This window comes from Clostridium sp. HCP1S3_C6, assembly GCF_052066735.1.
Lineage (GTDB): Bacteria > Bacillota > Clostridia > Clostridiales > Clostridiaceae > Clostridium.
Map to the genome: position 1 here is coordinate 57672 of NZ_JBQHRN010000005.1, position 50484 is coordinate 108155.

Consider the following 50484-nt stretch of genomic DNA (forward strand, 5'->3'; position numbering starts at 1 on the left):
ATAATGTTTACTTGTTTTACTAGAATTGTAGTTGTTTTTTCATTTTTAAAAAATGCATTAGGTGCTCAACAGTCAATACCTAATCAAATATTAATTGGATTATCATTATTTTTAACAATGTTTATAATGTTTCCAGTATTTAATCAAATGAATGAAAAAGGAATACAGCCATATTTAGATGGTCAAATTACTCAAGAACAAGCTATTGAAGATGGTGGCAAGCCATTAAAGGAGTTTATGAGCAAACAAACAAGAAAGAAAGATGTTGAACTTTTTGTTGAATTATCAAATGAAGATGTTTCAAATTTAGATGAGAATAATCTTCCATTTCATATTTTAGCTCCAGCTTTTGCAATAAGTGAGCTTAAAACAGCATTTCAAATAGGATTTTTATTGTATCTTCCATTTATAGTTATTGATCTTGTAGTTGGTAGTGTACTTATGTCAATGGGTATGATGATGTTACCGCCAGCAATGGTTTCAATGCCATTTAAATTATTATTATTTGTAATGGTAGATGGATGGTACTTACTTGTAAAGTCACTTGTTTTAAGTTTTGGTTAAATATAGGAGGTAAAAATGAGCGAAACATTATTAATATCAGTTATGAAAGATGCATTAGTTACTGCAGTTAAGGTTTCTGCCCCAATTCTTGTAACAGCAATAGTTATTGGTCTTGTAATAAGTATATTACAGGCAACTACTCAAATACAGGAACAGACATTAACATTTGTACCTAAGATTTTAGGTGGTGCAGCAGTAGGACTTTTTTGTGGTACATGGATGCTTAGATCTCTAGTAGAATTTACAGAGAGAATTTTTGAATTAATAATTAAAGTATCAACTTAGGGGTGAGTTTTTTGATAGATACAACTTACTTTCTAGTAGTAATGTTAATTTTTTTAAGGATAACATCATTTTTTGCAGTAGTAAAAGTTTTTTATCCTGCAGGCACCCCTATTATATTAAAAGCAGCCCTTGGGCTTATAATGTCATATTGTGCAGTAAATTCAATGGATTATAGTAGCATGGCAGAAATAAATGGTGCTTTTATGCTTATTTCTTATATGGTAAATGAAGTTTTAAGTGGATTAGCTCTTGGATTTATTGCAGATTTAATATTTCAAGCAGCAAAGGTTGCAGGTGCATATATGGATATGCATATGGGCTTTGCAATGATGAATGTTATGGATCCAACTTCTGGAACAAATGTTACTATGATGGAGAATATTGTTTATTATATTTCCATGGTAGTATTTTTTCTTATAGATGGACATCATTTATTAATAAAATATCTTGTAAATAGCTTTACTATTCTTCCTATTGGAAGTGGCATTAATATAGATAAATCTTTTTGGACTATTGTAAATATTTTTTCTAACTATTTTTTATTAGGCGTTAAAATAGCTATACCAATGATTCTTATAATATTACTAGCAGACCTTTGTATGGCACTTATATCAAGAACAGTGCCTCAAATAAATGTTATGATATTAGGTATGCCTGTAAAAATGCTTATAGGAATTATATCATTTATATTTTTGATGCCTATTATGATAAAAACTATAAATTATGGTATCAATAGTATACCTGATGCTTTTACAAAAATTATTAATTTAATATCGGCAGCACCTCTTGCATTAATTTTTGCAGACGATGGTGACAAAACAGAAGAACCAACTGATAAAAAATTAAATGATGCAAGAAAAAAAGGTCAAATACCAAGAAGTAAAGATGTTGCTATAGCTTTTAGTATGCTTGTATGTACATTGGTTTTAATGACTCTTTCAGGAATAATAGGCGAAAATTTAAAAGAAATGCTTGTTTATTTTTTAAATACAGGTATAAGAATTAATTTAGATTATGAATCTTTAAAAGGATTAGCTTTTATTATTATAAAAACCTGTGCTATATGTTTTTTAACCTTTGCAGTGCCTATAATGGTTTCAGCAGTAGCAGCAGGATTAATTCAATCTAGATTTTTATTTACGACAGAACCATTAAAGCCTAATTTAAAAAAATTGAATCCATTGTCAGGATTTAAAAATATGTTTTCTAAAAAAAGTCTTGCAGATCTTGCAAAGAACTTAGCAGTAGTAATTATTATAGGATATTTAGGTTACAAATATATACTTGATAATTTTAATGATATTATGCAAACTGGTAATACATATCTTCCATCTTTAGGTGGTGCTGTTATTAAAATTGTATATGGTATATTTATTCAAATTACGATAGTACTAATACTTATAGCTGCTATTGATTATTTCTTGCAATGTAAATTTTATAAGAAAGATATGAGAATGACAAAGCAAGAAGTTAAAGAAGAATATAAACAAATGGAAGGAGATCCTAAAATAAAACAAAAAATCAAACAAAAGCAAAGGGAAATTTCTCAACGAAGAATGATGGCTAGTGTACCAGATGCAACTGTAGTAATAACAAACCCTACACATTTTGCAGTAGCTTTAAAATATGTAGATGGTGAGATGGAAGCACCGAAGGTTGTTGCAAAGGGTGCTGATTTAGTTGCTCTTAAAATAAAGGAAATAGCAAGAGAAAATAATGTGCCAATTATGGAAAACAAACCTCTTGCAAGAATGCTTTATGACAAAGTAGAATTAGATCAAGAAGTGCCACAGGAAATGTATCAGGCTGTAGCTGAAATTTTAGCATTTGTTTATAAATTAAATCATTAATTAAGCCAAGCACAATGGAGCTTGGCTTAATTAATCTATAATTCTTAATTAAGCCGAGCGTATGGCGATGGCTGACTTAATTCTTAATTTCTTAATTAGGCCGCAAATGTAGATTCGAAATTAAGAATTAATAATTAAGTGGCTTTTCACGCTTTGCTTAAAAGCCAATCTCCATAGGAGATAATTAATAATTATTGTAATCTAGCCCAAAGCACTAGTATAATTAGGTTTTATATAGGATTTAGTGTAAGCCTTGAAATATTGAGCTTGTCCACCCATACCTAATATAATTAAAATTTTTACGACGAAGGAGTAAAAATGTCCTGAATTATTAATTATTAATTCTTAATTCTTAATTATCGAAGTTGTAAGTGATAAAGAACAGAAAGTGAAATGAAGCAAATAATTAAGATAACACTTAAAAATAAATAAAGATTTAAGCCTGTTAATTTTTATTTATTGTTTTAAATTTTTAATTAATTTTGTAACAATTTATTCATTATTAATTAACGGAATGTTTAAGTGATAAATAGAGGAATATATAAATATTTTGTAGAAAAAAACATAATGGAGAAAAAATAGGCTTAGTATTGAAAATATATGTTAAAAAAGGATGTTAAATTAGGAGGAAAAATTAATGCTCTTAGAAAATAACAGAAAATTAAGTGTTAAGGCAAATCTAGATATAGTTGTTGCTTTTGCAGTAATAGGAATTGTTATGATGATAATAATTCCATTACCATCAGCATTATTAGATATTTTGTTAGCACTTAATATTACATTATCAATAATTATAATTTTAATAACTATGTTTACAACTAGTGTATTACAATTTTCAGTATTTCCAACGCTTTTGCTAGTAACTACATTGTTTAGATTAGCATTAAATATTTCATCAACAAGACTTATACTGACAGAGGCAAGTGCAGGACAAATTATAGAAGCATTTGGTGAATTTGTTGTTAATGGAAATTATGTAGTTGGAATTATAATATTCCTTATTATAGAGATAGTTCAGTTCCTTGTTATTACAAATGGTTCTGGAAGAGTATCAGAAGTATCTGCTAGATTTACCTTAGATGCTATGCCAGGTAAGCAAATGAGTATAGATGCAGACTTGAATTCAGGACTTATTGATGAAGCTACTGCTAAAAAAAGAAGAAAAGATCTTCAACATGAAACTGACTTTTATGGAGCTATGGATGGTGCGTCTAAGTTTGTAAAAGGTGATGCTATAGCAGGTATTATAATTACAATTATAAATATTGTTGCAGGTATAGTAATTGGTGTACTATCAAAAGATATGTCTATAGGCGAAGCTGCACAAACATACACTAGACTTACAGTAGGTGATGGATTAGTTGGACAAATACCAGCACTTCTTATATCTACATCAGCAGGTATACTTGTTACTAGATCAGGAAGTGAAGAGAATTTTGGTAAAACCTTTGCAGAACAACTTACAGGATTCCCAGTTGTATGTGGAATAGCTAGTGCAGTAATGACATTTTTGGCTATTATTCCAGGACTTCCTAAAGTACCTTTCTTTGCAGCAGCAGTTGCTACAGGAGTTCTTGCATATCTTTTAATAAAAGATGAAAGCAAAAAGAAAGAATTAAGTGCTGTTATGGAAGAAGAAGAGGCTGTTGAACTTGAAAAGAAAGAACCTGAAAATGTTATGAATCTTATTTCAGTAGAACCAATGGAAGTAGAAATTGGTTATGGACTTATTCCTCTTGCAGATGAATCATCTGGTGGTGACTTACTTCAAAGAATCGCATCTGTTAGAAGGCAGTGTGCTATTGAAATGGGTATTGTAGTTCAACCTATTAGAATAAGAGATAATCTTCAACTAAAAACTAATGAATATGTTATTAAAATAAGAGGTACAGTTGTTGCTTCAGCAGAGCTTATGGCAAATATGCTTCTTTGTATGGATCCAACTGGAGAAAATTCAGATATACCAGGAATAAAAACAATAGAACCAACATTTGAACTCCCAGCAGTTTGGATAAATAAAGATCAAAGAGAAGAAGCTGAAATTAAAGGATTAACAGTAGTTGACCCTGTTACTGTTATGGTTACACATTTAACTGAAACAATTAAGGCTCATTCTTACGAATTGTTAGGAAGACAGGAAGTTAAAAATATAATAGATAACATGAAAGAAAAATATTCAGCAGTTGTTGATGAACTTATTCCAGATTTATTAACAATTGGTGAAGTTCAAAAAGTACTACAAAATTTATTAAAAGAAAAAGTACCAATAAAAGATATGGTTACAATACTAGAATCACTTGCTGATAATTCAAGAACAACAAAAGATATAGAATTGTTAACTGAATATGTTAGATTTGCTCTTTCAAGAACAATATGTAACACAATAATAGATGATGATAGGACAGTTACAGTAGTAACACTTGCTCCTGAACTTGAAGAACTTATTGCATCTAATATTCAAAAGTCTATGCAAGGTTCATTCCCAGCAATTGATCCTGACAAGACAACTATTATATTTAAAAATTTAAGAGAAACTATTGATTCAGTAAGCTTCTATAACAATCAACCAGTAGTTCTTGTATCACCTAATATAAGACCTGCTTTTAGAAAATTATGTGAAATGGCTTTTCCTCATTTAATGGTTGTATCATTAAATGAAATCCCAAATGATGTAGAAATTAGGGCAGAAGGGGTTGTAAGTTTATAATGTTAATTAAAAAATATACAGTAAATAATATGAATGAAGCACTTACTAGAATAAGATATGAACTAGGAAAAGATGCTGTTATAATAAGTCAAAGAAAAATAAAAAAACCAGGAATTAAGGGCATTTTTTCAAAAAGACAACTTGAGGTTACAGCAGCAGTAGAAAATTCATCAATTGATAGAAATAGTAAAGTAAAAAGCACTAGCATACATGCTTCAAATAATTCATATTCAAGAAAAGGTACTTCAGCTGATTACAATATGGATAAATCCATAAATGATTTAAAAAACCTTATGAACAAGGAAATAGAAAATAAAAGAAATAAGCAAGCTGTGGTAGATAATAATGAACAAAAGAAAAGTGAAATTGAATCTGAAGTAAAAGAAATGAAAGATATGTTAAAAGCTGTTATGAAAAATACTACTAAAGATTCCAAAGATGAACTTTTAGAATTTTTAAGTAATTCAGATATAGATATGCAATTTTATGATGAATTTAATGAAAAACTAAAAGGAGATTTTGATGTTTCTAAGCTTAGAGATATTATGTCAAGGGACATAAAGTCATCTAATGATGATTTAAATGGAAATGTTGTTTTAGTAGGACCAACTGGTGTTGGAAAAACTACTACAATAGCAAAACTTGCAGGAAATTTATCTTTAGTTAAAAAGAAAAAAGTAGGATTAATTACTGTAGATACATATAGAATTGGAGCTGTTGAACAGTTAAAAACATATGCAGAAATAATGAATATTCCTTTTGAAGTTGTAATAACAATAAAAGAAATGGAAGCTGCTATTAAAAAAATGAAAGATTGTGATGTGGTATTAATTGATACTACAGGAAGAAGCAGCAAAAATAAAATGCAGATATCAGAACTTAGAGCATTTGTTGATAAAGCTAATGCTACAAGTATAAATATAGTTATAAGTGCAACAACTAAAAATAAAGATATAAAAACTATATTAGAAGGTTATCGAATACTTAATTATGATAAAGTAATTATAACAAAATTAGATGAAACTAGTGTCTATGGATCAATATATAATATATCAAGAATTGCTAATAAACCTATAAGATATGTTACAACAGGTCAAAATGTTCCAGATGACATAAAAGATTTTTCAAAAGATGAAGCTATAAAACTTGTGTTTGGGGAGGAATCTGTATGTTAGATCAAGCAGAAGCCTTAAGACGAATGATGGCAGGAAATAGAGAAGATACTAAAGATGAAACTTTAAATATTAGTAGTAATAAAACAAAAATTATTACTGTAACATCTGGAAAAGGTGGAGTAGGGAAAAGTAATTTTGTTATAAATCTTGCAATATTACTTTCTAAAAAGGGAAAAAAAGTATTAGTTTTTGATGCTGATATTGGCATGGGAAATGATGATGTATTAATGGGTGTTTTTCCCAAGTTCTCAGTTTTTGATATATTAGAAGGAAAGGAAATAGAAGATATTATAGAAGAAGGACCTGAAGGAATATATCTTCTTGCTGGAGGGTCTGGATTAAATAGAATAGAAGATTTGTCAGAGGAAGAAAGAAGTATATTTTTAGATAAAATAGAAGGGTTAAATGGTTTTGACTATATACTTATGGATACTGGCGCTGGAATAAATAGAAGTGTACTTGCTTTTATATCATGTAGCGAAGATTTAATTATTTTAACAACGCCAGAACCAACTTCATTAACAGATGCTTATAGTCTTGTTAAAGCTGCTGAACATTTTGGACTAAAGGACAAAGCTAATATAGTTGTTAATAAAGTATTTGATTTAAAGGAAGGAGAATTAACATATAATAAATTTAAAAAAGCTGTTGATAAATTTTTACAATTTGATGTATTTTATCTTGGATGTATATTAGATGATAGAAAGTTAATTGAAAGTGTTAGAAGTCAAATTCCAGTAACAATTAATTATCCAAATTCTGATGCAAGTAAATCAATTAAAAATATTTGTAATAAGATTTTAGGAGAAACAGAAAATTATACAGCAAAAAAATATGGTGGAGCAAAAGGGTTATTTAGTAAAATATTTGAAGTTTTTTCGTGAGGGGGAGAGTTAATGGTTATGAAGTTAAATATAAATGATAATGTGGTTTTAAATTATGAGGATTTAACATATAAAAGTACTATTCAAGATATACAAGAGGATTATTATGTAATAAATCTTCCACTTGGAGAAGGGGAATATCTTACATTAGAAGATGGAGCAGAAATTGAACTTGGAATTGTAAAGGAAGGTGGCTATTATATACTTCAATCTGAAATTATAAATAGAATAATGGAAGATGGAAAACCTTTTTATAGAATTACTATTCCAACTATGAAAAAGAAAATAGAAAGAAGAGATTTTGTTAGAATAAGTCTTTTAGATTATACATTTTATAAAACTGAACACACTGCTTGGACAAAAGCTATGATACTTGATTTAAGTGGTGGTGGAATGAAACTTGTTATAAAAGAAAAGGTTAAATTGGGAGATAAGCTTCAAATTGGATTAGTTCTTGGAAATGAGAGCTTTCAATTAGAAGGAAAAGTTGTAAGGGTAGTTGTAAATGAAATGAAAGAAAATGTTTGTGGTATTGAGTTTATTCACCTTACAGAAAGAATAAGGGATAGAATAATTGCTAAGATATTTATTGAACTTAGAAAGCAAACTACAATAATGTAAAAAGTATTTATTTATTTACTTAGAGGAAGGAGAAGAGGTTTTATGGAAACGCTACAAGGATTTAAAGGGAAGGAGCATATAATAGAGGAATATACACCCCTTGTAAAATATATTGCTTCTAGAGTTAGTCTTGGTAAAAATAAGTATATGGATTATGATGATTTAGTAAGCTATGGACTTATTGGACTTATGGATGCTATAACAAAATATGATGAAAGTAAAGGTATTAAGTTTTCTTCATATGCATCTATTAGAATAAAGGGAGCAATAATTGATGAAATAAGAAGAGCAAGGCCTATATCAAAGGGTGCTATGGATAAACTTAACAAGTATAATAAAGCTGTTGAAATTTTACAAAATAAATTATTTAGAGAACCAACTAATGAAGAAATTGCACAGCAGCTTAATGTGACAGTGGCAGATGTTGCTGAAATTGAAAATTATATTAATTATATTTCAATAGTATCCTTAGATGACATTATTTTTTCTGATGATGATGATATGAATGTTATGGGTGTTATAGAAGACAAACAAAGTCCAAGTCCAGAGCAAACTTTTGAAAATAAAGAAAAAATAAGTAATTTATCTGATGCAATAAGTAAGTTAAAGGAAAAGGATAGAATTGTTCTTAATTTATATTATTATGAAAGACTAACTTTAAAAGAAATAGGTAAGGTTCTTGAAGTATCAGAATCTAGAGTATGCCAACTTCACAGTAGAGCTATTAGAAATTTAAGAGAAAAAATGAAAGAGCTTAATTACATATAAAGGTTGTGATTTTTAGTGGTACCAATTATATTGGTTGTTGTGGCATGTATACTTATTTTTGTAAATGTTAAGTTTGGGAATAAGGAATTGTCCTTAAAAGAATACATAGATAATGGAAATAGGTTAAAAATAAATAAAGATAGTGAATTTCAGAGTAAACTTAAGAATATTGATTTTACAGACGATAAATTACAGATAGGACAAATTAGAAAAGATGTAGCTGAAAGTTTAACTGAAATTCAAAAGGAAATTATTAAGGTTAATGAAAGAATTGATTTAATTGAGCAAAAAAATAACAATATAAAAAAATCAAAAGCTAAAACAATAAATAAAGTAATAAATGATGATTTAGATGAAATAGTAAAGGATAATACAAATAATAAAGAAAGTGATCAAAAACAAAAAAATGAAAGTGATTTTTCAGAAACACTCCATAAAAAAATAACTAATTCAAACTTTAACAATAAAAAACACATTAAGAAAAATGATAATGAATATGAAGGTGTAATTAATGATATTTCCCTAGATAGTAAGACTCAAAGAATAAAGAAATTAATAAAACAAGGGTTAAGTGATGAAGAAATATGCGAAAAGCTTCATGTAGGAAAGGGGGAGATATTATTAGTAAAGGGATTATTAAACAAAAATTAAAAGGAGTTTTATTATATCTTTTAGATACTAGAATACTTCTAGGTATAGGAATTGGTATTTTAATTGGTGTAGCGGGCATGATTTCATATAAAGTTGAAAATTCAATGAGTAATGCTGAAATAGAAAAGAAAGCTCTTGATTTGGGTATGATATATAAAGATGAAAGTAAAATAAGTAATGAGGGGAATGAGTAATAAATGTTAAGAAGTATCTACACATCAGTTTCAAGTATGATAGCACTTGAAAATAAACAAAATACAATAACTAATAATATGTCTAACTCTACTACAACAGGTTATAAGGCAGAAGATCTTTTAACAAAAAGCTTTAAAGAAGTTATGATTCAAAATAAAGATAAAATTCAAGGTAAAAGAAATGTAACTCAAAAGCTAGGTACAATAAGCCTTGGAACAAAAATAGATACTGTATACAATAAATTTACTCAAGGAAATTTACAGCAGACTAACAGAACATGGGATTTTGGTATAAATGGAAGAGGTTTCATAGCTGTTCAGGCTGGAAACCAGGAAGTTTATACAAGAGATGGAAATTTTGCTGTAGCAAATGATGGATATCTTGTAACAACAACTGGAGACAGAGTTTTGGGAATCAATAATGTTACAGGTGCAAAAGAGCCTATATTTGTTGGAAATTCTCAGTTTACGTTAGATGAAGATAAAAATGTAGTAGTTAATGGTCAAGCTACTAGTAAGCTTCTTACTGCAGATTTTGAGGATTATCAAAGTCTTCAAAAAATGGGAGATAATTATTATACAGGACAAAATCCAATATATAATGCACAGGTTGATGTAAGACAAGGATATCTTGAAGCATCAAATGTTAATGTTACTGATGAAATGGTTGATATGATATCAGTTATGAGAAATTTTGAAACAAATCAAAAGGTATTAACAATGCTAGACGAAACATTAAGTAAAACTGCTAATGAAGTTGGTTCTGTTAGATAATAAGGAGAGGATATTATGATAAGGTCAATAATGACAAGTAAAACAGGAATGAATGCCCAACAGGAAAGGCTTGATATTATAAGTAACAATTTAGCTAATTCATCTACATATGGATATAAAAAGATGACTGTAGGTTTTAAGGATTTATATCAGGAATCTTTAGATAGAAAAGGTTATCCTATTTACGATAAAGATGCTACTATGGGAATTGGTACAAGAACTAGCGATGTTTATAGAGACAATAGCGTTGGTAATTTAGTAACTACAGGTGTTTCAACTAATTTAACAATAGATGGTGAAGGATACTTTAAGGTTTTTAAATCTGATGGTACAGAAGCATATACAAGAGATGGATCATTTGTAATTGATTCAAATGGCCAGCTTGTAGATTCTTATGGTAATAGAGTAGAAATAGAATTTGCAAATGGAAGATCATACAATAATACAGTATTAAATGATAATAATTTTATTGTAGGTCAAGATGGAACTATATATATGAATGAGAATAATACATCTGTTGAAATAGGAAAACTTAATATATATACAGCAACAGGTGATAATGCCTTTAAATCAATAGGAGATAATTTATTTGTAGCTGCAGATGGAGTCCAAGTAAGGGAATCTAATGATTATAATATAGAACAAGGATTTTTAGAAGGTTCTAATGTTGATATGGGTGAAGAAATGGTTAATATGATTGTAGCTCAAAGAACATTCCAATTAGTATCTAAATGCATGCAGACATCAGATGAAATGTGGGGCATGATAAATAGTATGAGAAGATAATTAATAATTTAGAATTTAGGATATTTTTGCTCCTTATGTGGCAAAAATTTTAATTAAAAAAATATCCACAGAATTATCAAAAATAGTAGTTATTTTGAAATTCTGTGGATAATTTTGTTTTTATTTGTTAATTATCTGTTATTAATAACGTTAGTAATTGGTGGAATTACTTGTTTCTTTCTTGAAAGTACTCCTGGTAAGAAGGCTGTTTCATCTTGTAGTTTAACATTGAATGTTTCTTCTACAATAGATGTATCACCTACTGTTAATATTTGAGAACCTTCAGTAAGTATATCAGTTAATAGAAGTAATAACATATCATATCCTTCTTTTGAAGCTTTTTCATTCATGTAATCAAGCATTTCTTCTTTTAAAGGCATAAATCCTTCTATATCCATTGTATTAACTTGAGCAACACCTATTTTTGTATTGCATATGTTAAATGGTTTAAAATCTTGATTGAATATTTCTTCTACAGTTTTTCCTTGAAGTGAAGTTCCAGCTTTAAACATTTCCTTTGCAAAATCATCTATGCTTGAAATTCCAGCTATATCAGCTAATTTTTTGCATATATGTTTATCTTGATCAGTGCAAGTTGGACTTCTAAATAATAATGTATCAGAAATTATTGCACCACATAGTAGTCCAGCAGCCTCTTTAGATGGTCTTATTCCATTTTCAAAGAAGCATTTAGCAACAATTGTTGAACTGCTTCCTAAAGGTTCATTTCTGAAGTAGATTGGGTTACCAGTTTGAATATCTGCAACTCTGTGGTGATCTATAATTTCAAGTACGTCAGCTTCTTCAATACCATCAACTGATTGACCTCTTTCATTGTGGTCTACTTGAATTAATTTCTTCTTTTTATTAGATATTAAATGATATCTAGATATAGTACCAATAACCTTTCCGTCTAAATCTGTTACAGGATAAGAACTATATCTTGTTTCTATCATAGTATCTTTTATATCTTCAACTAATTCAGATACAGAAAATGATACTAGATTTTCCTTTGTCATAACATATGATACAGGAATACTTTGTACTATAAGTCTTGAAGCTGTAAAAGAATCATGTGGAGTACTTATAACATTTACACCTTGTTTTTTTGCTTTATCTAAAAGATTGTCTGATAAAGTATGTGAACCAGTAATTATTATTAATGAAACTTTTTCATTCATTAATGCTTCTTGGCTTTCTTCTCTATCACCAACAATAGCAATATCACCTTCATCTACAATACCCTTCATAGTATCTGGTTGCATTGCAACTACAGTAATTTTACCAGGAAATTTAGGATTTTCAGAAGCTCTGTAAATTTCCTTCGCAGATAATGTTTCTATAATATTATCTAGTGTAGTATTACTTTTTGAAAGTATTACATTATCCCAAATATCCATGTAAGATGAAGTTAAGTTAGAAACAGTAATTATACCAACTAAGTGGTCATTGTTATCACATACAGGAAGTGATTTTACATTTCTGTCTTTCATAACATGCCATGCTTTTTTTAGTGATATATCAGGTGAAACAGCTTTTATATTATCAATATCTAAATCACCAACTTTTAGCTTTACTGTTTCAAGATATTCTGGAACAGTAGCTTTAAAGTGGTTAAAAATATATTCTGTTTCACGATTTAAGTTTCCAAGTCTAACTGGAGTTGCAGGAACAGTTCCATCGATTTTGTTTTTAAATTCTGCATAACCGTAAGCTGCACATACAGAATCTGAATCTGGATTTTTATGCCCAGTTACATAAATGACGTTTTTCAAAATATTTCCTCCTTAATTATTAAGTATTTGCATTGAAAATACTTATTTATATTAATTTATTACTTATTATATTTTAATTCTAAATGAAGTAAATGTAAACATAATATAGACAAATTGCCCATGATATTTACAAAGTATAAAAGGTTAAATGAATTCATATAATCTATAAAGCCATTAATTAAGGAGGAAAAAATGTGAAGCAGGAAATGGTGAAAATAGGGCTTTCCACAAAAGAAGCTGAAAAATTACTTAAGGAATTTGGATTAAATGAATTAGAGCATGGAAAAAAAATTTCGCCACTATTTATATTTTTATCACAATTTAATGATTTTATGGTATGGGTATTAATTGCTGCAACAATAATATCAGGATTTATGGGGGATACTGCAGATGCAATTACAATAATAATAATAGTTATTGTAAATGCAATACTTGGTTTTATTCAGGAGTTTAGAACAGAAAAATCATTAGAGGCCTTAAAGCAGTTAGCTGCTCCAACATGTAAGGTTTATAGAGATAATAAACTTCAGGTTATAAATTCTTCATATTTAACTATAGGTGATGTTGTTATATTAGAGGCTGGTGATAGAATACCGGCTGATGGAAAATTTTTAGAACTTTCATCAATAGTTGTAGATGAATCTCTTTTAACAGGAGAATCGGTAGGGGTTAACAAAGATGTAAATGATAGTGGATTTATGGGGACAATAATACTTAAGGGAAAAGGATTATTTAAGGTCTCAAAAATTGGAATGAAAACTGAGATGGGAAAAATAGCAGAACTTTTAGGTACTATAAAAGAAGAAAAATCACCCTTAAAGCAGCGTTTAGAACATTTAGGGAAAATACTTGTTTTTATGTGTCTTATAATTTGTGCATTAGTGACTATTTTAGGCATATTAAGAGGCAATGATATTGGTGAGATGTTTTTACTTGGGGTAAGTCTTGCTGTTGCGGCTATTCCAGAGGGACTTGCTGCCATTGTAACAGTATCATTAGCTCTTGGAGTATCTAGAATGCTTAAAAGGAATGCACTTATAAGGAAGCTTCCTGCAGTTGAAACATTAGGATGTACTTCAGTAATTTGTTCTGATAAAACAGGAACACTTACACAAAATAAAATGACTGTAAAAGAAATTTTTATTGATGGACAAATATATCCTATAGATGGGGATTTAAAAGATAGTAAATTACAAAAAAATGAAACATACAAAATGATGAAAAAATCATTAGTATATTGTAATGACTGTAATTATGATTTTACAACAAAAAATATTAATAAGGCAGTTTTAGGAGATCCAACAGAGGTTGCTCTTATAAGATTGTTTTTTAATACCCCTGAGCATATAAAAAGCTTTACTGAAAATATTAAAAGAGAATATGATATACCTTTTGATTCAAATAGAAAAATGATGTCTGTTGTAGTAAAAGATTCTAATAATAAGATAGCTGGTTATGTAAAGGGGGCACCAGAAAAGGTACTAGCTAAATCTTCATATATATTAGAAAATGGAATGGTAAAAAAATTAACATACCAGAAGAAAAAACAAATTGAAACATTTATTGAAGCAATGAGTGGCAGAGCTCTAAGATGCATAGCAGCATCATATAAGCTTGAAAAATTATCAAAAGATAGCAAAATTTTAGAAAGTGATTTAATATTTATAGGGGTAGCAGGAAGTATTGATCCTCCAAGGAAAGAAGCTAGAGAAGCTGTTAGAAAATGCAAGCTAGCAGGTATAAAACCAGTTATGATTACTGGAGATCATAAAAATACATCCCTTGCTATAGCAAAGGATTTAGGCATATGTAATAGCAAAAATCAAGTTATTACTGGAGAAGAATTAGAAAAAATAAATGATGGTGACCTTACGGATAAAGTAAATAAAATTAGTGTTTTTGCAAGAGTTTCACCAGATCATAAACTTAGAATAGTAAAAGCATTTAAAAGAAATAATAATGTAGTTGCTATGACTGGCGATGGTGTAAATGATGCACCTGCTATAAAGGAGGCTGATATTGGAATATCTATGGGACTTACAGGTACAGATGTTACAAAAGAAGCATCATCTATGATACTTATGGATGATAATTTTAGTACCATAGTTTCAGCAGTAGAAGAGGGTAGAATTATATATGATAATATAAGAAAATTTATAAGATATCTTTTATCATGTAATTTAGGTGAAGTATTAACTATGTTTTTAGCATCAATTTTTACAATGCCAAATCCTTTAACACCAATTCAAATTTTGTTTGTAAATCTTGCTACAGATGGATTGCCAGCACTAGCACTTGGTGTAGATCCTGCAGATAATGATATAATGAGACAGCAGCCTAGAAATAAAAGTGAAAGTATTTTTGCACGAGGCCTTGTTGAAAAGATAGTAATCAGGGGTTCGTTAATTGGAATATGTACACTTCTTGCATTTATGGTAGGAAGATATTATAGAATGGATCTTGAAACTTGTAGGACTATTTCACTTGCTACTCTTATTATGAGCCAACTTTTTCATGTATTTGAATGCAGATCTGAAAATCATTCTATATTTGAAATTAAATTATTTACTAATAAATATTTAGTAGGAGCAGTTACTGTTTCAATAATTATGTTATGCTTAATTCTTTATATACCATTTTTGGGAGCTATATTTCATACAGTACCACTAAATTTTGCAAAATGGCTTATTGTAATATTCTTTTCTGGAGTAATAGCTTTTATTAATAGTGTATATCTTTTAATTAAAAAATAAAAGGATTGAGCTTGCTCAATCCTTCACTATTTATGTTTATTCCATTATTTTTTTTAGTGTATCATTTAATAATACAGCTTCTTGAATACTTGATGATACCTCTTCCATTGCCTTTGATTGTTCTTTTGATGTTTCAAGTGTTGATTGAGAATTAGAAATAGTAGCTGAAACTGTTTTTTCAATTTGAGTAGTTAATTTCATAATTCCATCAGCTGTTTCTTTTGAATTATCAGAAAGTTTTTTGATTTCTGCTGCAACTACAGAAAAGCCTTTACCAGCTTCACCAGCTCTTGCAGCTTCAATTGATGCGTTTAAACCAAGCATATTAGTTTGTCCAGCAATTGACTTTATAGCATCAGTTATTTTATTTATTTCTTTTGTAATAATACCTATTTCAGAAATTTCATTGTTTAAGTTTTCTTGTTCTGCAGCTATATTTAAGGCAGAAGCTGAAAGTTCTTCAATAGTAGCAGATGTCTGCATAAAAGTATTTGATAAATTCTTTGCAACTAAATCTAATTTTATTTTTGTAAATCCATCTTTAACCATTGTATTTATTACAGTAAATAATACATCAGCAGCAGCTTGTATGTTGCGCATGTTTACAATATCAACTTCATTAAGTGCATTAACCATTCCTTTTGCATCATTACCAAGTTCATTTGCAAGGCTTATACAACTTGATTCATTTGGAGATTCTGTTAAAACTTGTCCGCCAAGAATTGTAGCAATTAGATTATTCTTTATTATAATTGGTACAGCAAAATCTATTAATCCTGAAGGACATTTACCTATAAAAGGTCTGCCAATTTTTGCTGCTTCTTCACCCATTCTTTTATGAGAATTTGCACATCTGCTTTCACCTTTTGATGTACTTTGTATAAATTTACTGCAATATCTAGTGTATGAACTTGGTTTAGTAATTGGATCACCATTTTTATCTACAGTAACGCTTGCACAATTAAATGCTATAGCAAAATCATCTTGGAACTTTTGTAACATTTGTAAATCAATTAAATCTTCAAGCTCTAATAAGTTAAGATCTATTGCATTGTTTTCTAATAATTTTATCATAAATATGCACCCCTTAAAATTAATTCTAAATTCAATTATATTTATTTTATTCAAAAAAAGCTTTACAATGTTTATATGCTCTTATGAACAGATTACTTTATTATCGAAGACGAAATAAAAAACTTTACATAATTCAATGAAGTTAATAAAAAGTTAAAAATATTTAGAAAATAGGAGTTACAGAAAATGATTTATCATTTTCTGTAGCTCCTAAAAAAATTATTTAGAATATCTCATTCTATTTGCTTGTTGTCTTGATTTTTTTATTTGAGAATGGTCAATTGGAATTAAATCTTTCTTTGTAGTTGTATTTAATATATTTTGAATCATAACTATATCTTCATCTTTTTTGCCTTTAACACCTTTAAGCCCCATTATAATTAGTTTATGACCATTTTTTATAGGAATAAAGTCAACTTTTTTAAACCATCTCATTTTTTTGTATCTACATTTTACTACAGCTCTGCCAACTTCAGGTTTTATAATCATATCTACAACTAATCTGTGAAAAATAATATAGTTTTTTTCTGTAAATTTTATAGACATACAAGTACCAGATACACTTGTAATTCTGTCACCATATTTTTCAAAATAAGTATCTCTAAAATATTTATCAAATTTATCTTTAAAAGCCATGGTATATCTCCTTTATATTAAAATTTATAAATAATAAATATTATATCATACATTGTTTTCTTTTGGTATAAGACTATAGACATTTTAGTTATGTAAAAGATTTAATGAATAAAAATATAAATTTATAAATATATATATTATAGAAATTATATTTTATAGCATAAATTGGGGTGAGTAATAATGGTTCAATATATAATATGTTCTTTAACATTTATTATATTAAGCTTTATTTTATTATATAAAATATTAAAATGCAGAAATTTAATAGAAAATGCTATTTATTTTGACTTAATATTTTTAATAACTTCATTGTTATTTATAATGTATGGAAATTATGAAGGAAGAATTATATATATTTATATTGGAATGGCTATTATTTTAGGCAAATCAATAATATTATTTTTTTATTTAAATATAAAATTTAGGAGGAAATAGTATGATATCTGTTATGCTTTTATATATTGGTATTTTTATTCTTAGTTTGGGTATATTTGAAATAATTAAACAAAAAAAGAAAAAAAGCAGCTTAGTGTCATCTTTTAAAATAATAAGAATATCTATTTTTCTTATAAATATATCATATATTATATATAGTTTGCTAAGTAGAAATGGATTATTTATGTATGGAATTATTATTTTAATATGTATAAATATTTGCGAATATGCATGTATAAAACGTATACTTAATGTATATAACAAATAAAAATAGCATATTTTTAACAAATAGTTCATAGAATCTTTCAAAAAGAATTTTAAATAATGAGCAAGACGTAGAAGTAAACTTAGATATTTAGCTATTTTAATAAATGTTTTTTTTGAAAATTAAAAAAAATGTCATATTACAAAATATTCAAATATTCGTCATACATAAGTAACAAAAAGTTGCTATAATAAACTCATAGAAAAAAATTTATATTTTTTTTTATAACCCCTTGTAACAACTCATACTGAATTCTTGTATGAGAACCCAAAGCAATATCCCCCAAATTTTGCTTTGGGTTTTTTCATGTTCGAAATGCCATATATTTGTCATAAAAATAAAATATAATAAAAATATAAGGAAGAAAAACATTAATTAGGATGAAAATCTTATAATGTTTACATATTTATTGTATAATAATTATGATGCTATTAATATTAAAAATAGTGTATATTTTGAAAAGAGGGATGAGTATGGAGATGATTTTAAAAGAGGCTTGTGATTTAGTTGTTAATAATTACAGAAAGCTTAAAGATTCATTAAGATACGATGGGGATTTACTTAATCATTTTGGTTCATTAGTAATAAGTAATAAAAGTACAGATGAAAGTATTTTAAAAATAAAAAATATAAGAACAATAATAAAAAATAAAACACCAAGAATGTCAGAATTTAGAGGCGATATACTTTATATGGTTTCTATATTAATAAGCAAGGAGCCTAATGTAGACGAATACATAGAAGAAATATTAAAAGTATATGATGATATGTTACAGTATGGATTTACTGAAAGTCCACATCTTGTTTTATCAGCATATGCAATAGTAAAGCATGGAAATGTACATGAGTTGGATTTAATAATGAAAAACATGATGGAAATTTATAAAGTTATGAAGGTTAATTATAAAGATATAACAAATGAAGAAGATTATTTAGAATGTGCACTTCTTGCATTAAATGGTATAGATAAAGAAAAAAGTATATTATATATGGAAAAATGGTTTAATTCTGTTGTAAAGCTTAATATGTTTTCAAAAAATGGTGTTCAAGGATTAACTTTAGCTCTTTTATTAAATCATAATAATCCTGAATTTAATCTTGTTTCACAATTTTTAAAGGAATTCCAAAATAAAGATATAAAAATAAGTCATCAGGTTTTGGCATTACTTGGAATTGCAGCAGGTGAAGAGGAGCCTAATGCATATGTAAAAAAAGTGAAAAGTGTTATAGAGTATCTTTGTGATCAAGAATATGAATATGAATTTTATATGGATAAAAGTTTTATAGCATTTATAGCAATAGCTTTAGTTGAAATAACTAAAGATGATAAAAAAGATAAATTTTTAGATGAATTAATATCTATGGTAGTATATTCCTTTATAACTAGTAAAAAACAAGGAATTGTATCTGAAATTTTAGCATAATTTTATTAAGAGTATCATTTAGGTTATAAATTTGGCCTGGATGGTACTTTTTTTTTTGTTTTGGAATATTTATATAGTAAAAGTTATAGGAAGTGAAATTATAAGAGATATTTGGCTGAGGTGAGTATGTAATGAAAAAGAAATTATCAGAAAATGAGGTTATTTTTCATTTTAACTTAAATAAGAATTATGGCAATTTATCTTTTAAAGATTTAGAAGAAATTTCAGATGTTAGAAAGAAAATAAAGAAATCAATAGATATTGATAAACCTGGATATAATTTATTTATAGTAGATAATTATTCAAGAGATAGGATAGAAATAACAAGAAAATGGATAGAAAATATGTATAGAGGTAAAAAATTACCCACAGATATTGTTTTGTGTACTTTACAAGATATAAACAATCCTATTTCATTAATATTACCAGGTGGTAAAGGAAAATATTTAAAAGAATCAATAGATGATTTGAAAAATATGTATTATAATGTGTCATTAGATTTTTATGAATTATCTGCAAATTCTGAAAGAGATAAAATACTTGAAGAAATTGAAAGAAAACAAAATGAATATATTGATAAGCTTATAGATTTTTCTAAAAAAGAAGGATTTGATGTAAAGGCATCTAAGGATGGTTTTGCCTTTGTTCCCATAACAGATAAAGGAGAAATGACAGAAAGTGAATATGAAGGTCTTACCTGCAAAGAAAAAGAGCTTATTACAGAAGGTGCCCTTAATTTAAAAAATAAGGCACAAGTAATTATTGAAAAATTAAAAGAAATTGAAATTAAATATAATGATAAATTGAAGGAAATATATTTAGAGCATATTATGTGTGAAATGTATGAGCAAAAGGAAAATACCATAATTAAATTTATAGATTGTATTGAAGCATCTAAATATATTGAGAATTTGTGCAATTGTATAGAAAAGGATTTAGTAAATTCATATAATTGTAGTGAATCTTATGAATTTGAAAAGGGTATTGATAATGTATTAAATAAGTATACTATAAGTATACTTGTAAATAACAAAGATACAGATATTCCTAAAGTTATATATGAAGAAGAACCTACAATAAATAATTTATTTGGTTATATAGAGTATGAAAGTGAAGAAGGTGTATATACATCAAAATTGTCATCAGTATATCCAGGATCAATTTTAAGAGCTAATAACGGTTGTTTAATAATAAGATTATCAAGTCTTATAGAAAATCCATTAAGTTATAATATGTTAAAAAAATCACTAATAAAAGGTAGTGTTACTATAGATAGTAACAAAAACTATTTAGATATATTACCCATTACTGGGCTTAAGATTAAGGATATTAAAGTAAATACAAAAATAATTTTAATTGGAGATTTATCAAGCTATAATATTTTGTACAGTGTTGATGAAGATTTTAGAAATTTATTTAAAATGAAAATAGAATATCCTAAGGAAGTTAAAGTAAGAAAGGGCATATTTGAAATATTAAGAAATTATATAATAAATAAATGCGAAAAGCTTAAGCTTTTAAAAATAGATGAAGATGCAGTGGTTGAAGTTATAAAATATTTATCAAGGATTAGTGGTAATAGAAATAAAGTAAATATAGACTTAGAAGAAATAAATAAAATAATAATTATTGCAAGTGCAGAAGCTAAAACTAATAATAAATTGAAAATAACAAAGGATGAAATAAATAAAATATTATATGAAGATGAATTTTACAGTGAAAAAATAGATGATTTTTATAGAGAAAATAAAATTATCCTACCATTATCAGATAAATTAATAGGCTCTGTAAATGGTCTTGCTGTAATTGATACTGGATATTTTTCTTGTGGCAAGATTATTAGAATTACAGGAGTGTGCTCAAAAGGCAGTGGCAAAATAATAGATACTCATAAAGAATGTAATATGTCAGGTAAAATTCATGAAAAATCTTTAAGTATTCTCTCTGGACTTCTTAATGGACTTATAAATCCATATAATAAAATTCAAGTTGATTTTCATTTAAGCTTTGAACAAGTATATGGTGAGATAGATGGAGATAGTGCATCAGTTGCAGAAATGATATGCATGTTATCAGCTCTTAGTAAGCTTTCTGTAAAGCAAAATATAGCTGTTACAGGATCTCTTAATCAGTTTGGAGAAGTACAGCCAATAGGTGGTATAAACGAAAAGATAGAAGGCTTTTATAAAATATCATCTATGTATAACAAAAATAAGGTAGCTGTTGTAATTCCAGCTTTAAATAAAGATGAAATTGTACTAAACTCTGAGCTTGAAGATGCTGTTAGAAATAATAAAATAGAGATTTATACAATGGAAACTATTGAAGATGCTATAGAGATAATGATTCTTGATGGAAAAATGTCCATGAAAGAATTTTGGAAAATAGTAAATGATGAAGTTAAAAAATTTAGCTGAGAAATTAATAATTAATAATTAATAATTAAGTGGCTTTTACGCTTTGCTTAAAAGCCAATCTCCATAGGAGATAATTAATAATTATTATATTTAGGTCCAAAGCATTTATGCTATTAGATCTTATGTAAAATTTTGTGTAGGCTTTGAAGCTGTAGCTTGTCTACCCATACAATATAAAATTTAAATTTTTACGACGAAGAAGTAAAAATATCCTAAATTCTTAATTATTAATCCTTAATTATTAATTAACCAAAGCTGTAAGTGATGAAAAATAGAAAATGAAATGAAGCAAATATTTTAAACCACCCTTAAAAAGGAAGGAGCAAATATTTTAGACCACACTAAAAAAGTAGTTGACACTAAATTTTAATTTATGGTAAAATGTGGAAGAGGATTTATAGGAGGTGTGGTCAAATTTGTTCGTTAAATTTGAAGAAATAAAAAGCACTTTAATTGTCTATTTAGCTGGGGAGCTAGATCATCACAATGCTGAAGAAATAAGAGTGAAAATTGATGATAAAATAGACACAAATCAAATTAATAAGGTAATTCTAGATTTTTCTGAGGTTACATTTATGGATAGTTCGGGGATTGGTGTTATAGTTGGCAGATTAAAGAAGGTAACATCAAGGGATGGAAAAATGTGCATAACAAATATAAATAGTAGGGTTTACAGAGTTTTTGAATTGTCAGGACTATTTAAAATAATAAAGAGTTATAATAGCGTAAGAGAAGCATTAAAGAATATTTAGTGGAGGTTAGAAAAAGGTGTACGATAATAAAGTTAAAATTGAACTTCAAAGTAAATCTAAAAATGAAGGTTTTGCACGTGTTGCAATTTCTGCATTTGTTGCACAATTAGATCCAACTATAGAAGAAATAACAGATGTAAAAACAGCTATATCAGAAGCTGTTACTAATTCTATAATACATGGATATGATGGAAGAGATGATGGAACTATAATTATTGAAGCAGCAATAAAGAAGAGGAAAGTATTTATATCTGTAATAGATTATGGAAAAGGAATCGAAAATATTCATAAAGCTATGGAACCATTATACACATCAAGACCAGATTTAGAAAGATCAGGAATGGGATTTACAGTAATGGAAAGTTTTATGGATACAGTATCTGTTGAAAGTTCTGTTGGCGATGGTACTAAGGTATTAATGACAAAAACTTTTAATTAATTGCATAGGGGAATAATATGGAAAAAGGGAATGTAAATAGAGAGGAATTTAGCTATGAGGCTAATATGCAATTAGTTGTTCTTGCTCAAGGCGGAGATGAAAAAGCAATGAACCAGATAATTGAAGTTAATCTTCCTTTAGTGACTTCAATATGTAAAAGGTTTTCTAATAGAGGTTATGAATATGAAGATATATATCAAATAGGCTGTATAGGATTGGTTAAAGCTGTAAATAATTTTGACTCAAAATATGGAGTTAAATTTTCAACATATGCAGTTCCTATGATAATTGGAGAGATAAAAAGGTTTTTAAGAGATGATGGAATTATTAAAATCAGCCGAAGTATTAAGGGAACAGCTAAAAAGTTGCATTTTGCAAAGGAAGAATTAACTTTTAAACTAAATAGGGAACCAACCATAGACGAATTATCTGAATATAGTGGAATTGCTAAGGACGATATACTTATTGCAATGGAATCATTAAATAGTCTTCAGTATCTTTATGATACCATTCATCAAGAGGATGGTGCACCAGTTTTATTAATTGACAAGATAAGTGAAAAGCTAGATGATAATGTAGATATTCTTGATCAAATAGCGTTAAAAGAGGCTTTAAGCAGTCTTGATGAAAATTCAAGGAAAATAATTATGCTTAGATACTTTAAGGATAAAACGCAGGTTCAGGTAGCAAAAATGCTTGGAATAAGTCAGGTTCAAGTTTCAAGAATAGAAAAAAGGGTATTAAAAATAATGAGAGAAAAACTTGAATAATTTTTTATAATATAGTGGTATAATAAGTAGAAAAAAAGGCTGTCGCACGAAAAATAGTGTGATAGCTTTTTTGTTTAAATAGCAAAAAGTACTTGTGATAGAAAACAAAAAGGCAAGCTTAATGCTTGCCATAGTTATTACCATTCTCCAGGATATGCAATAATATATGCAGTAACCATTTGTCGTCCAAAGCTTAAACAATCTGATTCAGAATTCATAAATAAATCTATTTTATTTCCCTTTATAGCAGAACCTGTATCGCAGGCAATGGCATAACCATAACCATCAATATAAAGCTTAGAACCAAGAGGTATTACATTAGGATCTACAGCTACAGAACTTATACCATTTGGAACTCTAACAGGAGTTAATCCCATGGCTGTTATTGTATGAGCAGTATAAGCAGTTGCTTCTAAAGATAATGTTTTCTTTGCCATAGATGTATTAAATGCTGCTATAGTATCACTATCACCTCTAGAAACTTGTGAAGAACTAGAAGAAGCGCCAAGTGTTTTAAGTTTTTCCTTTGCTGTTTTAATTGCATCATTTGTTTTATTAACTACAGATTGCACAGATAATTGAGGAAGCAATCCTTCAAGAGTTGAAACTGCCATTTGTAAATCACTTGAGCTATTTGAAGTATTAGCAACATTTATTTGGTTTTTTACTAAGTTATTTTCATTTTCTTCAATGGATGTTGAGATTTTTACAAGTTCTTCAGAAAGCTTTACCTTTTTTTGTGATAATTCATCTTTCTTAGAGTTAATACTATCTAAGTTTGATTGCATTTCAGAATGTAAAGATTCTAAATTTTCTTTTTCATCTTCAATTTCTTTTTTAGAAGCTTCTACAGTAGAAACTTTATTCTTTGTATCATTAATTAATTTATTGTCTAATTTAACAATAGTTTTTGCTGAATTAATTCTTCTTAATAAATCACTTAATGATTCTGATTTTGCAAGAAATTCAATTAAATCAGAAGAAGAGGTTGTACCACTTTTATACATTTCTCTTAGTCTGTTATCAAGTAAGTTTTGATTACTGTTAATATCATCATTAAGTTCTTCAATTTGTTTTTCAGTATTTTTTATGTTATCTTCAGTATCTTGAATTTTATTTTCATTATCTGAAATTTTTGCATTTATTGTTTCTATTTCTGTTGTAATTTTTGAAATTTCATCGTCTAAATTTTTTAGTTCTGATGATATTTCAGTATATTTTGTTTTACTATCTGATAATTCATCAGCATGTACATTTAATGGAGCTAGAGACATCAAAACAGTAGAGCATAATAAACCAATTATAATTTTTTTTCTCATTTTAACCGCCTTTTATATTCTTTTATTTGTAGTGATGTTTTAAACTACTATTATATAATAACATAAATAGGGTGATAATTAAAGTTAACGTTTACAATAAATTCATATTTTTGTAATTAAAAATAACATATTGTATAGTCTGTAAAAATGAAGTATAGTAGTCATGAAAATAATAAAGGAGTGATTGTTATTAGTAGTTTAGGTAATAGAACAAAAGGTGTTATATATATTATTATGTCAGCATTTGGATTTGCTATGATGTCAGCGTTTGTAAAGCTTGCTGGTGATTTGCCATCATTTCAAAAAAGTTTCTTTAGAAATATTGTGGCTGTTTTGGTGGCGCTTATTACAATAATAAGATATAGAGGAAAGTTATTTGGAAGTCTTGAAAATCAAAAAATATTACTTCTTAGAAGTACATTTGGAACATTAGGAATACTTTTTAATTATTATGCTATTGATAGGCTTGTTTTATCAGATGCTAACATGTTAAATAAGCTAAGTCCTTTCTTTGTAATTATTTTTTCAGCTTTATTTTTAAGTGAAAAAATTAACTTTAAGCAGACTATATCAATTATTATTGCATTTGTAGGAGCAATTTTTATTATAAGACCTTCAATGAATTTTGAAGTTTTTCCAGCTTTAGTTGGACTTTTAGGGGCAATATCAGCAGCTGCTGCTTATACATGTGTAAGAGCAATAGGAAATAAAGAACAGCCTTATACAATTGTGTTTTATTTTTCTTTTTTCTCATCAGTAGTATTATTACCATTTGTAATTATATACTATGTGCCAATGAGTTTTATACAACTTGTATATCTTTTGCTTGCAGGTGTATTTGCAAGTATTGGTCAATTTGGAGTAACTCTTGCTTATAGATATGCACCAGCAAAGGAAATTTCTATATTTGATTACACTAATATTCTTTTTTCAGCATTAATAAGTATATTTGTATTTGGAACATTTCCAGATGGATTTAGTTTTATTGGATATATTATAATATTTGCTGCAGCATTATACATGTTTATTTATAATAAAAAGCTTGATAATAAAGATAATTGTTGATTTTAAAATATAAAATACTTAAAAATTCAGATAAAAAGGATATTGAAAAATATAAGTAAAAATAAAAGGGCTGTCACATTAAAAAATAGTGCGACAAGCCCTTTTATTTTTATTATTGACCTGTAACAGTCTTTTCTATTTTTTTAATATGATTATCTAAATGGTATGGGTTAACGTGAACCATACAATGCTTAATTGTTTCATCTTCTTCAATAAGATTGTGGACATTTTGTGCTATTTTATGACCAGCTTCAACTGTAATAGTAGCATCTACTGCTATTTCTACATCAACAAAAAGTTTACTTGCATATTGTCTTGTTTTTAATGAATCAATATGTATAACACCATCAACTGAAAGAATTTTATTTGTAATGTCATTTACTTTTTCAGGTGAAGCAGATTCATCAATAAGTTGAGCTATACTTTGTTTTAAAATATCAAGGGCTACTTTTATAATAAGTACACATATAATTAAAGCTACTAATGGATCTAAAAAAGAATAGCCAGCTCTAGCACCAATAATTCCTATTAATGCACCAATTGAAGAGAGAGAATCTGAACGATGATGCCATGCATCTGCTTTTAATGATGCACTGTTAATTTCTTTTGCATATTTCATAGTATAATGATACATCCATTCTTTAGATATTATAGATATTATTGCTGCAAATATTGCTAAAGCTCCAGGTGTAGAATAAGTTCCTTTTAGTATGTTTTCTATTCCAGAATAGCCAATTCCAATTGCTACCAAAAACAACATTATAGAAAGGAATAATGATGATAAACTTTCAATTCTTTCATGACCATAAGGGTGTTCCGTATCTGCAGCTTTATGTGAAAGCTTTAAACCTATAATAACACCTATAGTGCTTATAACATCAGAAAAAGAATGAATTCCATCAGCCATCATTGCTGAACTTTGAGCAACAACACCTATTACAATTTTAATAATTGAAAGAAACATATTACCTATTATTGTATTTTTGCTTACTTTAAGCCCTATATCAAGTTTTTTATCCCCCATAAAAACATCTCCTTTTAATTTTTTTAAATTATCAATTGAAATTGGCAAAAATATTTAACAATGTATGTATTTATATTGAATTATAATACTTTCGATAATATAAATCAACATAAAAATATTAATATCTTCTATCAATTGAGAATGAAAAAACTGTTAATTGTATTAAGTTTTAGTTTGGATTCTATTAATTGCTTAATTAAGTTTTTTATTCTTTATCACTTTAAATTCGGTTAATTAATAATTAAGGATTAAGTCAGCCTTGGCCGATAAGCTCGGCTTAATTATTAATTCTTAATTTTTTTTGATTTGTTAATTTGTTTTGTAATAGTAGAAACAAATATGACTCCAAGAGCAATGCTTCCAGCACTAGCAATAGTATTAAGACCAAGTTCTACAGAAGTGGCAATATTACCCTGAATAGCTTCATACATTGTATAGTACATGCCCGCTCCTGGAACCAATGGAATGATAGATGAGATTACTATTGTTGTAACAGGTGTTTTTAAGTATCGTGCAAGAATTTCTGAGTATATGCTACAGCTTATGGAAGCTATAAAAAGTGATATTATAGTAGAATTAGTATATTTGAGGCATATAAGGTAGAAAAACCACGAAATTCCTCCACCTATAGATGCATAAAAAAGTTTCTTGCCTCTTATATTAAAAAGTATGCCAAAACCTATACAACCTATTATAGTTAAAAAACTTTGAAGTATTATCGTCATAAAATACTGCCTCCTAAGGTATTAACGTAAAATCCAATTACAGTACCTGTTCCTGCTGCAATTGATAAAGCTATAAGTATTGCCTCACTTCCGCGTGTAAGACCAGATAAATAATCACCAGCAATAGTATCACGTATAGCATTTGTTATAGCAAGCCCTGGAACTAAGAGCATTATTGCACCAATTATAGTTTTATCAATGTGAAGAGGAATATGTATAATGTAAAAGAGGATTGCTATAATACTAGCTACTGCAGCACAAGTATAGTTAATGAAAAAATTATTTATATTAATTTTTGTGAAATAATTGCTTATGCATTTTATTATAAATCCTATAAAAGCTGCACAAAACAAATCATATATATCTCCACCTAATATATATGAAAATATTCCGCTTATAATTGCGGCAAAAATAAGTACTAATTTATTGTTGTAGCTTTTTTCATTTTCAATATTAATAAGTTTTTCTTGTAAAATATCTAAATCTAGTGTCTTTTTTTGAATTTGTCTTGAAAGAGCATTTATTTTATGAATTTTATCAAGGTTCAAATTCATATAGGTAATTCTTTTTAAAAGGGATAAAGTCTTAGTCCCATCTGATATGGATACTATAATTCCAGTAGGTGTAACAAAACTGTCAGCAGTTTTTACTCCATAGCTTAAACATATTCTACATATTGTATCTTCTACCCTATATGTTTCTGCACCACTTTCTAAGAGTATTTTACCAGCAAGAGTAGCAACTTCAAGTAATTTGTTAAATTCCACCATAAAAAAGCCTCCTACAATATATTTAATTAATTATAACATAACAAAAAGACACAAAATACCTTAATAATTTCATATTTCAAAAAAAGAAGTTGATTAAAAAATAAAATAAAAGTATAATTTATACAAATAGAATTTTGAGGTGATATAAATAATGGATTTTAACAATATTCAAAAGCAAGATGAAGAAATATACGGATTAATTCAAAAAGAATTAAAAAGACAACAAAAAGGAATTGAATTAATTGCATCTGAAAATATAGCAAGTGAAGCAGTAATGGAAGCTATGGGTTCATATCTTACTAATAAATATGCAGAAGGATATCCAGGTAAAAGATATTATGGGGGCTGTTATGTAGTTGATGAAGTTGAAGAAATAGCAAGAGAAAGAGCTAAAAAGTTATTTGGAGCAGAACATGCAAATGTTCAACCACATTCAGGTTCACAAGCTAATATGGGCGTTTATTTAGCTGTTTTAAATGAAGGTGATACAGTACTTGGAATGGATTTAAGTAATGGTGGTCACTTAACACATGGGGCAAAGGTTAATTTTTCAGGAAGATTATATAACTTTGTTTCTTATGGATTAAATAAAGAAACAGAAACTATAGATTATGAAAATGTAAGAGCATTAGCTAAAGAGCATAAACCAAAGCTTATAGTTGCTGGTGCTAGTGCATATCCAAGAATAATAGATTTTAAGAAGTTTAGAGAAATAGCTGATGAAGTTGGAGCTATGCTTATGGTTGATATGGCTCATATAGCAGGATTAGTAGCTGCAGGACTTCATCCATCTCCAGTACCATATGCAGATTTTGTTACATCTACTACTCATAAAACATTAAGAGGTCCAAGAGGTGGACTTATACTTTGCAAAGAAAAATATGCAAAGGCAATAGATAAAACAATATTCCCAGGAATTCAAGGTGGTCCTCTAATGCATATTATTGCTGCAAAGGCTGTATGCTTTAAAGAAGCTTTAGATCCAAAATTTAAAGAATATATGCAAAATGTAGTTAATAATTGTAAAGTTCTTGGTGATGAACTTGTTAAAAGAGGATTTAAGCTAGTTTCAAATGGTACAGATAATCATTTGATTTTAGTTGATTTAAATAATAAAAATATAACAGGAAAAGAAGCTGAAAATCTTTTAGATTCAATAGGAATTACATTAAATAAAAATACTGTTCCAAATGAAACTAGAAGCCCATTTGTTACATCAGGTGTAAGAATAGGAACTGCAGCTGTTACAACAAGAGGATTTATGACAGAAGATATGAAAGAAGTAGCAGAAATTATTGATGAAGCTGTAAAAAATAAAGATAAGGATTTAACATACTTAAAAGAAAGAGTTGAAGCCTTATGTGACAAACATCCTTTATATAACTAATAAACATAAGATAAATTATTTAAATAAAGTTTTTGTAAGATGAAGTGAAATTTTATCTTACAAAAACTTATATTTATTTATATGATATAAAATTTATTAAAATAAGAGGAGTTAAAATGAAATTGTTAAAAAAAGCATTAAGTAAATTTGTTACGTATTTTAAGTCTGTCTTTGAAATTGATACTTTAATATATATAGTACTTAGTATAGCGCTTCCATGGTCAATAATTGAAATTGCAAATATTTATCCAGGTGATAAAGTTACTATGGTATTTATGCTTGTAGTAATAGCTATGTATTTTATATCAATAATATTAATATGTCCAATACTGGAAACAAATAGACAACTTAGAAATATATTGAAAGAAACAAAAAAATGTAAGTCTTTTAAAGAATTATCAAATCTTATAAAGCAAAAGAAAAATTATAAAATTAGAAATATTTATGTTGAGTTTGAGAAAAATATAAAAATAAAAGCAAGTAGTAGCGGCAAAGAAATTGCATATGCAGAAGTGGATTCATCTTATTATTTAGATGAGGATAATATAATTTATAATGATTTAAAAACAAAAACTATAGATCAAATAAGTCAGAGTCTTACTGGGGTAGGTATATTTGGTACATTTCTTGGAATAGTAAGAGGTGTAAGTAGCCTTGATGTAACAAGTAATGATGCCATGAGAAATGGTATAGCAACTCTTTTAAGTGGTGTAAAGGTGTCATTTAATTCAAGTCTTTATGGTATACTAGCATCTGTAATATTAATACTTATGTATAAGGTTCTTTTAGATATGACTAGTAGCAAAATTAATATGTTAAATAATGAAATAAACAAATTTGTTCAACCAGATTTAGAGGATTTAGAAAATAATGAATTAAATGAGCAAATAGCTTCATTAAGTAATCAAATTAATGAATTAAAATCATTAATGGAAAATAAAAAAATGAAGGTAGAAGAACTATGAAGAAATTTTTAAAAAAGAAATCTAATAAGGGAGAAGCTACATCTTATTGGATATCCTTTAGTGATCTTATGTCTGGTACTTTAATAGTTTTTATTCTTCTTTTTATATTTAAGCTTCTTGATTATCAGCAGACTATGGCTGAAAAGGAACAACTAATAAGACAAAGTATGGCAGAAAAGCAACAAATAATTGAACAAATGACAGATACAAGGGAAGAAATAGTTGAAAATCTTCAACAGGAATTTCAACAACAAAGTATGGATATTGAAGTAGATTCCAAAACAGGTGCTATAACATTATCAGAAGCTATACTTTTTGATTTTGGTAAAAGTGATTTGAAAAGTGATGGAAAAGCAGTTCTTCAAAAATTTATGCCAATATATGTAGAAACCTTACTTAAAGACGAAAAGACAAAAGATAATATTTCGCAAATAATTATTGAGGGACATACAGATGATGAAAGTGGTTCTGATTCTGATGCTTCATATATTTATAATTTAAAATTAAGTCAGGACAGGGCATATAGTGTATCGGAATATGTGCTTGGAAATGAAATGCAGTATAAATTTAAACCTGAGTTGAAAAAATTAATAACTGCAAATGGAAGAAGTTATTCAGCACCTATACAAAATGCAGATGGAACAATAAATCATGAAAGAAGTAGAAGAGTTGAAATAAAATTTAGACTTAAAGAAGAAGAAGCTCTTCAAAAAATTCAAGATGAACTTGATAAAAGTCAAAAGGAATTAAATTAATGCAGAAGGCAAAGCCTTCTGCATTTTTTAAATAAATCCCCCATCTACTCTTAAGATATCACCAGTTATGTAGCTTGCATCACTGCTACATAAAAATACAGCTGCCTTAGCAATTTCTGAAGTATTTCCAAAACGAGAAAGAGGTATTTCTTCTGCTAATTCAGCTTTTTCTTCTTTTGAAAAACAGTTATTCATGGTAGTATCAATTACACCAGGAGCTATTGCATTAACTCTTATATTTGATGGGGCAAGTTCCTTAGATAATGCTTTTGTAAAAAGATTTATGCCACCTTTAGTAGTAGAATATAATACTTCCATGGAGGCTCCTACTTGTCCCCACATAGAAGAAATGTTTAAAATAGCTCCACCTTTATTATAAAGGTGTGGCACTACATGTTTTGTTAGGTAAATTGCACCTAAAAGGTTAGTTCCTATAATTGAATCTATATCTTCTTTAGAAGAATCTGAAAAAATGTTAACAATGCTTTTACCGGCATTATTGACAAGGATATCTATTTTGCCAAAATGTGAAATTGTTTCCGTTACTATTTCAAGGGTGTTGTTAAAATCTGAAATATCTTTTTTTAAAATTAAGTAGGAAGCACCTATTTTTTTTATTTCATTTACTGTTTCGTTTATTCCATTATCATCTTTTGAATAAACCAGAGAAATTAGTGCACCTTCTTTAGCAAATTCAGTAGCAATAGATCTTCCTATTCCTCTAGATGCACCAGTAATAATTGCCACTTTACCAAGTAATTTATTCATTTTTACCTCACTATATTTAAATTTTATTCTTCCTCAGCAACCTCTTGCTTTGGCATCCAAAATGTAAATTCAACACCATTATTATTTTGTAGATTAAATGGAAAATTATGAAGATCCAATAGTTTTTTAACTATACAAAGACCAAGTCCAGTACTGTTTTTTGATCGTTCTCTAGATTTATCCATTCTATAAAATTTGTTAAATAATTTTGGTATTTCTTCTGGATCTATGTAAGCACCTTCATTTATAATTGAAAATTTAAAAACAGAATTATTTTCTTCAGAAAGTGATATGTTAATGTTATTGTTTTTGGGAGTATATTTTAATGCATTTGTAATTAAATTTGTTAATACTTGTTCAAGTTGAAATCTATCAGCAAGAATATATGAGTACTCTGTTGTAAAATTAACATTTATAGTCAAATTCTTTTCTGCTGCATCTAAAGAATGTTTTTTTACTACTTTATTTATTAACCTATTTACATTAAAAATTTCAAGCTTTGGTTTTTGTGTACCAGATTCAAGTTTAGAAAGTTCAAGCATATTACATACTAGAACGCCCATTTTTTTGGCTTCATCAATTATTGTTTCAAGATATAAAAGTACATCTTGATCAGAAACTATACCATCTTTTATTCCTTCTGCATAACCTTCAATAATTCCAATAGGTGTTTTTAATTCATGACTTACAGAATCTACAAAATCTTTTCTCATTATTTCAAGCTTTCTTTCATTTTCAATATCTATTTCAAGCTGTTTATTTTTTCTTTGAAGATCTTTTAATGCATCATCAAGAGTAGATGATAAAAAATTAAGGGTTTTTGCAAGGTTCCCAATTTCATCATCTCTTTCAACTTTACATTTTTCTGAAAAATCCATTTTAGACATCTTTTTTGCTACTTTATCAATATTTATAAGGGGTTTAGAAATTAAATTAGAATATATTGAAGAAAGTAAAATAGATATAAAAATAAATCCAATAAAAATATATATATAAAATTCACTTATTACACTTGTAGCTTCTGTAATAGGTTGTATTGATGATATTGCAACTACAATTGAATCATTTGCTGTATTAATTGAAATAGGACTTACAACACCTATTATTTTTGTGTTAGTTTCACTTTTATAAAAAATTTCACTTTGAGTATTTCCTGAATCTACAATAGAATGAAGCACATCTTCATTATTGAAAATGGTACTTAAAAATGAATTTAATAATTTACTATCATCATTAATATCTCTGTTGTATTTATTTGGAAAATATAGTAATTCGCCATTAGTTGAATATATTGCAATTTTTGAATTAGTTTTATTTTCTAAAGAAATTAGTACATTGTTAACACTATTTTGATCATATAATTGATATGAATATAAACTTTTAAATTTATTTATTTCATCTATTAAATTTTGTTTCTTTCTATTTTCATAGAAAGGTTCGAAAAGAAATATTTGAAATATTAATGTAAAGCTAATAAGTGCAAGAAGTATACCAAGGGTTATTATAAAAAGCCTTTTTGATAAACTATGCTTCATTACTATTTAACCTCAAATTTATATCCACTGCCTCGAACAGTTACAATATAACTTGCTTTATCTCCAAGTTTTTCACGTAATCTTTTTATGTTAGTATCAACTGTTCTTATATCACCAAAATAATCAAGTCCCCATACATTATCTAAAATGTGATCACGAGATAGTGCAATACCTGAATTGTCTATTAAATATATTAAAAGTTCATATTCTTTTGGAGGAAGATTAAGTGATTCTCCATTTACTTTTACTTCTCTTGATAATTTATTTATAACAAGCCCATTAAAATCTTGTGTACTTGAATCTACATCTTGTCTTGTTCTTTTTAAAAGTGCTTTTGTTTTTGCAATTAAAACCTTTGGACTAAAAGGTTTTGTCATATAATCATCAGCACCATATTCATACCCTTGAAGCTTATCTTCTTCTTGAGATTTAGCTGTAAGCATTATTACTGGTACAGTTGATACTTCTCGTATTTTTTTTAAAGTGGTAAGCCCATCCATAACAGGCATCATAATATCTAGTATTATAAGGTCAACATTATTGTTTTTGAAAATTTCTAGCGCCTTAAGTCCATTTTCTGCTTCATATACTGTGTATTTTTCTCGAGTTAAGTAATCTCGCATTAAAAATCTAATTCGTATTTCATCTTCAACTATTAGTACTGATTTGCCCAAAAATAAGACCTCCTTATTTAATGTGTAAGTATTTTATACTATTATACCATTATAAATTATATATTTTAAGAAAGAATGTTTGTTTTTAATGTTAAAATTTTATATATTCATTTATAATATAATTATTATAAATTTATAATATAATTATTATAATAAAATAGGAGAAAATAAAATGTTTAAGCTGAATTTTAAAGTTAATAAGAAATGTCATAAAAATGGTCTTGAGTGTTTATATGTAAGGAAAAATACAGAGATTATATCAATAAATATAGCAGTAAAAGTTGGAGCAATGAATGAAAATTTAAAAGAAAAAGGAATAAGTCACTTTATAGAACATATGTTATTTAAAGGAACAAAAAATAGAAATAATGAAATATTAAATGAAGAACTTGAATCTATGGGAGGCGATTATAATGCATATACAGATTATGATTCTACAGTGTATACAGTAAGCTGCTTAAAGGAAGAATTTGAAAAAGCAATAATACTTCTTAGCGATATGCTTATAAATTCTAATTTTCCAGAAGATGAACTTAAAAAAGAAAGAAGTGTTATTTTATCTGAAATGAGAAGTGACAAAGATGATATAGAAAGTTTTAGTTTTAAAATGGTAAATGAAGTAGCATTTCAAAAAAGTCAGCTTAAGTATGATGTAAGTGGTCTTGAAAAAAATGTTAAAAAATTTACTAGAGATGAATTGGAAGCTTACTATAAAAAGTATTATTCTCCTAAAAATACAATAATAACTATTGTATCACCTTATAATGATGATTATATAGATGGTGTTATATGTAAATATTTTTCTAAATGGACTGGAGCAGATGTAATGCCAGCTAAAATGATTGAGGAAAAAAATATAGAAACAAGAATTACAACTTACAAAAAGGAATTAGAGCAATGTGCAATAATATATCTTTATACTTTTTACGATTTAAAAAAGGAAGAAGAACTTCCTCTTAGAATATTAAATAATAGACTTGGAGAAAGTTCAAATTCCCTTTTGTTTAGGGAAATAAGAGAAAAAAGAGGTTTAGCTTATGATATATATACAAATCTTGATATATCAAAAAATATAAAAACCTTATATATTTATACTGCAGTTTCAAAATATGATGTAGATAAAGCTTTAAGGGCCATTAATGATACTATAAATAAAGTTGTAGAAGGTGAAATAGTTATAGGTGAAAAAGATTTAGAGGTAATGAAAAAGGTTCATAAAACTGCTGTGTTTTCTACAATTGAAGATTCTAACGAACTATGTAGTTATATTATGAATCAAGAACTTGATGAAGAAAATTATTTAGAATTTATAGATGATATGGAGAAATTAAAAAATATAGACATATCATCTGTTATGAACGTAGCAAAAAAAGTTTTAAGAAGTCCTACTATACATATATTAAAATCCCAAAATTAGCAAGTAGTATATGTAAATTTAAAAGATAAGAGGTTTTTTATGCCAAAGGTAACAAAAATAGAAGTTCAAAAAAATAATAAAGATAGAGTAAATATATATGTAGATAATAAATATGCCTTTGCTGCTTTTATTGATACAATTATTAATGAAGGAATAGTAAAGGGGTTAGAACTAAACAGTGAAATTATAAACAAAATTAATTGTGAAGAAAGAATAAAAAAGTGCAAAAATGATGCTATAAAAATAGTAGAAAAAAGTTACAAAACAGAAAAAGAGGTCATAGATAAACTTAAAAGTAAAGAATATACAGAAAAGGAAATTAATTATGCAATAAATTTCTTAAAAGAGTATAAATTTATAGATGATATGTCTTATGCAAAATCATATATAAAAAGTAAAACAAATAATAATGGAAAAAACAAAATAAGATATGCATTAAAGCGTAAAGGTATATCAGATGAAATAATTAATGAAACATTAAATAGTATTAACGAAAATGAAGAACTTGAAAGTGCTATAGAAGTTGGGTATAAAAAATATACTTCAATAATAAAAAGGGAAAGTGACAAATATAAAATAAAAAATAAATTATCTGCTTTTTTAGCAGGAAGAGGATATGATTTTCAAACTGCAATAAAAGCTGTTAATAAAATAATGGAGAGAGAACTTTAAAATTAATAAAATGAGAGGCATATTTGTATGAATGATTTTGTTTATAATAACGATTATATAAAATTTGCTTTTAATAATAAGGAAATATTAATATTTATTGTTATTATTTTATTTTTGACCTTTAATACTTTAAAAAAATTAAAATATTATGATAATGTTTATGATGTACTTAGGCCTATGTATTCAAGTATTTCTACAATACTAGCAATTTTTTTGCTTATGTGCTTTTATAATAATATAGACATTTTGTATAGTAATATTCTTGATAGTATAAATAGAGCTGATCTTTTACAAAATGGATATTTTCATGCATTATTTATAGCTTTAATATTTTGTGTTATTAAAATTGTGTTTCAAATTATATTTAGAGCCTTTAATGATATGTTGTCTGTAGTTAGCCTTTTCAATAATATAAAGGAAAGTAAATTTAAAAGCTTTATATATTCATTAATTATAGGATGTGCAAGGGGTAGTATATTTATTATTTTATTATATGTAATAATTGCTTTAAGTAATATATCTTTTAGTAATGGAAAACAATATAAATTTCTTAGTGATTTTAAATTATACACTAAAGTTTACAATCTTATTGTAGAAAATGATATTAAATCTATAGGAAATGGATTATCTATTTCAGATACATTAGAGCATATAGAAAATGCAGCAAGACTTAATGAAAAAACAGTATATTATAATGGTGTAACAATAAATGATGGAGTAAAATCTAATAATAATATAAATAATAAAGCAAGGGAAATAACAAAAAGAGCTGAAAGTAATATGGAAAAAGCAAAAAAAATATATGTATGGATAGGTACTAACATAAAATATGATTATGAAAAAGCAGAAAATGTAATACTAGGAAATGATAATATTAAAAGTGGTGCTATAGTAGCTTTTGAAAATAGAAAAGGCATATGTTTTGATTATGCATGCCTTTATACAGCTATGGCAAAAGAAGTTGGATTAAAAACAAGAGTAGTAGTAGGGGAAGCATTTAATGGAAAAGAATTTATAAGTCATTCATGGAATGAAGTATATATAGAAGATGAATCAAGATGGGTAAAGGTTGATTGTACATTTTATAGTGGCGGTAATTATTTTGATAATGATGATTTTGATAATGATCATATAAATAGTGAAGTTATTGGTGAATTTTAAAATAAAAAATTTAAAAAAAATAAGATTTTTTCAGAAGAATGAAATATGCGTGAAAAGGGTTACTATAAGGCTTTTGGGTCCTTTAGAAATATGATGATATTTTAGTGAATTAACAAAATGTTAACAAAAAAATGGTATTTCATGTTGTTTTTTTCTTTTTGCTATTATATAATAAGCATGTACAAAATTTTAAGGAGGGAAACATTATGAATAATGTTAAAAGAATTATCGCTGCTGGATTAGTTGGAACAGCAGTTATATCAACTGGTGTTGTTGCATCAGCTGAAGAAGCACAATTATCACCACAACAAAAATTACAAGCTATAATGGCTCAAAATGGAGTAAATGATGCATTACAACAAAAATTATTAAAGATAGCTGATGTTAAAGTACTTAACGATGCTGAAGCTGAAAAAATTCTAAACAACGTTAATACTATACTTGATGCTTATGAATCTCATAATTATTCTTTTAAAGAATTACAAAATGATAAAGATGCATATACTGCAGTTCAAAAAGCTGGACAAAAAGCAGGTAATACTTTAGGTTTAACTTATACTACTGCTGATGGAGTATATTCAATTTTTGACGAAGATGATAACTTTGTTGCTTCTTTCACAAAGAGTGAATTTGGTGGATTATTAGGAACTACTGAAGAAGCTAAAAAAGAACAAATAGCAAATTTAAAGAGTTCTATAATGCCAGAATTAACTACTTATATGAAATTATCTGTTGCTGACAGAACTAAGGTTCCAGAAAAACCAATTAAACCAGATACACCAGATACACCAGCAACTGAAACACCAGATACACCATTTACACCTGGTGATTCAACAACTACTCAAGAATATATTGATGCAGTTAATAAGTTAAAACCTGGTAATAATTGGGATGAGGAACAAGTTAAAGCTTTAACAGATATAAAGACTCTTGTAGCTGATATGCTTGCAAATCCAAAAGCAATTACTTTAGATCAATTAAATCAAGCTGAAGCATTACTTGCTAAATTACCTGCTGATAGTGAACAATATAAGACTTTAAAAGCTACTATTGATTATTTAAAGAATAATGTACAAAATCCAGAAGATCCTCAAGTAGAAGCTACTAAGACTCCATCAAACAATAACAACAATGGTTCTGCAACTTCAGGAACAACTGCAAAGACTGCAACTAACTTTGGTAATGTAGCAGTAGCAGGTCTTGGTCTTATGACTGTAGCAGGAACTGTATTTGTAATTTCTAAGAAGAAAATTCAATAATTTTAGAAATTAAATTAAAATAGGAGAGTTTTTATTATGAAAAAGAACGATGGTTCTAAAGATAAAAGCTCAAATATAGTTTTAAAAATAGGGATTACGTATATAATCCCTATTTTTTTGGCTATATGTGGAGCTTTGATAATTTTTACAGATTTATGGAAACAAACATTTAGAAGGTTTTATTTTTATGAAAATTATGAAAATACTGAAAAAAAGCCTAATGAAATTAATAGTTTAGAAGTTAATGGAAAGAGAATATTTGTGCCAAGTGCAGCTGAAAATTTTGCTACAATTAAAATACCTGCTATTAATTTAGATGAAGATATTTATGAAGGAAGTTATAATGAAATAATGACCCTTGGAATTGGACATTATCCATTTAGTGGTTTACCTGGTTTTAACAGAAATTGTATACTTAGGGGATTGAATAATTCTGAATTTGCTAATATCAATAAATTACAAAATGGTGATGAAGTAATTATAGAAACAGATTATGGTGAATATTCATATAAAGTTTCAGAAATGAATGTATATAAAAAAGATGATGAATCATTTATGGAATGTTATGGTGGCAAAGAAAAGCTTACTTTATATACTGATTATCCTTTTGATGATTCATCAGCTAATACAGGGCAAAAGTATGTTGTTATATGTGAACATGTAAAATAGTTGAGGCAGGTGAATTTATTTATATGAAGAATAATATATTAAGGCTTTTATCATTCTTACTTGGAATACTTATAATAGTGCTTATTCCGGTATTGTTTTTTAGAACAAAAATTATTAATGCAGAATATTGCAAAGAACTTTTTCGTAATAATGGAGCAGAAGATGAATTGTACGAAAAGACAGATAGTGCTATAAAATTATCGTATGTAAATAATGGAGTATCAGTAAGAAAATATAAGTTTGAAGTAAATAAAGAAATGCTGTATAATGATTTTTCGGATAATGTTGATAATCTTTTTGATTACTTAAAAGGAAATATAAGTAATGTCCCAGCTGTAAATGTCGATAAGTATTCTATACAATTTGATAAAGATCTATCTAATAATATCAACTCTAATGTAACTTTAAATGAAGAAGTTGTTGCAAATACCAAAAATGATGTTATGAAAAACATAAGTGGTAAAATTGATGTGCTTGGAATAAATAAATATGCAACTTCAAATGGATTTTTGAAAAATATTCAGGAAATTATAGAAATATTAAACAGCAATTCGTTTTTATGGGGAATAATATGTGCAATAATATTTGACGTTATATTTATGATTTGTATAAACAGAAGAAAATTTATTAAGTATGTTGCATATGGAATTACTGGTTCAAGTATTATTATAGGAGTAATCTCATTTAGTGGCTATCTTTCAAAAATGTATTACAATTCACCTATTGGAATGAAATTTTTACAAAAGTCAATTGGTGATATTATTAAAGCATGCTTTGTTAACATGACAATTGTAAGTTGTATGGGATTAGTAATTGGAACTATATTATTAATATTAAATTATAAAATAAGCAACATGAATAATGTTTGTGATTAATTTTGAAATTGGAGCTAAGATTTGTTAGCTTCTTTTTTTAATAAAAAGTAAATATGGTAAAGAATAAATTAATTAATAAAACATTAAATTAAATAATAGTTAAAACTGAAAAAAACAATATTTAGTATGGTAAAATGATTAAAAGACAAAAGGTATAAAATAGGGTCTAAGGAGGATTAAACATGAGAGGTAAAGAATATAAAAAAATATTAAGAGCACTTGCAATAGTAACTATTGTAGCTTCATTAGGAGGTACATATAAAGCAAATGCCGTAGAAATTAATAATGAATCAAAAATATCAGTAGTTCAGAAATCAGTACTTCCTGAAAAATATATATCTGAATATACATCAGTTAAAAATCAAGAAGTAGATGGGGTATGTTGGAGCTTTGCTGGAATGGCAACTCTTGAAAGTTATCTTTTAAAAAATAATATGGGCACATATGATTTTTCAGAAGAATATATGAAATGGATGGCTACTAATGGTTTAAATGGTGGATATGGATGGATTCTAGAGGCAGGTGAAGGAGCTCCTACCCAAGTCGTTCCTGGAATGCTTGTATCAGGGAAAGGACCTGTATTAGAAAGTGAATTGCCATATGATGCTTCAAATGTTAAAAATAAACCTGATAATTTAGAAGATTTAGTTTCTAAATTTGATGTTTCATCTATTGAATTTGTAGATAATAATAGTGAAGATGTAAAGAAAGCTATAGTTAATTATGGAGCAGTAGAATCATGTTACTGTTACAATGAAAATTATGAAACAAATAATAATACATCGTATTATTGTGATAAAGTTGCTGTAACTAATCATGCAATTACTATTGTTGGTTGGGATGATAATTATTCTAAAGAAAATTTTAAGGAAGATTGTAGACCTGAAAATAATGGAGCATGGCTTGTAAAAAATAGTTCAGGAACAGAAATAGGAGATAATGGACTTTGTTGGATATCATATGAAGATAAGAATGTTTTAAATACTGATTATGGAAATTTAAATTATGCTATAAGAAAGGCAGAAGTTTATAATAAAAATAAAAAAGTATATCAATATGATGATTATGGAGCTACAACAGAATTTGCATATAAATCTAATGACGTAATGTATGCTAATGTTTTTGATTTTTCTACAGAAGATAAAAAACTAGATTCTGTTATATTTGAAAGTAAGAGCAAGGGAAGTAAATATAATGTATATTATATACCTGTAGATAGTAATGGTAATATATTGTTAGAAAAAAAGGTAGAATTAGCTGCAGGAACAATTGAATATAAAGGATATATATCAGTTCCAATAAGTTCTTTTGATTTACCTGAAGGAAAGGGTGCTATTGCAATTAAGATTGATAATGAAGATGGTAATACAAGCATTGGAGCCGAAAGAGCTGTATTAATAAGTGGTAATTTGGCTTATAAAGCTGAATATGAGTTAGGACAATCATATATTATATTAGGTGAAAATAAATATGATATAAATAAGAATATGTCACCAGCATATGAAGGTAATTTTTCAATAAAAGCAGTAACTTTAAAGGAAGATCAAAAGCCAGATAAGCCTGAAACACCAGAAGATCCAGAAAAACCAGGACCTGGAGCACCAGAAGCTCCAGAACCAGAAAAACCAGGAACTACAACACCAGAGGATCCATCAGAACCAGAAAGACCAGGAACTGAAACACCAGAGGATCCAGAACCAGGAACTGAAACACCAGAGGATCCAGAACCAGGAACTACAACACCAGAAGATCCAAAGCCTGATAAGCCATCAAAACCAAGCCAAACAGCTGATACAAGAAGTATTCCTGTAATTGGATTTTTAATAGGTGCATTTTCTTCATTAAGTTTATTATTAAAAAAGAAATTAAATTAAGATAAAAAGACTGTCACATTGGGCAGTCTTTTTCTTTGGATAAGTTATGATATTTTAGATGTTATTAAATTTATGGCTCTTCTACAATCTTCATCTTCATTATTTAAAGCCCATGCCATGTTAAAGTTTATTAGAGCTTTTCCCTTTTCATCAAGCATTGCATATGCATAGCCTAAATTAAAATAGTATTTGCTCTCCTTTTGTATTTCTATAGCTTTCTTTAGCATAATTATAGCTTTATCGTATTCCTTAAGTTTAATAAAACATACTCCTGAATTATAATAAGAACATGCACCATTTTCTTGGTTTTCAGCAGCTTTTTTATAACAATCTATAGCTTTTTTATAATCTTTATTATTGTATGATTTATTGCCTTCATTAAAATAATTCATAGTTCTCCTTTCTTATAAATTTTAATTTAAATTATTTTTATTCATTGGCATATATAGCTTAAGCATGTATATTATAATTATTAACAATATTACTATATTATATACATAAAGCTTATTAAAAATTCCCCAAAATCCAAATAATATATTATTCTTGAAAAAAAAGCTAGATATACTATAATATAAAATAGAAATAAAATATAGTAGGTGTAAATATGAAGAATTTAAACATGGGACTTGATGTTGGATCCACTACAGTAAAAGTAGTAGTTATGGATTCCAATAAAAAGGTACTTTATTCTGAGTACAGGAGACATTTTTCTGACATAAGGAGCACTATAATAGATTTAATTACAGAAACATATGATTCTATAGGAGATGCAAATATAAACGTTGCAATAACAGGCTCTGGAGGCTTGTCAGTTTCAAAATGGCTTAATGTAGAATTTGTACAGGAAGTTATTGCTTGTACTAAAACTATTGAAGAAGTTATTCCTAAAACTGATGTTGCTATTGAACTTGGTGGAGAAGATGCTAAAATTACATATTTTAAAGGTGGAATTGAGCAAAGAATGAATGGTACTTGTGCTGGTGGTACAGGTGCTTTTATTGATCAAATGGCTACACTTTTAAATACAGATGCAGATGGTCTTAATGAACTTGCAAAAAAACATACAATAATATATCCTATAGCATCAAGATGTGGAGTTTTTGCTAAAACAGATATCCAGCCACTTATAAACGAAGGTGCAAAACCAGAGGATATTGCTGCATCAATTTTTCAAGCAGTGGTTAATCAAACAATAAGTGGCCTTGCTTGTGGAAAGCCTATAAAAGGAAGAGTAGCATTTTTGGGAGGTCCATTATCTTTTATGTCAGAACTTAGACAGAGATTTATTGAAACATTAAATCTAAAGGATGATGAGATAATATTTCCTAAAAATCCACAACTTTTTGTAGCATATGGTGCTGCACTTTTATCAAGAGAAAAGGATAATAAAATATCATTTAAGGAACTTGCGGATAAAGTAAAAAATATTAGTGATATAAAAGATGATAATATAGATAGATTAGATCCTTTATTTAAAGATAAAGAAGAATATAATGAATTTATAGAAAGACATAATAAAGCAAAAGCTAAAAGATGCAAATTAAGTGATTATAAAGGTAAGGCATTTTTAGGAATAGATGCAGGATCTACAACAACAAAGGTAACACTTATTAATGACAATTATGAAATAATGTATGATTACTATGAAAGCAATGAAGGTAATCCCCTAAAAAAGGTTACAGAAATATTAAAGGATTTATATGGAAAGATTCCAAAAGATGTTGAAATCGCAAATGCAGCAGTTACTGGATATGGAGAAAACTTAATTAAATCAGCTCTTCATGTTGATATTGGTGAAATAGAAACAATAGCTCACTATAAAGCTGCAGATCATTTTTTACCTGGCGTAGATTTCATACTTGACATTGGTGGTCAGGATATGAAATGTTTAAGAATAAAAAATGGAGTAATAGATTCAATATTATTAAATGAAGCCTGTTCATCAGGATGTGGTTCATTTATAGAAAGCTTTGCTAAATCTCTTAATATGAAAGTTCAGGATTTTGCAAAGGAAGCATTAGAATCTAAAGCACCAGTAGATCTTGGATCAAGATGTACGGTTTTTATGAATTCAAGAGTTAAGCAGGCACAAAAGGAAGGGGCTGAGGTCTCTGATATTTCAGCAGGTCTTTCATATTCAGTAATAAAAAATGCCTTATTTAAAGTAATAAAAATACGTGATGAGAAAGAAATGGGCAAAAATATTATTGTTCAAGGAGGAACTTTCTATAACAATGCTGTTCTTAGAAGCTTTGAGAAGATTTCTGGTAGACAAGCTGTAAGACCTGATATAGCAGGGCTTATGGGAGCATTTGGATGTGCAATAATTGCCAAAGAAAGATATAATACAGGTGAAAAATCATCAATTTTAAAGAAAGATGAAATTGATAATTTTACAATGGATTCAAGATTTAGAAGATGTGGTGGTTGTGGTAATAACTGTCTATTAACAGTTAATAAATTTTCAACAGGTGAAGAATTTATTACAGGAAACAGATGTGAAAGAGGTCTTGGAATTGAAAAGAGCAAAAAAGAAGAAGTTCCAAATCTTTATAAGTATAAATTTAAGAGATTATTTAGTTATGTACCATTAAAGAAAGATGAAGCAAAGCGTGGTACAATTGGAATTCCAAGAGTTTTAAATATGTACGAAAATTATCCATTCTGGTTTACTTTATTAACTTCTCTTGGATTTAGGGTAGAAATATCAAGAATGTCAAGTAAGGACGTATTTGAACTAGGAATAGAGACAATACCATCAGAATCTGCCTGTTATCCAGCAAAACTTGCTCATGGTCACATAATGGATTTAATTAACAGAGGTATAGATACAATTTTTTATCCATGTATACCATATGAAAGAATAGAATTTAGTGATGCTAATAATCATTATAATTGTCCTATGGTAACATCATATCCGGAAGTTATAAAAAATAACATGGATGTTTTAAAAGAAAAAAATGTTAAATTTATAGAACCTTTCTTCTCTCTTAACAATATTGATGTTTTAGCTAAGAGAATTGTAGAAGAATTTAAAGATTATAATGTAACTATTTCAGAAGCTAAAGAAGCAGTACATAAGGCAGCTAAGGAAAGAGAAAAATTTGATAATGATTTAAGAGAAAAGTCAAAAGAAACATTAGAATATTTAAATAAGACAGGCAAGAAAGGTATAGTTCTTGCAGGAAGACCATACCATATAGATCCTGAAATTAATCACGGAATACCAGATGTTATTAATTCTTTTGATATGGCAGTTCTTACAGAAGATTCTGTAGCTTATTTAAGTGATCTTGAATATCCACTTAGAGTTGTAGATCAATGGATGTATCATTCAAGGTTATATAGAGCAGCAACTTATGTGGCTAAATCTAAAAATTTAGAGCTTATTCAGCTTAATTCCTTTGGATGTGGTCTTGATGCTGTAACAACAGACCAAGTTGCGGAAATTATGTCTTCAAAAGGAAAAATATATACATGTTTAAAAATTGATGAAGGTAATAATTTAGGAGCAGCTAAAATAAGAATAAGAAGTTTAAAAGCTGCCATGGAAGAAAGAGAAAGAAATGGTTATGAACCTGTGGAAGATAATATTATATATAAAAATCCTACATTTACAAAGGAAATGAGAAAGAAGCATACAATATTAGCACCACAAATGTCTCCTATTCATTTTGAAATAGTTGAAGAAGCAGTAAAATCTTGTGGATATAATTTAGAAATTTTACCATCAGATGATAAAGAGGCAATAGAAGATGGATTAAAGTATGTAAATAATGATGCGTGCTATCCATCAATAATAGTAGTAGGACAATTTATTCATGCATTAAAGTCAGGTAAATATGATTTAGATAATACTACACTTATAATAACTCAAACTGGTGGAGGATGCAGAGCCACAAATTATATTGGTTTTATGAAAAAGGCATTAAAAGAAGCTGGATTTTCACAAGTACCTATACTTTCATTAAATGCAGTAGGACTTGAAAAACAACCAGGATTTAAAATAACACTTCCACTAGTTAGAAAGGCATTAATGGCAATTGTTTATGGAGATTTATTCATGAGGGTTTTATATAGAACAAGACCTTATGAAAAAGTAAAGGGTTCTGCTAATGCACTTTATGATAAGTGGAACAAAATAGTAAAAGAAAGTGTTAAAAACGGAAGCAAACGTGAGTTTAACAGAAACATAAGAAATATAATAAAAGAATTTGATGAATTAGAACTTTTAGATATTAAGAAACCAAAGGTTGGACTTGTTGGAGAAATATTAGTAAAGTTCCATCCTACAGCTAATAATAATGTAGTAAAGATATTAGAAAATGAAGGAGCAGAGGCTGTAATGCCAGATCTTTTAGATTTCTTCTTCTATAGTGCATATGATGAAAAATTTAAAGCTGAAAAACTAGGAGCAAGTAAATTTACAGAAAAAATATATATGATTGCCATTGAATATATGGAATCATTTAGAAAGGTTATGAAAAAGGAACTTGAAAAATCAAAGAGATTTTATCCACCTAAGCATATAAGTGAGCTAGCAGAACTTGCTCAGCCTATTGTTTCATTAGGTAACCAAACTGGAGAAGGTTGGTTCTTAACAGCAGAAATGATAGAACTTATTGAAAGTGGCGCAGATAATATAATATGCATGCAGCCTTTCGCATGCCTTCCAAATCATGTTACAGGTAAAGGGATGATAAAAGCATTAAAGACAAAGTATCCAAATTCTAATATTGTTGCTGTAGATTATGATCCTGGAGCTTCAAATGTTAATCAATTAAATAGAATTAAACTTATGTTATCAGTTGCTTTTAAGAAATTAAATGGTGATAAGGAAAAAGTTATTGAATTCCCTAAGTATAAGGATGTATCTAGTGATTCAAAAATTACAATAAATAAATAATAATTAAAGCATTGTTGTTTAAATATTTAAGCAATAATGCTTTTTTTGTGTGCCAGCATAGCGTGTACTCATTATATCAAGATTATTAAAGAAATGGTCGATAATTAAAGTAGAGTTAAATATAAATTTAGTAAATGGGGTGTAAAAATGGAGTTTGGTGAAATAAAAAAATATACAAGAGAGGATAATAAAATTACAATTGAATTTGAAAATCAAATTGTAATTGTTGAAGTAATAAATGATTATATAATTAATTTCTTTTCACCACTTTGTAGAAAAGAAAGAAATTCAAAGGCTGTCGAAAATATTAAATATGATAATTGTAATGTTTCTTGTGAATATTTAGATGGTTTTATAAATATAAAAACAAGCAAAATAGATATTAAAATATATAATGATTTTAAAGTTGATATATATGATAGTGAAGGGGATATATTATGTTCTGATTACAGAGGTCCTATAGATCCATTTAAAAGAAGAAATGGTAATATAGATAAAGCTAAAGAAGAAGGTCATGAAGTACAAGAGGAGTCTTTATATAAGGTGTATGTTTCAAAGAAAATGGAAGATGATATGCATTTTTATGGATTTGGAGAAAGACCAGGTTCTATAGATAAAAAAGATTGTCACTATATTAATTGGAATACAGACAATCCAGCTCCTCATGGTGAAACATTTTTAAGTCTTTATAAGTCAGTGCCTTTTTTTATTGCTTTAAAAGGAACAAAAGCTTTTGGAATATTTTTTGATAATTATTTTAAAACACATTTTGATATGGGAAGAGATAATTCAAATTATTATTACTTTGCAGCAGAAGGTGGTAATTTAGATTATTATTTTATATATGGTCCAAGTATAAAAAAAGTTGAAGAAGGATATACAAGTTTAACAGGAAGAGTTAATTTGCCACAAATTTGGACTTTAGGTTATCAGCAAAGTAGATGGTCATATGGCAATGAAGATAGGCTCATGGAGGTAGCAGAAAAATTTAGAAGCGAAAAAATACCTTGTGATGTTTTATATTTAGATATTGATTATATGGATGGATATAGAGTATTTACATGGGATAAGTCTTCTTTTAAAAATCCCAAAAAAATGATTGAAAAGTTAAATACTATGGGATTTAAAGTGGTAACAATAATTGATCCAGGTATAAAAAAGGAAGTAGGATATAAAATTTATGATGAAGGTTCAAGATTTAAATTTTTTGCTTTGGATGAAAATGATAAGGAGTATGTAAATAGAGTATGGGCAGGAGACTCAGTATTTCCTGATTTTTTAAATACAAGAGTTAGAGAATGGTGGGCTAGAAATCAGTCAATAATGACTAACTTTGGTGTAAGTGGTATATGGAATGATATGAATGAACCTGCAAGCTTTAATGGACCTCTTCCTGATAATGTATTTTTCTCAGATGATGGTTTAAAGGTAAATCATAAGGAAGCGCATAATATTTATGGACATTTAATGTGTAAAGCTACATATGAAGGATTAAAATTAAAAACAGGTAAAAGGCCTTTTGTTGTAACAAGAGCATGTTACTCAGGTACACAAAAATATGCAGTAGTGTGGACTGGTGACAACCAAAGTACATGGGAACATTTAAGAATGGCAATTCCAATGCTTTTAAATTTAGGACTTAGTGGATTTGCTTTTTGTGGTACTGATGTAGGTGGATTTGGTCATGATTGTACAGGAGAATTATTATGTAGATGGGTTCAACTTGGGGCTTTTACGCCTCTTTTTAGAAATCATTCGGCTTTAGGAACAAGAGATCAAGAACCATGGGCCTTTGATGAAAAAACTGAAAATATAAATAGAAAATATATTGAACTTAGATATAAGCTTATTCCATATTTTTATGATTTATTTAGAATTGCAGAAAAAGATGGTTCACCAATTATGCGTCCATTATTTTATGAATATCAGAATGATAAAAGAACTTATGATATAAGTGATGAATTTTTAGTTGGTGATAGTATACTTGTAGCACCTATAGTAGAAAAAGGCAAAAGAAGGAGAATAGTTTATATACCACATGGCAGTAAATGGATAGATTATTGGAGTGGCGAAGAATATGAAGGTGGTCAATACATAGTAAAAAGTGCACCATTAGATACATGTATTATGTTTGTAAAAGAAGGTGCGATTATTCCTTTATATGAGAAAAAACAAAATTATATAGGTGAAGATAACAATATAGAAGTTACTTTTGATATTTATTTTGGTGATGAAGAAAAAAAATCATCATATATTAATTATTTAGATGATGGTGAAAGCTTTAATTATAAAAATGATGAATATAATAAATATTTAATTACTGCTGAAAGTGCAGAAAGCAAAGTATATATAGAATTTAAAAATGAATACAATGGTTATATTAAAACATATAATAACGTCCATTTTAAATTACATAATTTAAATGGAAGAAGTGTAATACTAAATGGACAAGATAAAGGCGTTGTTAGAAAATTAAGTCTTTAAATTAATAATTGTTGTAGCTAGGTCACAAATTTAGTTAAGAAATTAATAATTAATAATTAAGTGGCTTTTGCGCTTTGCTTAAAGCCAATCTCCACAGGAGATAATTAAGAATTATTGTGTTTTGGCCCAAAGTATTTATGCTATTAGGTCTTATGTAAAATTTGGTGTAAGCGTTGAAATA

Annotated in this window: 42 protein-coding genes (1 of these 42 cut by a window edge); 31 read left to right on the forward strand and 11 right to left on the reverse strand. The window is 27.6% G+C overall.

Translation table 11 applies throughout. The features are described from left to right. The 11 genes from fliP to ACTNAO_RS03195 form a co-directional block, all read left to right on the forward strand. Nucleotides 1-564, forward strand: partial view of a flagellar type III secretion system pore protein FliP gene (gene fliP, locus ACTNAO_RS03145; RefSeq protein WP_441025829.1) — the 3' portion only. It extends 213 nt beyond the left edge of the window; the window shows 564 of its 777 coding nt (coding positions 214-777); its start codon lies beyond the left edge, outside the window; its stop codon occupies nt 562-564. 15 nt (nt 565-579) lie between these two features. Then, entirely contained in the window at nt 580-849 is a 270-nt protein-coding gene (gene fliQ, locus ACTNAO_RS03150; protein ID WP_441025832.1) for a flagellar biosynthesis protein FliQ, read from the forward strand. 11 nt (nt 850-860) lie between these two features. Next, nucleotides 861-2699 (forward strand): fused FliR family export protein/FlhB family type III secretion system protein, encoded by a 1839-nt coding sequence (locus ACTNAO_RS03155; protein WP_441025834.1) that lies wholly within the window; start codon nt 861-863, stop codon nt 2697-2699. Between the two features lie 637 nt (nt 2700-3336). After that, complete coding sequence (gene flhA / locus ACTNAO_RS03160) at nt 3337-5406, forward strand: flagellar biosynthesis protein FlhA (RefSeq protein ID WP_441025836.1); 2070 nt, start codon at nt 3337-3339, stop codon at nt 5404-5406. Beyond that, nucleotides 5406-6581: a flagellar biosynthesis protein FlhF gene (flhF, locus tag ACTNAO_RS03165; RefSeq protein ID WP_441025838.1), complete on the forward strand. Its 1176-nt coding sequence runs from the start codon at nt 5406-5408 to the stop codon at nt 6579-6581. The genes flhA and flhF overlap by 1 nt, the downstream gene beginning before the upstream one ends. Then, nucleotides 6575-7465 (forward strand): MinD/ParA family protein, encoded by an 891-nt coding sequence (locus tag ACTNAO_RS03170; protein WP_441025840.1) that lies wholly within the window; start codon nt 6575-6577, stop codon nt 7463-7465. The genes flhF and ACTNAO_RS03170 overlap by 7 nt, the downstream gene beginning before the upstream one ends. A gap of 12 nt (nt 7466-7477) precedes the next feature. After that, on the forward strand, nt 7478-8086 hold the full coding sequence (locus ACTNAO_RS03175; RefSeq protein ID WP_441025842.1) for a flagellar brake protein: 609 nt from the start codon (nt 7478-7480) through the stop codon (nt 8084-8086). A gap of 42 nt (nt 8087-8128) precedes the next feature. Then, entirely contained in the window at nt 8129-8854 is a 726-nt protein-coding gene (locus ACTNAO_RS03180) for a FliA/WhiG family RNA polymerase sigma factor (RefSeq protein WP_441025844.1), read from the forward strand. Between the two features lie 15 nt (nt 8855-8869). Then, nucleotides 8870-9505, forward strand: coding sequence for a hypothetical protein (locus ACTNAO_RS03185; RefSeq protein ID WP_441025846.1), 636 nt, complete (start codon nt 8870-8872; stop codon nt 9503-9505). A gap of 197 nt (nt 9506-9702) precedes the next feature. Beyond that, nucleotides 9703-10473 (forward strand): flagellar hook-basal body complex protein, encoded by a 771-nt coding sequence (locus ACTNAO_RS03190; protein WP_441025847.1) that lies wholly within the window; start codon nt 9703-9705, stop codon nt 10471-10473. Nucleotides 10474-10488: 15 nt separating this feature from the next. After that, nucleotides 10489-11259, forward strand: a complete 771-nt coding sequence (locus tag ACTNAO_RS03195) for a flagellar hook-basal body complex protein (protein WP_441025848.1) — start codon at nt 10489-10491, stop codon at nt 11257-11259. A gap of 131 nt (nt 11260-11390) precedes the next feature. Here ACTNAO_RS03195 and ACTNAO_RS03200 read toward each other — a convergent pair whose 3' ends face one another. Beyond that, nucleotides 11391-13034, reverse strand: a complete 1644-nt coding sequence (locus ACTNAO_RS03200) for a putative manganese-dependent inorganic diphosphatase (protein WP_441025850.1) — start codon at nt 13032-13034, stop codon at nt 11391-11393. A 206-nt stretch (nt 13035-13240) separates the two neighbouring features. Here ACTNAO_RS03200 and ACTNAO_RS03205 point away from each other — a divergent pair, with 206 nt between their 5' ends. Continuing rightward, a complete protein-coding gene (locus tag ACTNAO_RS03205) occupies nt 13241-15787 on the forward strand; it encodes a calcium-translocating P-type ATPase, SERCA-type (RefSeq protein WP_441025963.1) in 2547 nt (848 codons plus the stop codon). Between the two features lie 36 nt (nt 15788-15823). Here the strand turns inward: ACTNAO_RS03205 and ACTNAO_RS03210 are convergent, their stop codons facing one another. Together ACTNAO_RS03210 and ACTNAO_RS03215 are read right to left on the reverse strand one after the other, a co-directional pair. Then, nucleotides 15824-16861 (reverse strand): PocR ligand-binding domain-containing protein, encoded by a 1038-nt coding sequence (locus ACTNAO_RS03210; protein ID WP_441025851.1) that lies wholly within the window; start codon nt 16859-16861, stop codon nt 15824-15826. Between the two features lie 219 nt (nt 16862-17080). After that, complete coding sequence (locus ACTNAO_RS03215; RefSeq protein ID WP_441025853.1) at nt 17081-17497, reverse strand: hypothetical protein; 417 nt, start codon at nt 17495-17497, stop codon at nt 17081-17083. 436 nt (nt 17498-17933) lie between these two features. Between ACTNAO_RS03215 and ACTNAO_RS03220 the strand changes: the two genes are divergently transcribed. From ACTNAO_RS03220 to sigF, 6 genes are all read left to right on the forward strand, one after another. After that, on the forward strand, nt 17934-18200 hold the full coding sequence (locus tag ACTNAO_RS03220) for a hypothetical protein (protein WP_441025854.1): 267 nt from the start codon (nt 17934-17936) through the stop codon (nt 18198-18200). 470 nt (nt 18201-18670) lie between these two features. Continuing rightward, entirely contained in the window at nt 18671-19621 is a 951-nt protein-coding gene (locus ACTNAO_RS03225; RefSeq protein WP_441025856.1) for a DUF4003 family protein, read from the forward strand. A gap of 131 nt (nt 19622-19752) precedes the next feature. After that, on the forward strand, nt 19753-22038 hold the full coding sequence (locus ACTNAO_RS03230; protein WP_441025858.1) for an AAA family ATPase: 2286 nt from the start codon (nt 19753-19755) through the stop codon (nt 22036-22038). A gap of 416 nt (nt 22039-22454) precedes the next feature. Further along, complete coding sequence (gene spoIIAA / locus ACTNAO_RS03235; protein WP_441025860.1) at nt 22455-22790, forward strand: anti-sigma F factor antagonist; 336 nt, start codon at nt 22455-22457, stop codon at nt 22788-22790. A gap of 16 nt (nt 22791-22806) precedes the next feature. Further along, nucleotides 22807-23229: an anti-sigma F factor gene (gene spoIIAB, locus ACTNAO_RS03240; protein WP_441025862.1), complete on the forward strand. Its 423-nt coding sequence runs from the start codon at nt 22807-22809 to the stop codon at nt 23227-23229. 17 nt (nt 23230-23246) lie between these two features. Then, nucleotides 23247-23999: an RNA polymerase sporulation sigma factor SigF gene (gene sigF / locus ACTNAO_RS03245; protein ID WP_441025864.1), complete on the forward strand. Its 753-nt coding sequence runs from the start codon at nt 23247-23249 to the stop codon at nt 23997-23999. A 137-nt stretch (nt 24000-24136) separates the two neighbouring features. Here sigF and ACTNAO_RS03250 read toward each other — a convergent pair whose 3' ends face one another. Further along, a complete protein-coding gene (locus tag ACTNAO_RS03250) occupies nt 24137-25318 on the reverse strand; it encodes a 3D domain-containing protein (protein ID WP_441025866.1) in 1182 nt (393 codons plus the stop codon). A 147-nt stretch (nt 25319-25465) separates the two neighbouring features. On the opposite strand from ACTNAO_RS03250, the gene ACTNAO_RS03255 reads away from it, so the two are divergent. Next, the gene (locus ACTNAO_RS03255) at nt 25466-26383 is read left to right on the forward strand and encodes a DMT family transporter (RefSeq protein WP_441025868.1); all 918 of its coding nucleotides are present in this window, start codon (nt 25466-25468) and stop codon (nt 26381-26383) included. A gap of 112 nt (nt 26384-26495) precedes the next feature. On the opposite strand, the gene ACTNAO_RS03260 is transcribed toward ACTNAO_RS03255, so the two are convergent. The 3 genes from ACTNAO_RS03260 to ACTNAO_RS03270 all read right to left on the reverse strand — a co-directional run bounded on the left by ACTNAO_RS03260 (nt 26496) and on the right by ACTNAO_RS03270 (nt 28899). Continuing rightward, nucleotides 26496-27407, reverse strand: coding sequence for a cation diffusion facilitator family transporter (locus ACTNAO_RS03260; RefSeq protein WP_441025870.1), 912 nt, complete (start codon nt 27405-27407; stop codon nt 26496-26498). Between the two features lie 284 nt (nt 27408-27691). After that, complete coding sequence (locus ACTNAO_RS03265) at nt 27692-28126, reverse strand: threonine/serine exporter family protein (RefSeq protein WP_441025965.1); 435 nt, start codon at nt 28124-28126, stop codon at nt 27692-27694. Nucleotides 28127-28128: 2 nt separating this feature from the next. After that, entirely contained in the window at nt 28129-28899 is a 771-nt protein-coding gene (locus ACTNAO_RS03270) for a threonine/serine ThrE exporter family protein (RefSeq protein WP_441025967.1), read from the reverse strand. A gap of 154 nt (nt 28900-29053) precedes the next feature. Here ACTNAO_RS03270 and glyA point away from each other — a divergent pair, with 154 nt between their 5' ends. The 3 genes from glyA to ACTNAO_RS03285 all read left to right on the forward strand — a co-directional run bounded on the left by glyA (nt 29054) and on the right by ACTNAO_RS03285 (nt 32009). After that, complete coding sequence (glyA, locus tag ACTNAO_RS03275; protein ID WP_441025872.1) at nt 29054-30289, forward strand: serine hydroxymethyltransferase; 1236 nt, start codon at nt 29054-29056, stop codon at nt 30287-30289. 116 nt (nt 30290-30405) lie between these two features. Beyond that, nucleotides 30406-31254 (forward strand): MotA/TolQ/ExbB proton channel family protein, encoded by an 849-nt coding sequence (locus ACTNAO_RS03280; protein ID WP_441025874.1) that lies wholly within the window; start codon nt 30406-30408, stop codon nt 31252-31254. Beyond that, nucleotides 31251-32009: an OmpA family protein gene (locus ACTNAO_RS03285; RefSeq protein ID WP_441025876.1), complete on the forward strand. Its 759-nt coding sequence runs from the start codon at nt 31251-31253 to the stop codon at nt 32007-32009. The genes ACTNAO_RS03280 and ACTNAO_RS03285 overlap by 4 nt, the downstream gene beginning before the upstream one ends. Nucleotides 32010-32036: 27 nt before the next feature. Here the strand turns inward: ACTNAO_RS03285 and ymfI are convergent, their stop codons facing one another. From ymfI to ACTNAO_RS03300, 3 genes are read right to left on the reverse strand one after another with little or no spacing between them, the layout of a single operon-like run. Further along, on the reverse strand, nt 32037-32777 hold the full coding sequence (ymfI, locus tag ACTNAO_RS03290; protein ID WP_441025878.1) for an elongation factor P 5-aminopentanone reductase: 741 nt from the start codon (nt 32775-32777) through the stop codon (nt 32037-32039). Between the two features lie 23 nt (nt 32778-32800). After that, nucleotides 32801-34312, reverse strand: coding sequence for a HAMP domain-containing sensor histidine kinase (locus ACTNAO_RS03295; protein WP_441025881.1), 1512 nt, complete (start codon nt 34310-34312; stop codon nt 32801-32803). A gap of 2 nt (nt 34313-34314) precedes the next feature. Continuing rightward, nucleotides 34315-34986 (reverse strand): response regulator transcription factor, encoded by a 672-nt coding sequence (locus ACTNAO_RS03300; RefSeq protein WP_441025883.1) that lies wholly within the window; start codon nt 34984-34986, stop codon nt 34315-34317. A 172-nt stretch (nt 34987-35158) separates the two neighbouring features. On the opposite strand from ACTNAO_RS03300, the gene ACTNAO_RS03305 reads away from it, so the two are divergent. From ACTNAO_RS03305 to ACTNAO_RS03335, 7 genes are all read left to right on the forward strand, one after another. Beyond that, the gene (locus ACTNAO_RS03305; RefSeq protein WP_441025884.1) at nt 35159-36403 is read left to right on the forward strand and encodes a M16 family metallopeptidase; all 1245 of its coding nucleotides are present in this window, start codon (nt 35159-35161) and stop codon (nt 36401-36403) included. A gap of 39 nt (nt 36404-36442) precedes the next feature. Continuing rightward, the gene (gene recX / locus ACTNAO_RS03310) at nt 36443-37075 is read left to right on the forward strand and encodes a recombination regulator RecX (RefSeq protein ID WP_441025886.1); all 633 of its coding nucleotides are present in this window, start codon (nt 36443-36445) and stop codon (nt 37073-37075) included. 27 nt (nt 37076-37102) lie between these two features. After that, complete coding sequence (locus ACTNAO_RS03315) at nt 37103-38236, forward strand: transglutaminase-like domain-containing protein (RefSeq protein ID WP_441025888.1); 1134 nt, start codon at nt 37103-37105, stop codon at nt 38234-38236. Nucleotides 38237-38442: 206 nt separating this feature from the next. Continuing rightward, nucleotides 38443-39495, forward strand: coding sequence for a hypothetical protein (locus ACTNAO_RS03320; RefSeq protein ID WP_441025890.1), 1053 nt, complete (start codon nt 38443-38445; stop codon nt 39493-39495). 36 nt (nt 39496-39531) lie between these two features. Continuing rightward, nucleotides 39532-40164, forward strand: a complete 633-nt coding sequence (locus ACTNAO_RS03325) for a class D sortase (protein ID WP_441025892.1) — start codon at nt 39532-39534, stop codon at nt 40162-40164. Nucleotides 40165-40187: 23 nt separating this feature from the next. Further along, nucleotides 40188-41039: a hypothetical protein gene (locus ACTNAO_RS03330; RefSeq protein ID WP_441025894.1), complete on the forward strand. Its 852-nt coding sequence runs from the start codon at nt 40188-40190 to the stop codon at nt 41037-41039. 182 nt (nt 41040-41221) lie between these two features. Further along, nucleotides 41222-42913 (forward strand): lectin like domain-containing protein, encoded by a 1692-nt coding sequence (locus ACTNAO_RS03335; protein ID WP_441025896.1) that lies wholly within the window; start codon nt 41222-41224, stop codon nt 42911-42913. A 44-nt stretch (nt 42914-42957) separates the two neighbouring features. On the opposite strand, the gene ACTNAO_RS03340 is transcribed toward ACTNAO_RS03335, so the two are convergent. Then, nucleotides 42958-43305: a tetratricopeptide repeat protein gene (locus tag ACTNAO_RS03340; protein ID WP_441025898.1), complete on the reverse strand. Its 348-nt coding sequence runs from the start codon at nt 43303-43305 to the stop codon at nt 42958-42960. A 212-nt stretch (nt 43306-43517) separates the two neighbouring features. Between ACTNAO_RS03340 and ACTNAO_RS03345 the strand changes: the two genes are divergently transcribed. Together ACTNAO_RS03345 and ACTNAO_RS03350 are read left to right on the forward strand one after the other, a co-directional pair. Next, nucleotides 43518-47819, forward strand: coding sequence for an acyl-CoA dehydratase activase-related protein (locus ACTNAO_RS03345; protein WP_441025900.1), 4302 nt, complete (start codon nt 43518-43520; stop codon nt 47817-47819). A 147-nt stretch (nt 47820-47966) separates the two neighbouring features. Next, nucleotides 47967-50303 (forward strand): glycoside hydrolase family 31 protein, encoded by a 2337-nt coding sequence (locus tag ACTNAO_RS03350; protein ID WP_441025901.1) that lies wholly within the window; start codon nt 47967-47969, stop codon nt 50301-50303. The last annotated feature ends 181 nt before the right edge of the window (nt 50304-50484 follow it).

What these genes read in the sequence shown, in the direction of transcription:
- fliQ (WP_441025832.1), top strand. Translation starts at nt 580, where the DNA reads ATGAGCGAAACATTATTAATATCAGTTATGAAAGATGCATTAGTTACT.
- flhA (WP_441025836.1), top strand. Translation starts at nt 3,337, where the DNA reads ATGCTCTTAGAAAATAACAGAAAATTAAGTGTTAAGGCAAATCTAGAT.
- flhF (WP_441025838.1), top strand. Translation starts at nt 5,406, where the DNA reads ATGTTAATTAAAAAATATACAGTAAATAATATGAATGAAGCACTTACT.
- ACTNAO_RS03170 (WP_441025840.1), top strand. Translation starts at nt 6,575, where the DNA reads ATGTTAGATCAAGCAGAAGCCTTAAGACGAATGATGGCAGGAAATAGA.
- ACTNAO_RS03175 (WP_441025842.1), top strand. Translation starts at nt 7,478, where the DNA reads ATGGTTATGAAGTTAAATATAAATGATAATGTGGTTTTAAATTATGAG.
- ACTNAO_RS03180 (WP_441025844.1), top strand. Translation starts at nt 8,129, where the DNA reads ATGGAAACGCTACAAGGATTTAAAGGGAAGGAGCATATAATAGAGGAA.
- ACTNAO_RS03190 (WP_441025847.1), top strand. Translation starts at nt 9,703, where the DNA reads ATGTTAAGAAGTATCTACACATCAGTTTCAAGTATGATAGCACTTGAA.
- ACTNAO_RS03195 (WP_441025848.1), top strand. Translation starts at nt 10,489, where the DNA reads ATGATAAGGTCAATAATGACAAGTAAAACAGGAATGAATGCCCAACAG.
- ACTNAO_RS03205 (WP_441025963.1), top strand. Translation starts at nt 13,241, where the DNA reads ATGGTGAAAATAGGGCTTTCCACAAAAGAAGCTGAAAAATTACTTAAG.
- ACTNAO_RS03210 (WP_441025851.1), bottom strand. Translation starts at nt 16,861, where the DNA reads ATGATAAAATTATTAGAAAACAATGCAATAGATCTTAACTTATTAGAG.
- ACTNAO_RS03215 (WP_441025853.1), bottom strand. Translation starts at nt 17,497, where the DNA reads ATGGCTTTTAAAGATAAATTTGATAAATATTTTAGAGATACTTATTTT.
- ACTNAO_RS03220 (WP_441025854.1), top strand. Translation starts at nt 17,934, where the DNA reads ATGATATCTGTTATGCTTTTATATATTGGTATTTTTATTCTTAGTTTG.
- ACTNAO_RS03225 (WP_441025856.1), top strand. Translation starts at nt 18,671, where the DNA reads ATGGAGATGATTTTAAAAGAGGCTTGTGATTTAGTTGTTAATAATTAC.
- ACTNAO_RS03230 (WP_441025858.1), top strand. Translation starts at nt 19,753, where the DNA reads ATGAAAAAGAAATTATCAGAAAATGAGGTTATTTTTCATTTTAACTTA.
- sigF (WP_441025864.1), top strand. Translation starts at nt 23,247, where the DNA reads ATGGAAAAAGGGAATGTAAATAGAGAGGAATTTAGCTATGAGGCTAAT.
- ACTNAO_RS03250 (WP_441025866.1), bottom strand. Translation starts at nt 25,318, where the DNA reads ATGAGAAAAAAAATTATAATTGGTTTATTATGCTCTACTGTTTTGATG.
- ACTNAO_RS03255 (WP_441025868.1), top strand. Translation starts at nt 25,466, where the DNA reads ATGAAGTATAGTAGTCATGAAAATAATAAAGGAGTGATTGTTATTAGT.
- ACTNAO_RS03260 (WP_441025870.1), bottom strand. Translation starts at nt 27,407, where the DNA reads ATGGGGGATAAAAAACTTGATATAGGGCTTAAAGTAAGCAAAAATACA.
- glyA (WP_441025872.1), top strand. Translation starts at nt 29,054, where the DNA reads ATGGATTTTAACAATATTCAAAAGCAAGATGAAGAAATATACGGATTA.
- ACTNAO_RS03280 (WP_441025874.1), top strand. Translation starts at nt 30,406, where the DNA reads ATGAAATTGTTAAAAAAAGCATTAAGTAAATTTGTTACGTATTTTAAG.
- ACTNAO_RS03285 (WP_441025876.1), top strand. Translation starts at nt 31,251, where the DNA reads ATGAAGAAATTTTTAAAAAAGAAATCTAATAAGGGAGAAGCTACATCT.
- ymfI (WP_441025878.1), bottom strand. Translation starts at nt 32,777, where the DNA reads ATGAATAAATTACTTGGTAAAGTGGCAATTATTACTGGTGCATCTAGA.
- ACTNAO_RS03295 (WP_441025881.1), bottom strand. Translation starts at nt 34,312, where the DNA reads ATGAAGCATAGTTTATCAAAAAGGCTTTTTATAATAACCCTTGGTATA.
- ACTNAO_RS03305 (WP_441025884.1), top strand. Translation starts at nt 35,159, where the DNA reads ATGTTTAAGCTGAATTTTAAAGTTAATAAGAAATGTCATAAAAATGGT.
- recX (WP_441025886.1), top strand. Translation starts at nt 36,443, where the DNA reads ATGCCAAAGGTAACAAAAATAGAAGTTCAAAAAAATAATAAAGATAGA.
- ACTNAO_RS03315 (WP_441025888.1), top strand. Translation starts at nt 37,103, where the DNA reads ATGAATGATTTTGTTTATAATAACGATTATATAAAATTTGCTTTTAAT.
- ACTNAO_RS03320 (WP_441025890.1), top strand. Translation starts at nt 38,443, where the DNA reads ATGAATAATGTTAAAAGAATTATCGCTGCTGGATTAGTTGGAACAGCA.
- ACTNAO_RS03325 (WP_441025892.1), top strand. Translation starts at nt 39,532, where the DNA reads ATGAAAAAGAACGATGGTTCTAAAGATAAAAGCTCAAATATAGTTTTA.
- ACTNAO_RS03330 (WP_441025894.1), top strand. Translation starts at nt 40,188, where the DNA reads ATGAAGAATAATATATTAAGGCTTTTATCATTCTTACTTGGAATACTT.
- ACTNAO_RS03335 (WP_441025896.1), top strand. Translation starts at nt 41,222, where the DNA reads ATGAGAGGTAAAGAATATAAAAAAATATTAAGAGCACTTGCAATAGTA.
- ACTNAO_RS03340 (WP_441025898.1), bottom strand. Translation starts at nt 43,305, where the DNA reads ATGAATTATTTTAATGAAGGCAATAAATCATACAATAATAAAGATTAT.
- ACTNAO_RS03345 (WP_441025900.1), top strand. Translation starts at nt 43,518, where the DNA reads ATGAAGAATTTAAACATGGGACTTGATGTTGGATCCACTACAGTAAAA.
- ACTNAO_RS03350 (WP_441025901.1), top strand. Translation starts at nt 47,967, where the DNA reads ATGGAGTTTGGTGAAATAAAAAAATATACAAGAGAGGATAATAAAATT.